Origin of the sequence: Sinomonas terrae (assembly GCF_022539255.1) — a bacterium.
In the GTDB taxonomy this organism is placed as follows: Bacteria; Actinomycetota; Actinomycetes; order Actinomycetales; family Micrococcaceae; genus Sinomonas; species Sinomonas terrae.
In genome coordinates, this window is record NZ_JAKZBV010000001.1 from 2,332,440 (window position 1) to 2,390,110 (window position 57,671).

Below are 57,671 nucleotides of genomic sequence, written 5' to 3' on the forward strand. Positions count from 1 at the left end.
GTGCCGGCGAGAGGCTTTCGCCCTCTTCGGTGAACCCGGCGATCGAAGGCGCTCCGATACGCGCCTTCTCCTGCGCTGCGTCCTGCAGAGCTTTCTCAGTAACTTCAGTCATTAACCGACGGACCCTTCCATCTGCAGTTCAATGAGGCGGTTCAGCTCGAGGGCGTACTCCATGGGAAGTTCGCGGGCGATCGGCTCGATGAAGCCGCGCACGATCATCGCCATGGCCTCGTCCTCCGGGAGGCCGCGGGACATGAGGTAGAACAGCTGCTCCTCGCTCACGCGCGACACCGTAGCCTCGTGTCCGAGCACGACGTCATCTTCACGAATGTCGATGTACGGGTACGTGTCGGAGCGGGAGATCGTGTCCACGAGGAGGGCATCGCAGCGAACCGTGTTCGCCGAGTGCTTCGCGCCTTCGCGCACCTGGACGAGGCCGCGATAGGCAGCGCGCCCGCCGCCGCGCGCAACCGACTTTGAGACGATCGAGGACTTCGTGTTCGGCGCGATGTGGACCATCTTGGAACCCGTGTCCTGATGCTGGCCCTCGCCCGCGAACGCGATCGACAGGGTCTCGCCCTTGGCGTGCTCGCCCACGAGGTACACGGCCGGGTACTTCATGGTGACCTTCGAACCGATGTTGCCGTCGATCCACTCCATCGTGCCGCCCTCATGGCAGATCGCACGCTTGGTCACGAGGTTGTACACGTTGTTCGACCAGTTCTGGATCGTCGTGTAGCGCACGCGGGCGCCCTTCTTCACGACGATCTCGACGACCGCAGAGTGCAGCGAATCCGAAGTGTAGATCGGGGCCGTGCAGCCCTCGATGTAGTGGACGTAGGAATCCTCGTCCGCGATGATGAGCGTCCGCTCGAACTGGCCCATGTTCTCAGTGTTGATGCGGAAGTAGGCCTGAAGCGGGATCTCGACGTGGACGCCCTTCGGGACGTAGACGAACGAACCGCCGGACCACACAGCGGTGTTGAGGGACGCGAACTTATTGTCGCCGACTGGGATGATCGTGCCGAAGTACTCCTTGAAGAACTCCGGGTGCTCCTTGAGCGCGGTATCCGTGTCGAGGAAGATCACGCCCTGCTTCTCGAGGTCCTCGCGGATCTGGTGGTAGACGACCTCGGACTCGTACTGGGCAGCGACGCCCGCGACGAGGCGGCTGCGCTCGGCTTCCGGGATGCCGAGCTTCTCGTACGTGTTTCGGATGTCCTCGGGCAGATCTTCCCAGGACCCCGCCTGCTTCTCCGTCGAGCGCACGAAGTACTTGATGTTGTCGAAGTCGATGCCGGAGAGATCAGCTCCCCACAGCGGCATGGGCTTGCGGTCGAAGTACTTGAGGCCCTTGAGCCGCAGGTCGAGCATCCACTCGGGCTCGCCCTTCTTGCTGGAAATGTCGCGCACCACGTCCTCGTTGAGTCCGCGGCGGGCGTTCGCCCCTGCGACGTCCGCGTCGGCCCAGCCGTACTCGTACGTGCCGATCCCGTGGAGCTCAGGGTTCTTCTCCAGAATCTCCGAGATCACAGTGGGCTCGACGTCCACGTTGTGCTTCTCGGCCAATTGATCCGTCATCACGGCCTCTCGTTGGTAGGGACAGGGATTACGTCAGAGTGGGGGCTCGAGGCGCCAGAGTCTGTCAGTCTGGCCCCCCGTCCCGTGGGAATGTGCGTCGTGCAGACGTGGCCGCCGGAGGCAAGGGTCGAGAGACGGCGCACGTCGACTCCGAGCAGGCGTGAGAACACGGCGGTCTCCGTGTCGCAGAAGACGGGGAACTCGGCGGCAAGCTCCTGCACTGGGCAGTGACCTTGGCAGAGCTGGACACTCGCGAGATGGTCTGGGATTCGTCTTCCTGCACGGCTCGCGACTTCCGCCGCAGAAGCCACGAACCCGTCGTCCGTGAGGGCTTCGGCGAGAGCGCGCGAACGCGCGGCCACATCGTCGCCGGCCGCGTCGACGAGCGGCTGGTACCGCTGCTCCATTGCGGCGAAGCGCTCCTCGGCGAAATCCTCGACGGCGCCCGGGCCGGCAACGTCGGAAAGCCGGTGGAGTGCCGTGCGAGCGATGTCGAGGTAGTCATCACCGATGGACGACTGCCCACGCGAGGTCAGGACGTAACGGCGAGCGGGTCGGCCGGCGCCGGTGCCCGAGGTAGCGACGCGCTTGACCTCGACGACCCCTGACTTCGTGAGGGCGTCAAGGTGGCGGCGGACCGCTGCCGGGGTGACATTGAGCAGTTCGCCCAACTCGGCGGCGCTCACGGGACCATGCTCGAGCACCGCGCTGAGGACACGGTCACGCGTGCGGTCCTCGGCGTCGCGGGGCACACCTCGGCCGCGCGTCTGAGCGGGCACAGGTGTCATCGTCATGGAATACACAACACAATCTTCACCTAATCTCTTCCCCACCTCCAGTAAGGAGGGACTTAGTTGGACGATAGGTGCGTCACATCCACCATTCCTTGCGCTCGCCACAGCCCATGTGAAGCACTTTCGGCGCACCTCGCGGCGGCCTTGCACCCGCCCTGCGCTGGCAGTCGGGCGCCGTTACTACGTTGCGTAGAATGGAATGGTGCTCAGAACCGGTTCCCCCTGCCTCGAGATCGAGGGGCTGATCCACGACGTCGGGCCCATCGCTGCCGAAGGCGGCCGTATGAAGCGGGTGCTTGCCGGCGTCGACCTCACAGCCTACGCAGGCCAGGTCACCGTCCTCCTCGGCGTCAACGGCGCGGGCAAGACGACGACCCTCGAGTGCGCTCAGGGCCTCCGGCGCCGCACCGGTGGATTCATCAGACTCCTCGGCGAGGACCCGCAGACCGCGGGGGCTGATCTCCGGGCGCGAGTCGGCGTCATGCTTCAGGACGGCGGGCTCCCCCCCTCCGCGCGGCCCATCGCGCTTCTCAAGCACGTGGCGGGCATGTACCGCAACCCGCTCCCGGTGGACGAACTCGCCGAGCGCCTCGGACTCGATCAGTTCTCCGGCACGAACATCCGCAGGCTCTCCGGGGGGCAGAAGCAGCGCGTCGCCCTCGCCGCTGCCCTCGTGGGGCGCCCTGAAGTCGTCTTCCTCGACGAACCGAGCGCGGGCCTCGACCCGCAGTCTCGCCAGGTCGTCTTCGACCTCATCCATGAGCTGCGGGCCCAAGGGCTGGGCATCATCCTGACGACCCACCTCCTCGACGACGCCGAGCGGCTGGCAGATTGGGTCGCGATCCTGGACAGAGGTCACATCGTCGCAGAGGGCACGGTCGCAGAGCTCCTCGGAGGTGCGACCCAGGCCGCCCGCCGCATGACAGTCCGAGCGCCTTCAGGTCTCGACCTGGCCGCGGCCTTCGCCGGGGCACGCCCCGCCATCGAGGTCCGCGAATCCCCCGCCGGCCACTACACGATCGAGGGCGAGCTGACCACGGCTCACCTCGCCGCCTTGGCCCAGTGGCTCGACGCGCGGGGCATCATGCCCAGTTCTCTCGAGCTCGGAAGCCGGAGCCTCGAAGACGTGTTCCTCGGCATCGCCGAGGCATCGGCCGCGCAGGATTCCCTTCCGACCAACAGAGCGCACGAGGCCGAAGGCCGGAAAGTCGAGACAGCATGAGCACCGCCACCTCCCTCTCGGGACGCGTTTGGCAGCAGGGCCGCTACGAGACGCTCACGATGCTGCGCAACGGCGAGCAGCTCGTACTCTTGGTCGTCCTGCCCCTCATGGCCCTCATCGGGCTCACTGTCACACCGTTCCTCGACGGCCTCGGCCCGAACCGTGTCGACGTGGCCGCCCCGGGGGTGCTTGCTCTCTGCACGCTGTCGACCGGCTTCACGGGCCAGGGAATCGCCACGGGCTTCGACCGCCGCTATGGCGTGCTTCGCTTCCTCTCGACGACACCGCTCGGCCGGGCCGGACTCATCGCGGGCAAGACGGTGGCCGTTCTCGTCGTCCTGGCCATCCAGGTCGTCGTGATCGGGGGCATCGCATGGCTCCTCGGGTGGCGCCCGTCGTTCCCCGGAGCCATCCTCGGACTCGTGTTGCTCGCCGTCGGCGCCGCCGTGTTCACCGCGCTCGGGCTGCTCGTCGCAGGAACCGCACGCCCTGAGGCCACGCTCGCCGTGACGAACCTCGTCTGGATACTGTTCGGCGTGTTCGGGGGAATCGTGATGCCGAGCAGCAAGCTCCCGTCCCAGATTTCCGGCATCGTCGGCTTCCTGCCGTCAGGCGCCCTTGGCGACGCCTCCCGAGCGGCGTTCCTGCACGGCACGCTCGACCTTCAAGCGGCAGTCGTCCTGATCGTGTGGGGCGCCGCGGCTGGCCTCGCCGCAGTCCGCTGGTTCAAGTGGAACTGACCACCACCTCTCATCCCACCCCCGATCCCGGAGAAGATCACATGTCCCAGACCGCCGTCCGCCGCTTCGTCGGTTGGCTGCCCACCGCCGTCGACATGCGCGTACGCGTTCTCGCCGTCGCTTCGCTCATCGGGCAGATAGTGCTCATTGTCACGGGCGGCGCCGTGCGCCTCTCGTCATCCGGCCTCGGCTGCCCGACCTGGCCCCGCTGTACCGCCAGCTCACTCACCACCACGCCGGCGATGGGCTATCACGGCATCATCGAGTTCGGGAACCGTCTGCTCACGTTCGCGCTCAGTGCCGTCGCAGTCGCGATGCTTGTCGCGGTCTGGAACCTCCGCAAGGAGCGCAAGGACCTCTTCTGGCTCTCCGTCACGCTTCTGGCCAGCATCCCCGCGCAGGCCGTCATAGGCGGCATCTCCGTGCTGACGCAGCTGAATCCGTGGGTCGTCGCCCTGCACTTCCTGGTGTCGATGGCACTCGTCGTCTTCGCGACGATCCTCGTGAACCGGGCCTACGGTCGCTCCGGGCGCATCATGACCCGTACCCTGCCCGCTCTCCCGGGCTCGATGCGACCGGTCACGATCGCGACCGCCGGCGCGGTGGCGCTCGCCGTCGTCCTCGGCGTCGTCGTCACCGGTGCCGGTCCGCACGCCGGTGACGCCAACGCTCCCCGCAACGGCCTCGACTGGGACCTCCTCGCGCATCTCCACGCGGTCCCGGCGTACCTCGTCACGTTCGGTGCACTGTTCGCCGTCATCGTCGTCCTGACGCGTCGCGTTGGCGGCCCGTTCCGCTCGGCCGTCCTGGGCCTCCTCGGGCTCACCGTGCTGCAGGCAGCCATCGGCATCACGCAGTACTACACGGGCATTCCGGCGCTGCTCGTCGGACTCCACATGTTCGTGGGAGCGCTGCTCATGGCCGAGGCAACCAATGCCGCCGACCTTGCGAGCTGGAGCCCGCGCCTCTAGGCAGACTGTGGGCGAGCCCACCAAGAGTGAGCCCGCCAAGAAAGGGGGCGGCGGCGTCGTGGTCATCACGACGCCGCCGCCCCCTTTTCTTTGGTGGGGGGAAAGTTCGTTGGTGGGGAAAGCTGTTCAGCGATGCATTTCAACGGACCAGCGGCAGCCCGACGAACGGGTCGATAGCGAGGGCGAGGAAGAGGATCGTGAGGTAGCTGATCGATCCGTGGAAGACCTTCATGGCCTTCTTGTCCTCGATCTCCTCACGCTGGGCGCGCGAGTAGAGCGCGTGCGATTCCCACAGGAACCAGCCGCCGACGGCGACGGCCGCGAGGGTGTAGACCCAGCCGGCGTGACCGAGCGGGACGAGCAGCAAGGAGCAGATCACCATCGCCCACGCGTAGAGAACCACCTGCACCGAGACGACCTTCGCCCCTGCGACAGCGCCGAGCATCGGAACGTGGGCGTTGCGGTAGTCCTCGCCGTAGCGCATGGAAAGCGGCCAGTAGTGGGGCGGCGTCCAGAGGAAGATCACCATGAAGAGGACGACGGCGGGCCAGCTCACCGTGCCCGTCACGGCAGCCCAGGCGATGAGCACCGGGAAGCAGCCCGCGGCGCCGCCCCACACGATGTTCTGGGCCGTGCGTCGCTTGAGGACGAGCGTGTAGATGACGACATAGAAGAAGATGGCCCCAGCACCCAGCACCGAAGAGAGCGGGTTCGCACCGAACCACAGGATCGCGAGCGACGCGATACCGAGGATCCACGCGAACGCGAGCGCTTCGCGCGGGGTCACCTCGCCGGTGACGAGGGGCCGATTGACGGTGCGCCGCATCAGACGGTCGATGTCGCGGTCGATGTAGCAGTTGAAAGCCCCCGCGCTGCCTGCAGCAAACGCACCGCCGATGAGGGTCGCGGCGATGAGGCCGATCGACGGGAATCCGCGCTGGGCGTAGATCATCGTCGGGAGCGTGCTGACCAGGAGCAGTTCGATGATGCGAGGCTTCGTGAGGGCAACGTAGGCCTTGAGCTTGCGGGCCACCCTCGAGCTCTGTGGGCGGGCGGGTGCATGGGCATCAGTACTCACGGGTGCGCGACTCTTTTCTTCTTCTCTCGGAGCCTCCATCATACCCGCGCGCGTATCACCGGGATTTCCGTCGGATCACCCTCGGAAGGTCACATGCGTGATTCACAATCGGCGCAATTTCGGGCAAACCGCTGACCTCAGACGAGCCTCGTGCGTAGTATGTGAGCTGGTTGTCCCGATACCGCAATGCGCGGATTACGTGCCGGGATGGACGAAAAGACGTTTCAATGGTGAACGGCCGGCTGGCTGCCGAGGGCCCACCATGACGGGTTCTGACGCAGCGGTCCGCCGTCAGCGATGGAGAGGGGCTCGTTTACGTGCCTGCTGTGGATGTTGAAGAACTGACGTGGACTGACGTTGACCGCAAGGCGGTGGACACGATCCGCGTGCTGGCGGCCGATGCGGTGCAGAAGGTCGGCAACGGCCACCCGGGCACGGCGATGAGCCTGGCGCCGGCGGCGTACCTGCTGTTCCAGAAGCTCATGCGCCACGACCCGGCGGACCCCCAGTGGATCGGCCGGGACCGGTTCATCCTCTCCCCCGGGCACTCCTCCCTGACCCTCTACATCCAGCTGTTCCTGGCCGGGTACGGGCTCGAGGTCGAGGACCTGGCCGCGCTGCGCACGTGGGGCTCGCTCACCCCGGGCCACCCCGAGTACGGGCACACCAAGGGCGTGGAGATCACGACGGGCCCGCTCGGGCAGGGCCTCGCCTCCTCGGTCGGCTTCGCCTACTCGCAGCGCCGCGAGCGGGGCCTGTACGACCCGAAGGCTCCCGAGGGCCAGTCGCCGTTCGACCACACCGTGTGGGTCATCGCCTCCGACGGCGACCTGCAGGAGGGCGTGACCTCCGAGGCCTCCTCGCTCGCCGGGCACCAGGAGCTCGGCAACCTCGTGGTGATCTACGACGAGAACCACATCTCCATCGAGGACGACACCGACGTCGCGTTCACCGAGGACGTCCTCAAGCGCTACGAGGCGTACGGCTGGCACACCCAGCGCGTGGACTGGACCGCCGGCGGCGAATACAAGGAAGACGTCCAGGGCCTCTACCGGGCGCTGCTGGCTGCCAAGGCCGAGACCGGCCGCCCCTCGATCATCTCGCTGCGGACCATCATCGGCTGGCCCTCCCCGACGAGGCAGAACACGGGCAAGATCCACGGCTCGGCCCTGGGCGCGGACGAGGTCGCGGCCCTGAAGCAGGTCCTGGGCTTCGACCCCGAGAAGTCGTTCGACGTCGACCCGGAGGTCCTTGAGCACACCCGCGGCGCCATCGAGCGCGGCCGCGAGGAGCATGCCGCGTGGCAGGAGTCCTTCGACGCCTGGGCCGCCGCCAACCCCGAGGCCGCGAAGCTGCACGAGCGCATCGAGGCCCGCCGCCTGCCCGAGGGCTGGGAGGAGTCCCTCCCCGAGTTCCCCGCGGGCAAGGACGTCTCCACCCGCGCCGCCTCCGGCAAGGTCCTCAACGCCATCGGCCCGGTCCTGCCCGAGCTGTGGGGCGGCTCGGCCGACCTCGCGGAGTCGAACAACACCACGATCGAGGGCTCTCCCTCGTTCATCCCGGCCTCCCGCTCGACCGCCGCCTGGAAGGGCAACCCCTACGGCCGGGTGCTGCACTTCGGGATCCGCGAGCATGCCGCGGCCTCGATCGTCAACGGCATCACGCTCGGCGGGAAGACGCGCGCCTTCTCGGGCACGTTCCTGATCTTCTCCGACTACCAGCGCCCCGCGATCCGCCTCTCGGCGCTCATGGGCATCCCCTCGACCTACGTGTGGACGCACGACTCGATCGGCCTCGGCGAGGACGGCCCGACCCACCAGCCGGTCGAGCAGCTCGCCTCGCTGCGCGCGATCCCGAACCTCGACGTCGTCCGCCCGGGCGACGCGAACGAGGTCGCCGTAGCCTGGAAGACCATCCTCGAGCGCACCTCGAACCCGGCCGGGATCGTCCTGACCCGGCAGAACCTCCCGACCTGGGACCGCGGCGAGGGCGGCTTCGGCTCCGCGGCAGGGGTCGCGAAGGGCGGCTACATCCTCGCCGAGGCCCAGCGCGACGGGGCCGACGTCACCCCGGACGTGATCCTCATCGGCACCGGCTCCGAGGTCCAGCTCGCCGTCGCCGCCCGCGAGGCGCTCGCCGCGGAGGGCATCGCCGCCCGCGTCGTGTCGATGCCCTGCGTCGAGTGGTTCAGGGCGCAGGACCCCGAATACCGCGAGTCCGTCCTGCCCGCGTCCGTGAAGGCCCGCGTCTCCGTCGAGGCCGGCCTCGCCCTCGGCTGGGCCGAGTTCGTCGGCGACGCCGGCCGAAGCATCAGCCTCGAGCACTACGGCGCCTCCGCGGACTACAAGACCCTCTTCACCGAGTTCGGCATCACCTCGGAGGCAGTCACCCTCGCCGCCAAGGATTCAATCGCCGCCGCCCAGCGTTAACAGAAGAGAGAGTGCGGCTACCCCGCCATTCGGGGCACTGACCATCCCCTCAAAAGGAGGAACCGAAATGACTACCCCCACACAGGCCCTCTCGGACGCCGGCGTTTCGATCTGGCTCGATGACCTCTCCCGCCAGCGCCTCCAGGACGGCTCCCTCAAGGCCCTCATCGACGAGAAGAACGTCGTGGGCGTGACCACGAACCCGACGATCTTCCAGGGCGCGATCACCAAGGGCCACGGCTACGACGCGCAGCTGCGCGAGCTCGTCGCGGAGGGCGCCGACGTCGAGCGGACGGTGTTCGAGCTCACCACCCGCGATGTCGCCGACGCGTGCGACCTCTTCGCCCCGGTCGCCGAGGCGACCAAGGGCGTCGACGGGCGCGTCTCCATCGAGGTCGACCCGCGCCTGGCCTGGGATACGGCAGGCACCATCGCCGAGGCGAAGAAGCTGCGCGACAAGGTCAACAAGGGCAACGTCTACATCAAGATCCCGGCCACCCTCGAAGGGCTCGAGGCGATCGCCGAGACCCTCGCGAACGGGATCAGCGTCAACGTGACCCTGATCTTCTCCCTCGAGCGCTACCGCGCGGTGATCAACGCGTTCCTGACCGGGCTCGAGAAGGCCAAGGAGAACGGGCACGACCTGTCCAAGATCCACTCGGTCGCCTCGTTCTTCGTCTCCCGCGTGGACACCGAGGTCGACAAGCGGCTCGACGCCATCGGCACCGACGAGGCCAAGGCCCTCAAGAGCAAGGCCGGTCTGGCCAACGCCCGCCTCGCGTACCAGGTGTTCGAGGAGGAGTTCAGCACCGAGCGCTGGAACCTGCTCGCCGACGCCGGGGCCCTCCCGCAGCGCCCGCTGTGGGCCTCGACCGGGGTCAAGGACCCTAACCTGCCCGACACCCTCTACGTCGCCGGCCTCGTCGCCCCCGGCGTGGTGAACACCATGCCGGAGAAGACCCTCGACGCGACCTTCGACCACGCCGAGATCACCGGCGACACGGTCCGCGGCACCTATGAGGAGTCCAACGCCCACCTCGACGCGCTCGAGAAGATCGGGGTCTCCTACAACGACGTCGTCGCCGTCCTCGAATCAGAGGGCCTCGACAAGTTCGTCGCCTCCTGGAACGACCTCCTCGCCGACGTCGAGCGCACCCTCTCGGAGACCGCACAGGGAGCCCGCGCGTGAGCGCCCTGACGTTTGACGCGACTGGCGCCGCACGCGAGGCTGTCGAGTCTCGCGTGCCGCAGCTCGCTGCTGACAACGTCGCGAGCCGCATCTTCGCGAAGGACCACACGCTGTGGGGCAAGGATGCTGAAGAGGAATCGGCCAAGCGCCTCGGCTGGATCGAGGCCGCGTCCGTCTCGCAGCCGCTCGTTGCCGACATTGTGAGGCTGCGCGACGAGCTCCGCGCAGAAGGCGTCGACCGCATCGTGCTGTGCGGCATGGGCGGCTCCTCGCTGGCCCCCGAAGTCATCACCGCGACCGTCGGCGTCCCGCTCGTAGTCCTCGACTCGACTGACCCCGAGCAGGTGTCTGCCGCGCTCTCAGAGCGGATTGAGGCCACGGCGATCGTCGTGTCCTCGAAGTCCGGTTCGACGGTCGAGACCGATTCGCAGCGGCGGGCGTTCGAGGCCGCCTTCGAAGCGGCGGGCATCGAGGCGAAGCAGCGCATCGTCGTCGTCACCGACCCGGGCTCGCCGCTCGAGGCAGCGAGCCGCGAGGCGGGGTACCGTGCAGTGTTCAACGCGGACCCGAATGTCGGCGGTCGCTACTCGGCGCTCACGGCCTTCGGACTGGTGCCCTCGGGGCTCGCGGGTGTTGATATCCAGGCCCTGCTCGATGAGGCTGAGGAAGCAGCCGAGCTTCTGCGGGAGGACTCCGAGGACAACATCGGGCTGCAGCTCGGTGCGGCCCTCGGCGGCACGTCACCGCTCCGCGACAAGATCGTGATCGTCGAGGACGGCTCCGGCATCAACGGCTTCGCCGATTGGGCCGAGCAGCTCATCGCCGAGTCGACCGGAAAGCTCGGCAAGGGAATCCTGCCCGTCGTCGCTTCCGTTACTTCGCCTGAGGTAACGGAGGACGCCGACGACGTCCTGGTCGTCCGGCTTGTCTCGGCAGACGCCGAGCCCGTCCTCGGGCCCAACCAGGCCGCCGTGGGCGGGACGCTCGCAACGCAGATGCTGGTGTGGGAGTTCGCGACCGCCGTCGCCGGGCGCCTGCTCGGCATCAATCCCTTCGACCAGCCCGACGTCGAGGCCGCCAAGGCCGCCGCTCGTGGCCTGCTCGATGCCCGCCCCGAGCCGACGCCGGCAAACTTCACGGAAGGCGCGATCGAGGTCCGCGGCGGAGATTGGCTCGGCGGCGCGGCCACGGTCGAGGAAGCCGTCAAGGCGCTGCTCTCCCAGCTCACTCCCACGGGCTACCTGAGCGTGCAGGCGTACCTCGACAGGCTCGCCTACCCGCAGCTCGAGGGCGTCCGCGACCTCTTCGCGAAGGCGACGGGACGCCCGACGACGTTCGGCTGGGGGCCCCGCTTCCTCCACTCGACGGGGCAGTACCACAAGGGCGGTCCGGCCGTCGGGGTGTTCCTTCAGGTGACGGCTTCGGCGTCGAAGGACGTCGAGATTCCCGGCCGGCCCTTCACGTTCGCTCAGCTCATCGAGGCTCAGGCCGCGGGAGACGCCCAGGTGCTCGCCGAGCACGGTCGGCCGGTACTCCGCCTGCACCTCACGGATCGCGACGCCGGCGTCCAGCAGCTGACCGATCTGGTCTCGGCTCTGGCCCGCTGAGGCTGCGAGCCGCCGGCCCGGCCCTTGCGGCCGGGCCGGCGGCTTTTGCTTGGTTCCGCTTTGACGGACCGCACGGAAGGAATAGAAAGGCATCATGCCAGAGAACGACAACGGCGCTGCCGGGTCGAAGCGGGGCGGAAATCCGCTCCGCGACCCGAGGGACCGGCGCCTGAACCGGATCGCGGGGCCGTCGTCGCTCGTGCTCTTCGGAGTCACAGGCGACCTCGCGCGCAAGAAGCTCATGCCAGCCGTGTACGACCTCGCGAACCGGGGCCTCCTGCCGCCCAGTTTCGCACTCGTCGGCTTCGCCCGGCGCGAATGGGAGAAGGAGGACTTCGCCGAAGAGGTGAAGGCCTCTGTCAAGAAGTACGCGCGGACCCCCTTCGACGAGGCGGTGTGGGCGCAGCTTAATGAGGGCGTGCGCTTCGTCCAGGGTTCGTTCGACGACGACGAGGCGTTCGAGCGCCTCAAGGCGACGCTCGAGGAACTCGACGAGCAGCGGGGCACGCGGGGCAACCACGCGTTCTACCTCTCGATCCCCCCGAAGGCCTTCGAACAGGTCTGCCGCCAGCTCTCTGCCCACGGACTTGCCCAGGCGGAAGAGGGCAAATGGCGCCGCGTGGTCATCGAGAAGCCGTTCGGCCACAATCTCGAATCCGCGCGCCAGCTCAACGACATCGTCGAGTCCGTCTTCCCGCCAGACGCCGTGTTCCGCATTGACCACTATCTCGGCAAGGAGACGGTCCAGAACATCTTGGCGCTCCGCTTCGCGAACCAGCTCTTCGAGCCCATCTGGAACGGCAATTATGTCGACCACGTCCAGATCACGATGGCCGAGGACATCGGCACGGGCGGCCGTGCAGGCTATTACGACGGCGTGGGCGCGGCGCGCGACGTCATCCAGAACCACCTGCTCCAACTCCTCGCGCTCACCGCGATGGAGGAGCCCATCTCCTTCGACGCTGAGGACCTGCGCGCCGAGAAGGAGAAGGTTCTCGCCGCGGTGCGGCTCCCGGAGGATCTCTCCCAGCACTCGGCGCGTGGCCAGTTCACGGGTGGCTGGCAGGGTGGCGAGCTCGTCAAGGGCTATCTCGAAGAGGAAGGCATTCCCGCCGACTCCACGACCGAGACGTATGCCGCGATCCGAGTGGACATCAACACGCGCCGCTGGGCCAGCGTGCCGTTCTACCTCCGTGCAGGCAAGCGCCTCGGGCGCCGCGTGACGGAGATCGCCGTCGTCTTCAAGAAGGCCCCGAATCTCCTGTTCCGCGATCAGGGCACGGCCGAGTTCGGCCAGAACGCCGTCGTGATCCGCGTCCAGCCCGACGAAGGCGCGACCATCCGATTCGGCTCCAAGGTGCCGGGCACGCAGATGGAAGTCCGCGACGTCAGCATGGACTTCGGCTACGGCAACTCGTTCACCGAGTCGTCCCCCGAGGCCTACGAACGGCTCATCCTCGACGTGCTGCTCGGGGAGCCGCCGCTCTTCCCGCGCCACGAGGAAGTCGAGCTCTCGTGGAAGATCCTCGACCCGTTCGAAGAGTACTGGGCCAAGACGGGGGACAAGCCCGAGCCCTACGCACCTGGCAGCTGGGGGCCCGCGTCGGCTGACGCACTCATGGCCCGCGACGGACGCTCTTGGAGGCGGCCTTGATCATCGATCTCCCCCACACGACGACTTCGAAGATCTCGAAGGAGCTCATGAACCTCCGCCATCAGGGCGGGGTCGTGGCCCTCGGCCGGGTCCTCACGCTCGTCGTCATCACGAAGCACGGCTTCGAGGAAGAGGCCATCGAGGCGGCCAACCAGGCGAGCCGCGAGCACCCCTGCCGAATCATCGTGCTCGTCGACTCCGGCCGCGACTCGGCCGACAGGATCGACGGCCAGATTCGGGTGGGCGGGGACGCCGGCGCCTCGGAGGTCGTCGTCCTCCGCGGCTACGGACGGCTCGCCGAGGAGAGCGAATCGCTCGTGGCGGCGCTGCTCCTCCCGGATGCACCCATCGTCGCGTGGTGGCCTCATGGTGCCCCGAGCGACGCCGCAGCGACCTCGGTGGGCTGCATCGCCCACCGCCGCATCACCGACTCAGGCAATGAGCCGGACCCCACCGAAGCGCTCTACCGCATCCGTGACACCTACCGCGCAGGCGACACCGACCTCGCATGGACCCGGGTGACGAACTGGCGAATCCAGCTCGCGGCGGCCTTGGATCAGGCTGACGGCTCCCCCATCACCGGAGTCACCGTCGAAGGGGCATCGGACTCACCGAGCACGGTCCTGCTCGCCGCATGGCTCACGCTCGAACTCGACGTGCCCGTGACCATCGTCGCGGACCCTGCGGGCACGGGCATCCGGCGCGTCCGGATGAACCGCCCCGCCGGCGACATCCAGCTCTACCGGCCCGGACTCACCGTCGCCGAGCTGACCCAGCCGGGCCAGCCGTCGCAGCGCATCGCGCTCCCGCGCCGCACCCTCGAGGATTGCCTCGCGGAGGAGCTCCGCCGGCTCGATCCCGATCAGGTGTTCGGCGAGGTCCTCGCCGAGGGCCTTCCCCGGACCAACCTGAGGAGTGTGACGCCCAGTGAGCGCTGATCCACGCGTCAGCATCCATCCCGATTCGTCGGTGCTGCTCGCCGCCATCGCTGCGCGCCTCATCACAAAGCTCGTGGACACCCAGGATCGCTATGGCGACGCCACGATTGTCCTCACGGGCGGCACGATGGGGATCGGCACGCTCCGTGCTGTTGCCGATTCCGCGGCCTGCCGGGCCGTCGACTGGTCCAAGGTCAACGTCTGGTGGGGAGACGAGCGCTTCGTGCCGGCCGATTCGCCGGACCGCAACGTCGTCCAGGCCCGTGCAGCGCTCCTGGACCAGCTCCCGCTCGACCCTACCCGCGTGCACATCCCAGGTGACTCGGACAGGTTCAAGAACCCGGACGACGCCGCAGCAGACTACGCGCGCCAGCTCGAGGAAGCCGCGGCGCGGGAACACGAGGCCGACTTCTCGGACAACCGACCCGAGGAGCCGGGGCTCCTCCCACGCTTCGATGTCCTCCTGCTGGGCGTGGGCCCCGACGCGCACGTGGCGTCGCTCTTCCCGGAGATGGCCGGCATCCGCGAGACGAAGCTGACGGTCGTCGGCGTCACGAACTCGCCGAAGCCGCCTCCGGAGCGGATCTCCCTGACCCTCCCTGCGCTCAAGTCAGCCGGTGAGGTCTGGATGCTCGTGGCGGGCGAGGACAAGGCGGGGGCAGTCGGGCTCGCGCTTGCCGGCGCGGGACCCGTGCAGGTCCCCGCTGCCGGGGCCCGGGGGCGCAATCGCACGCTGTGGCTCATCGACGCCGACGCAGCCGCGCAGGTGCCGGAGAACCTCCTCCGCAAGGAGCCGGCTTCGGCCTAGGGGATCGTCGCCGTCGTCGTTCGAGGAAATCACGACCGTTCGAAGAATCACGACAAAAATGGGCGGGAACAGCATTCGCTGTTCCCGCCCCTTTTGTCGCTAGCGAGCCCCGGTCAGGAGCTGCTGGTGCCAGAAAAACGCATGATGAGGCCAAGAGCGACAATCACGACGCCCCAAGTGAGGCCGAGGATGATCGTGAAGCGGTTGAGGTTCCGCTCTGCCACCCCCGAAGACGCCAGGCCGGAGGACATTCCGCCGCCGAACATGTCCGACAGTCCGCCGCCACGGCCCTTGTGCATAAGGATGAGCAGGGTCAGCAGCAGGCTCGTGATGCCGAGCAGGATCTGCAGGATGATCTGGAGTACTTGCACGGTGGTGCGTGGCCTTCCTCGAGTGGTGATGCGGGTCGAACGGGACAGAGACCCTACGCGCCCGCGTGGCTCTCGAACCTGACAATGCTAGCAAACTCGGCTGGATCCAAGCTCGCGCCGCCGACGAGGACGCCGTCGACGTCTGGCTGGCCGAGGATCGCCGCCGCGTTCGCGGCCTTGACCGAGCCGCCGTACAGGAGCCGGGTGGCGCGGGCGGCTTCGTCCCCGAAGATCGAGGAGAGCTCGGCGCGGATGGCCGCGCACATCTCCTGAGCGTCCTCCGGGCCGGCCACCTCGCCGGTGCCGATGGCCCACACGGGCTCGTACGCCACGACAAGCGTCGATGCCTGCTCTGCGGTGAGGCCCTCCACGTCCGCGCGGAGCTGCGCGAGAGTGTGCTCAACGTGCTGGCCCGCCTGACGGACCTCGAGGCCTTCGCCCACGCAGAGGACGGGAACGAGCCCGTGCTTGTACGCCGCCTTCGTCTTGGCGTTGAGCTCCTCGTCAGACTCCCCGTGCAAGGTGCGCCGCTCGCTGTGGCCGACGAGGGCGTAGGTGCACCCGAGCTTCGCGAGGAATGCACCGCTGATGTCGCCGGTGTACGCGCCCGAGTCGAACGGCGAGAGGTCCTGGCCCCCGTAGACGACCTTGAGGTCGTCGCCCTGCACGAGCGTCTGCACCCCGCGGAGGTCTGTGAAGGGCGGGAAGATTGCCACCTCGACGCGGCCGAAGTCATGGCGCTTGTCCTCGAGGGTCCAGGCCAGCTTTTGGAGGAGGGTGATGGCCTGGACATGGTCCATGTTCATCTTCCAGTTGCCGGCGATGAGCGGGATGCGAGCGAACGAGCCGTTCGAGGACGTGGTCACGGTGTCTCCTGTGGGATGTTCCTGCAAGCGAAGAGAACGCCAGGTGCGCCTCCCCTCCGGGGTAGGCGCACCCGGCGTCATGGGGAATGCTAGGCGCCGAGGGCGGTGAGGCCAGGCAGCTCCTTGCCCTCAAGGTATTCGAGGCTCGCGCCGCCGCCCGTCGAGATGTGCCCGAACTGGGAATCAGCGAACCCGAGCGTCCGTACGGCCGCGGCTGAATCGCCGCCGCCGACGACGGTGAGCGCACCGGCGGTGGTCGCATCGGCGAGGGCCTGGGCAACGGCCTTCGTGCCAGCCGCGAAGGCCGGGAACTCGAAGACGCCCATGGGACCGTTCCAGAACACCGTCTTGGCGCCCTCGATCTCCTTTGCGAACGCCTTTGCGGTGTCCGGGCCGATGTCGAGGCCGATCCCAGCTTCGCCGAAGGCAGTGTCCTCGATGGCGCTGGCCGCCGCGACCTCGTGCTCGGCGTCGGCCGCGAACTTCGAGGCGACCACAACGTCGGTGGGCAGCACGAACTCGGTGCCAGCCGCCGTCGCCCGCTCGAGGTAGGCCTGGACTGTGGGGATCTGGTCGCGCTCGAGGAGGCTCGAGCCGACCTTGTGACCCTGCGCCGCGAGGAACGTGAACAGCATGCCGCCGCCGACGAGAAGCCTGTCGGCCTTGCCGATCAGGTTGTCGATCACTGCCAGCTTGTCCGAAACCTTCGAGCCGCCGAGGACCACGACGTACGGACGCTCAGCGCCCTCGGTGAGGCGCTTGAGCACCTCTACCTCGGCGCGGACGAGCTCGCCGAGGTACGCGGGCAGGATCGAGGCGATGTCGTAGACGCTCGCATGCCTGCGGTGGACCGCACCGAACGCGTCATCAACGTAGGCTCCGTCTTCCCCTGTGAGGGAAGACAGCTCCTTCGCGAACTCCTCGCGCTCGGCGTCGATCTTGCTCGTCTCACGCGCGTCGAAACGCACGTTCTCCAGCACGAGGACTTCGCCGTCGGCGAGGCCAGCAGAGAGCTCCTGGGCACTCGGGCCGACTACGTCGCCCGCGAGCCGCACCGGGAACGAGGCGAGCTCGGCAAGACGGTCTGCTGCGGGCCGCAGCGAGTACTTCTCCTCCGGCATCCCCTTGGGGCGGCCGAGGTGGGCCATGACGATGACCCGGGCGCCGGCTTCGGCCAGCTTCGAAATGACGGGGAGGGACGCGCGGACACGGCCGTCGTCGGTCACGGTGGAACCGTCGAGCGGCACGTTCAGGTCCGACCGGACCAGAACGTGCCGCCCACGGACACCATCGGCGAGCAGCTCGTCGAGAGTGTGTGCAGTCATGGACTCAGGCTATCCGAGTTCCGAGAACGTTACGGCGTTCTCAGAGCTTGGACGCGACGAGCTCCGTGAGGTCGACGAGGCGGTTCGAGTAGCCCCACTCGTTGTCGTACCAGGAGACGACCTTGACCTGGTTCCCGATGACCTTGGTGAGGCCCGCGTCGAAGATCGACGAGGCCGGATCCGTCACGATGTCCGAGGACACGATCGGGTCCTCGGTGTAGGAGAGGTAGCCGGCAAGCGGGCCGGACTCGGAGGCGGCCTTGACCGCCGCGTTGACCTCGTCCTTCGTGACCTCGCGGGAGAGCGTGACCGTGAGGTCTGTGGCCGATCCGGTGGGGACCGGGACGCGGATCGCGTAGCCGTCGAGCTTGCCCTTGAGCTCGGGGAGCACGAGGCCGATGGCCTTCGCCGCACCCGTCGAAGTGGGGACCATGTTGATCGCGGCGGCACGCGCACGGCGGAGGTCGCGGTGCGGGCCATCCTGCAGGTTCTGGTCCGCGGTGTAGGCGTGGATCGTCGTCATGAGGCCGCGCTCGATCCCGAATGCGTCGTTGATCGCCTTGGCCAGAGGGCCGAGGCAGTTCGTGGTGCACGACGCGTTGGAGATGATGTTGTGGTTCTCCGGGTCGTAGACCTCGTCGTTGACGCCCATGACGATTGTGACGTCCTCATCGGTGGCCGGGGCCGAGATGATGACCTTGCGGGCGCCGGCCGCGAGGTGCTTCTTGGCATCCGCGGCCTTCGTGAAGAAGCCCGTTGACTCGATGACGATGTCCACGCCGAGATCACTCCAAGGGAGGTTCGCGGGGTCGCGTTCTGCGAGGACCTTGATCTCCTTGCCGCCGACGACGATGTTGCCGTCGCGAGCCTCGACCTTCTCGGTGAGGCGGCCCGTGATCGAGTCGTACTTAAGCAGGTGGGCCAGAGTCTCTGGGCTCGTGAGGTCATTGACGGCGACGATCTCGAGATCGGCCCCCTGGGCGAGTGCCGCGCGGAAGAAGTTGCGGCCGATCCGGCCGAAGCCGTTGATGCCAATGCGGGTAGTCACTCTGGTTGCTCTCCTTGATGCTCAGCCGAGCATCCCACCTGAGGTGACTGCTCGGACTGTCTGAACGGTCTCGCACATCGTTGGGCAGAGAATTTGCACAAGGAAAGGCCTGCAGCCCGAGTCTCCATTGTCATGGCTGAAAGGCTGGTGGCCTTTCCGCACCCCATCCTACGGAAAAAGGGCCCGTCCGTGAACAGACGAGCCCTCTTTCCGGGGATAGCCGGTGAATTCTCCGCTATGTGACAGAAATCTCAGGTCAGTGAGACCTGGCCGGCAGGGTTTGCTTCACGCTCAGACCGGCGTGACGAGGCTCTTCGCACCGGAGCGGGCAGCCTCGAAACGCTGCGCCACGTCCGCCCAGTTGACGATGTTCCAGAACGCCTTGACGTAGTCCGCCTTGACGTTCACGTAGTCGAGGTAGAACGCGTGCTCCCACATGTCCAGCATGAGCAGCGGGACCGTCGCGACCGGGATGTTGCCCTGCTGGTCGTAGAGCTGCTCGATGACGATGTTCCCGCCGAGGGGCTCGTACGCGAGGATCGCCCAGCCCGAGCCCTGGAGGCTCGTAGCGGCGGCGCTGAAATGCGCGACGAACTTGTCGAAGGAGCCGAAAGCATCGTCGATCGCCGCTGCGAGCTCGCCCTCGGGCCGGCCGCCGCCCTCGGGGGAGAGGTTCTTCCAGAAGATCGAGTGGTTGGTGTGGCCGCCGAGGTGGAACGCCAGGTCCTTGCTGAGGCGCGGGATGTCGGTGAAGTTCCCGGACTCGCGGGCCTCGGCGAGCTTTTCGAGCGCGGTGTTCGCGCCGGCCACGTAGCTCGCGTGGTGCTTGTCGTGGTGGAGTTCCATGATCCGTGCCGAGATATGCGGCTCGAGTGCCGCGTAGTCGTACGGAAGATCAGGCAGTACGTAGGTCACAACATCCTCCATCGGTCGGTTTCCCGCCGCACCGTGTGTCGCGCGACGAGCTGGTGACGGCTCCATCCTATGCAGATGGCCCGATCCTATGCGGAACGCCCTTCGGCGGTCAGCCGTCGAGCATGTCCGGCGTAACGTTCGCTTCTGTACCCGGAATCCCGGTTTCGACCGCCTTCTTGTCTGCCATGGCGAGCAGGCGGCGGATCCGGCCGGCGATCGCATCCTTCGTCAGGGGCGGGTCGGCGAGGCGTCCGAGCTCGTCGAGGCTGGCCTGCTTGTGCGCCACGCGCAGCTCGCCCGCATAGCGAAGGTGGTCCGGGACGTCGTCGCCGAGGATCTCAAGCGCTCGCTCGACGCGCGCGCCCGCCGCGACCGCGGCCTGAGCCGAGCGACGAAGATTGGCATCGTCGAAGTTGGCGAGCCTATTCGCGGTAGCGCGGACCTCCTTCCGCATCCGGCGCTCCTCCCAGGCCATGAGCGCATCATGGGCGCCCATCCGGGTCAGAAGCGCGGCGATCGTATCGCCGTCCCGCACGACGACGCGATCGACCCCCCGGACTTCGCGCGCCTTCGCGGCGATCCCCAGGCGGCGTGCAGCGCCGACGAGCGCGAGAGCGGCCTCCGGACCCGGGCAGGTGACCTCGAGCGACGAGGAGCGGCCGGGCTCGGTGAGCGACCCGTGGGCAAGGAAGGCCCCCCGCCAGACGGCCTCCGCATCCGCGGCCGACCCGTTGACGACGGCGGAGGGCAGGCCCCGCACGGGGCGGCCACGGTTGTCGAGGAGGCCGGTCTGCCGCGCGAGCGCCTCGCCCTCGCGGACGACTCGGATCACGTAGCGGCTCCCCCGCCGCAGCCCCCCGCCTGAGACGACGATGATCTCGGCTGCGTGCCCGTAGACTTCCGCGATCGCGGTCTTCAGGCGGCGCGCGGTCGAGGCCAGATCGACCTCGGCTTCGATCACGATCCGGCCGGAGATGATGTGCAGGCCGCCCGCGAACCGCAGCATCGCCGAGACCTCTGCCTTGCGCTCCGACGACTTCTTCACAGCCAGATGCGAGAGCTCTTCCTTGACACTCTGGGTCAGAGCCATGCCGCCGCCTTCCCGCGCCCCGCCGCAGATTGCGATGCCATCGCCACACTCCTCATTTCGTGTCCGGGCGTCATGCCGTGCCGCCGGAGAACACCTCGTGATAGGCCGCCGCAAGTCGGAGCGGATCGTGCACCGCCCGGTGGCCCGAAGCACCCACTCTACCGAAGTGGACCTCCGCACCGAGTTCCGCCGCAGCCCGTTCGAACTCGGCGGCGTCGCCGACCGACCCAGCCTGCGCAATGACGGCGTCGATGGTGAACTCGGGGGCTGCACGCTGGATGACCCGCAGGTGATCCGCGCCCGACATTCCGCTCGTCTCCTTCGTGTCCGTCGTGAGGTTCATCGCAAGGCATCGACGCGCGGGCGTATCGGAGAGGGCCTGCCGCAATTCGGGCAGCAGGAGATGGGGCAGGACCGACGTGTACCACGAGCCTGGCCCGAGGACCACCCAGTCGGCGAACTCGATGGCGCTCAACGCCTCGGGGCACGCGGGCGCGTCGTCGGGCAGCAGCCGTACGCCATCGAGCCGGCCGGCGATTGCGCAGGCGGCCTGGCCGCGGATGAGCTCGCCGGGGCTGCCGTCGGAGGAGGCGAGCGTCCCCTCGATCATGAGCGGCACCTGGGACATGGGCAGGACCTGGCCACGCGCGCCGAGAAGCGCGCCTGCCCAGCGGAGTCCGTCGACGACGTCGCCGAGGAGCTCGCAGAGCGTCATGATGAGCAGATTGCCCATGGCGTGGTTCTCGAGCCCGCTCGTGCCTGCGGGCGACTGGAAGCGGTGCTGCATGACGTCTCGCCATGTCCGTCCCCAGTCCGTGTCGTCGCACAGCGCGGCAAGAGCCATCCGCAGGTCGCCCGGGGGGATGACGCCGAAGTCGCGTCGCAGGCGGCCGGAGGAGCCGCCGTCGTCCGCCACAGTGACGACGGCGGTGAGGTCCGCCGTGAGGAGGCGGAGCGCTGACAGCGAAGCCGAGAGGCCATGGCCGCCGCCCAAGGCCACGACGGAAGGCCCCTTGGGGACCCCGCCCGACGTTCCCGTCCCCGGCGGAATGAGGGGAAGCTGTCCGGTGAACATGCTCATCACTCGCGTCCGAGGTCGCGGTGCGAGGTCGTCACCGTGACGCGCGGCTGCTGCGAGAGACGCTTGGCGAGCTCCTCGACGATCGCGACCGAGCGGTGCTTTCCCCCCGTGCAGCCGACGGCGATCGTCGCGTAATGCTTGTTCTCCTTGCGGTAGCCCCTCAGGACGGGCTCGAGGGCGTGGACATAGCGCGTCACGAACTCCTCCGCCCCGTTGGCGACGAGGACGTAGTCGCGAACGTCCGGATCGAGCCCGGTGTGAGGGCGGAGCTGCGGGATCCAGTGGGGATTCGGCAGGAAGCGGACGTCGGCCACGTAGTTGGCGTCGGCCGGGAGACCGTACTTGAACCCGAAGCTCATGACGTTGATCCGCAGCGTCACAGGCCCCTTCTCCGAGAAGAGCTCGGTGATCGCCGTGGCGAGGCCGTGGACGTTGTAGTCGGACGTATCGAGCACGAGGGTGGACTGCTCGCGCAGCTCCGCGAGGATCTGTCGCTCGGCCGTGATCCCGTCGAGGATGCGACCTCCGCCTTGGAGCGGATGGGGGCGCCTACCCTGCTCGAAGCGCCGGATCAGGACGTCGTCGGTCGCGTCGAGGAAGAGGACCCGGTACTCGACTCCGCGGGAATCGAGGGCGTGGAGCGCTTCGCGGATGTCCGCGAACAGGGCTTTGCTCCGGACGTCCATGACGACGGCGAGCTTCGGGATGCGGTCAGACGCGTGCGCGACGAGTTCTGACAGGGTCCCGAGCAACTGGGGCGGAAGGTTCTCCACGACGTACCAGCCGTGGTCCTCCAGCGCATTCGCGGCGGTGCTCCGGCCAGCACCCGACATGCCGGTCACGATGAGCAGCTCGGCGCCTTGAGGCTTCACAGGGGTCAGCTCAGTGGGCTCGTGCGGGTCCGCCGCGCTGGTCTGGGTCATGAGGCCCAGCCTAGCTAAGACTCCAGGATTTCGCCGGTCGCGTAGTTCACCGCAGGGGCGGCCTGTTCTGCCTCCGATCCGTGGAACGCCGCGTACACGGAAGCCGCGAGGGACGGCCCGACGCCGGCCACGCCAGCGAGCTCGTCCGGCGTCGCCGCCCGAAGCTTCTTCACTGAGCCGAAGTGGGCCAGGAGCGCCTTCTGGCGCGCTGGGCCGAGGCCAGGAACGTCGTCGAGCAGCGAAGCGGTCATGGCCTTGCCGCGCTTCTGCCGATGGAAGGTGATGGCGAAGCGGTGCGCCTCGTCCCGGATCCGCTGGAGAAGGTACAGCCCCTGCGAGGCACGCGGGAGGATCACCGGGAAGTCCCCCTCCGGGAGCCACACCTCCTCGAGCCGCTTGGCGAGGCCGACGACGCGGATCTCGTCCTCGCCGATGCCGAGCTCGGCGAGGGCCTTCATGGCCGCAGCGACCTGCGGCTGGCCGCCGTCCACCACGACAAGATTGGGCGGGTAGGCGAACTTGCTGTGCAGGTCTCGCTCCGCAACCGGCAGCTCCTTGTCCGCGAGGTAGCTCCGGAAGCGCCGCGTCAGCACGTCGTGCATCGCGGTCGTGTCATCGCGGGCCGCATCGCCTGTCACTGAGAACTTGCGGTATTCGGACTTCTTCACGAGCCCGTCCTCGACGACGACCATCGAGCCCACAACGTTCGTACCCTGGACGTGCGAGATGTCGAAGCTCTCGATCCGCAGCGGCGGCTCGGGGAGCTCGAGCGCCTCCTGCAGTTCTTGGAGGGCAAGGGAGCGCGTTGTGATGTCGCCGGCTCGGCGGACCTTGTGGAGCTTGAGCGCCTGTACCGCGTTCTCGTGCACCGTCTTGGCGAGGGCAGCCTTGTCGCCCCGCCGGGGCACGCGCAGGTCCACCTTGGCCCCTCGAAGGCCGGAGAGCCAGACCGTGAGCTGCTCGGCGTCGTCGGGCAGGACCGGCACGAGCACCTCCCGCGGAATCCTAGTGTCGGTCTCTGCCTGTGCGCCGTAGACCTGCTGCAGGAGGTGCTCGACGAGGGCTGCCCCGGTCGTCTCCTCGACCTTCTCAACGACCCAACCCCGCTGGCCGCGAATTCGCCCCCCGCGCACGTGGAAAACCTGGACCGCCGCCTCGAGCTCGTCCTCCTCGACGGCGAAAATGTCGGCGTCCGTGTCTTCGGAGAGCACGACCGCGTTGCGTTCGAACACCTTCCGCATCGCGATGATGTCGTCCCGCAGCGACGCGGCGGTCTCGTAGTCGAGCTCCGCCACCGCGGCCGCCATCCTCTTCTCGAGCTGCGAGATGAAGCGCTTGGCCTCCCCGCCCATGAAGGCGCAGAAGTCTTCGGCCAGCGCCCGATGCTCCTCGGCGCTCACCCTGCCCACACACGGGGCGGAGCACTTGTCGATGTACCCGAGGAGGCAAGGACGACCGCTCTGCTCCGCGCGCTTGAAGACGCCAGCGCTGCAGCTCCGCACAGGGAACACCTTGAGCAGGGTGTCCATCGTCTCCCGGATGGCGCCCGCAGTGTACGGCCCGAAGTAGCGCGTGCCCTTTCGGCGATCGCCTCGCATGACCTGGACTCGCGGGAACTTCTCCCCCAGCGTCACCGCGAGGTACGGATACGTCTTGTCGTCTCGGAAGGCCAGGTTGTACCGCGGAGCGAATTCCTTGATCCACGTGTACTCGAGCTGGAGGGCCTCGAGTTCGCTTCCTACGACCGTCCACTCGACGCTCGCGGCCGCGTGGACCATGGCGTACGTCTTGGGCAGGAGGGTTGCGGGGTTCGCGAAATACGAGGTCAGCCGCTGGCGGAGATTCTTCGCCTTCCCGACGTAGATGACTCTGCCGTGGGGATCGCGGAAGCGGTAGACGCCCGGGTCGTTCGGGATCTCACCGGTCTTGGGCCGGTAGCTCGCTGGATCTGCCACTGCTCTAGTTTAAGGTTCCCTATTCCTGGGTGGGGGGCTTGTTGTAGCCGGTCGCGCGGCCTTGGCCGCTCAGGGCTGCGATCGCGTCCATGATCCGGTCCGTCGCCTCGCGGCGGACCGGGAGCGAATGGTCAGGCCCGAGCTTGTCGAAATAGAGCGGCTCACCGACTCGCATGCTGAAGTGCTGGGGCCTGACGGCGTTCGTCCCGGCCGGCTGGAGCCGGTCCGTGTCGGCGAGGCCGACCGGGACCACGGGAGCGCCGGTAGTCAGAGTGAGCCAGCCGACACCCGTGCGGCCGCGGTACAGGAGGCCGTCGCGGGAACGGGTGCCCTCGGGGTAGATCCCCACCCCTTCGCCGCGTTCGAGGACATCGAGGAGGGTCTTGAGCGCGGCGACGCTCGCGGCCTGCTCCCCCCGCTCCACGGGTATGGAGCCCACACCCTCGAAGAACGACTTCATGATCTTGCCCTTGATACCCCTGCCGGTGAAGTACTCGGCCTTGGCGAAGAAGCCGACCGTGCGAGGCATGAGGGCCTGGATGATGACCGAATCCAGGAACGAGAGGTGGTTCGAGGCGACGATGAAGGGCCCGTCGTCGGGCACATTCTCGAATCCGGTCAGGGTCGGCCTGCAGAGGGTAGCGATGAGGCCGCGGATGCTCGTGCGGGTGGCCTGGTACATCAACGGCACTGGCTGGCCTCCGCTTCAGTCGGTTCGACGTGGGCGGTGGACCCCGGTCGCCCATGGACCGGGACCAGGCGTTCGACGGCGTCGCCCGCCTCGCGCGCGTCGGTCGCGTAGGCCGGAAGGTCCTGCGCCTCGAGCTCACCCGGCTCCGCGAAGCCCCACCTCACGCCAATGCACGGGATGCCGTTGGCCGCGGCCCCGGCCGCATCATGCCGGCGGTCGCCGATCATCACCGCGCGGTTCCGCGAGGCGTGGTTCGTCTCGAGGGCCGCCGCCACGATGCTCACCTTGCCGTCAGGGAGCGGCGGCAGAGTCTCGTCGTCCGGCGCGCCATGGATGCTGTGGAAATAGGCGTCGAGCCCTTGGAGCCTGAGGAGCTTCTTCGCGAGGCCTTCCGGCTTCTGGGTCGCGACCGCGAGGTGGTATCCGCCTGCCCGCAGCCGGCTCAAGAGCTCAGGAACGCCCGGGTAAGGCCGGCTCTTCGCCATGCCCTCCGAGATATACCGCTCTCGGTACGACTGGACTACCAAAGTCATCGACCCCTCGGGCACCGAAGCGAAGCGACGCAGCGACTCGATGAGCGGCGGGCCGACCATGGCGTCGAGGGCAGCCTGCTCCGGGACCGGCAGGCCATGGACTTCGAGGGCCGCGGCGATACCGCCTGTGATGCTCCCGGCAGGGTCGACGAGGGTGCCGTCCAGATCGAAGATCACGAGGGCCGGGCTGTCTGTCACCGGGCCAGTCTCCCATATGGGAGTCAGTAGCCGAAACTCGTATGCCTCCAAGGGAATACTGGCCCGGGGGGTGGCGCCTTGCGGCATTTCGAGACGTTCAGGGCCCCCTTCCACGGCGTCAGCCGTGGCTGCGATCGAAGATCTCCGCAAGAAACTGCCCCGTGTGACTCTGTTCGGCCTTCGCCACGTCCTCAGGAGTCCCGGTGGCGATCACCTGACCGCCCCCCGAGCCTCCGTCGGGGCCCAGGTCGATGATCCAGTCCGCGCTCTTGATGACGTCGAGATTGTGCTCGATCGTGATGACGCTGTTGCCCTTCTCGACGAGGCCCTGGAGCACGAGCAGCAGCTTTCGAATGTCCTCGAAATGAAGGCCGGTGGTCGGCTCGTCCAGCACATAGACGCTGCGCCCGTTGGACCGGCGCTGCAGTTCGGAGGCGAGCTTGACCCTCTGCGCCTCGCCACCCGAAAGCGTAGTGGCCGGCTGTCCGAGCCGCACATATCCGAGCCCGACGTCCACCAGCGTGTTCAGGTGCCGTGCGATGGGGGCGAACGCCGAGAAGAACTCGGCGGCCTCGTCAATCGGCATGTCGAGAACGTCCGCGATCGTCTTGCCCTTGTAATGCACCTCGAGGGTCTCGCGGTTGTACCGAGCGCCGTGGCACACCTCGCACGGGACATAGACGTCGGGGAGGAAGTTCATCTCGATCTTGATCGTGCCGTCGCCCGAGCATGCCTCGCAACGGCCGCCCTTCACGTTGAAGGAGAACCTGCCGGGCTGGTAGCCGCGGACCTTGGCCTCGGTCGTCTCAGCGAAGAGCCTGCGGATGTGGTCGAAGACGCCTGTGTATGTTGCCGGGTTCGATCGAGGCGTCCGGCCGATCGGACTCTGATCCACATGGATGACCTTGTCGAGGTGCTCGAGTCCCTCGATCCGGGTGTGACGGCCTGCCACCTGCTTGGCGCCGTTCAAGCGGTTGGCGAGCACCTTGTAGAGGATCTCGTTGACGAGCGTCGACTTCCCGGACCCGCTCACTCCCGTCACGGCCGTGAGGACTCCGAGCGGGAACGTCACGTCCACGTTCTGGAGGTTGTGCTCCCGTGCACCGATGACCTTGAGCTGGCGCTTGCGGTCGATAGGCCGGCGCTTCTTGGGCACTTCGATGGCGCGACGCCCTGAGAGATAGTCGCCCGTGAGCGAGTCGCGGTTCTCCAGGAGACCAGCGAGCGGGCCGGAGTGGACCACGTTGCCGCCGTGCTCGCCTGCGCCTGGGCCGATGTCGACGATCCAATCGGCCTCGTGGATCGTGTCCTCGTCGTGCTCGACGACGATGAGCGTGTTGCCGAGGTCGCGAAGACGGGTGAGCGTCTCGATGAGCCGGCGGTTGTCGCGCTGGTGAAGGCCGATGCTCGGTTCATCGAGAACGTACAGGACCCCGACGAGACCCGAGCCGATCTGAGTCGCGAGGCGGATGCGCTGCGCCTCACCGCCGGAGAGCGTTCCCGCAGCGCGCTCGAGGTTGAGGTACTCGAGGCCCACGTCGAGGAGGAACGTGAGCCGGGCGTCGATCTCCTTGAGGACCTGATGGGCGATCTGGCGTTCGCGGTTGCTCAGCTCGAGGCCGCCGAGGAACTCGCTCGCTTCCCGCAGCGGGAGGGCACACACGGCCGCAATCGACTTGCCGCCCACGAGGACGGACAGCGATGCCGGATTGAGGCGCGCACCGCCGCACTCCGGGCACGGGATCTCCCGCATGTACTCGGCGTACCTGTCTCGGGCGGAGTCGGACTCGGTCTCGACGTGCTTCCGCTGAATGTAGGAGACAGCGCCCTCGAAGCCCGTGCTGTACTTGCGCTCCCTGCCGAATCGGTTCCGGTACTGCACGACGACTTTGTGGTCCTTGCCGTACAGGACAGCATCTCGAGCGTACCGGGGAAGGCTGTGCCACGGGGTACTCATCGAGAACCCCAACTCGTCGGAGAGTCCCTCGAGCAAGCGCGTCCAGTACTCCTGCGTGGCCTGCCCGAGCGACCATGGCGCAATTGCACCCTCGGAGAGGCTCAGCTCGGGGTCGGGGACCACGAGATCCTCGTCTACCTCGAGCTTGGTGCCGATCCCTGTACAAGCTGGGCACGCGCCGAACGGGTTGTTGAACGAGAACGAGCGCGGCTCGATTTCATCGATCGCGAGCGGATGCTCGTTGGGGCACGCGAGGTGCTCGGAGAACGCACGGATGCGGTGATCGTCGTCGGGCGCAAGGTCGACGAAGTCCGCGAGCACCCTTCCTTCGGCAAGCCCGAGCGCGGTCTCGACTGAGTCGGCGAGGCGCTGGCGGATGCCTTCCTTGACCACGAGGCGGTCGACGACGACTTCGATGGTGTGCTTGAACTGCTTGCCGAGCTTGGGCGCCTCGGCGAGCTGGACGAGTTCCCCGTCCACCCGGGCGCGGGCGTAGCCCTTGGCCGCGAGATCCTTGAAGAGGTCCACGAACTCGCCCTTGCGACCGCGCACGACGGGCGCGAGCACTTGGAACCGCGTGCCGTCGGAAAGGTCGAGAAGCTGGTCGACGATCTGCTGGGGGGTCTGGCGCGTGACCGGCTCATGGCAGATCGGGCAGTGTGGACGGCCGACTCGCGCCCAGAGAAGACGCATGTAGTCGTAGATCTCTGTAATGGTGCCGACCGTCGACCGGGGGTTCTTGCTGGTCGACTTCTGGTCTATCGACACGGCAGGCGAAAGGCCCTCGATGAAGTCGACGTCGGGCTTGTCCACCTGGCCGAGGAACTGGCGGGCATAGGCCGAAAGGGACTCGACATAGCGTCGCTGGCCCTCGGCGAAGATCGTGTCGAACGCGAGCGAGGACTTCCCTGAACCCGACAGCCCTGTGAAGACGATCATGGCGTCGCGCGGGAGGTCGAGGTCGATGTTGCGCAGATTGTGCTCCCGCGCACCCTTCACGACGAGACGCGACAGATCGGCCCGGAGCGAGCTGACAGGCCTGTCGATCACGTCGTCACGTCCGCCATCGGAGAGCGCGGCCGCTATGTCGTCCGATACCGGAGACTCCGACACCGGAGACAGAGAAGGGGGAGTTTGCACCCGATCATGGTAGTCGAAGACGTCTTCGAACTTCCAACCGCTCCGCTCAGGGCTGACACCCTGCCGTCTTCTACCACCTCCAGCGCTTCGCTCAGGCATCAGAGCCGCGAATAGGCCTGCTCGAGCAGCTTGACGGCCTCTTCGAAGCCGCATCCGCGGACGCTCGCTGCAGCCGCGAAGGCGGCCGCCGCCGTCGTCAGTTCCTCCTCACGTTCGTCGCGGGGCGCGACGACGGTCCCCGCGCGGCCGCGGGTGACGACGACCTTGGCCTCCTCGAGTTCCCGATAAGCCCGCGCAACAGTGTGGGGGGCGAGGCCGAGATCGGCGGCGAGGGAGCGGACGGGCGGAAGGCGGCGCCCCGCGGGCAGCGAGCCATCCGCGACGAGGTCGGCGACCCGGCGCCGGAGCTGTTCGAAGAGGGGCGTCGCATGGTCCTGGTCCGGGCGCCATGCACCCGGAAAGTCCGCTTCTTCCATGACCACCAGAGTAAGGCGCGAAGGCCCGGTCCACACGATGCCGAGCCAGCCTAGACTGGCGCCATGACGAGCCTCATCCACGACCTTGACCGCGTCACTGTCCGGAGCGTCTCAGTCGGCGACATGGACAACAACGTCTACCTGATCACAGCGAAGGAATCAGGGCAGCAGGTGCTCATCGATGCGGCCGACGACCTCCCCGCGATCCGGCGGCTCCTGCAGGAAGGAGCGGGTGATGCCGCCGCGCCCGCGCATCTCGAGCTCATCGCCACGACGCATCAGCATTGGGACCATGTGCGCGCGCTCGAAGGACTGGTCGCTGAGACTGGCGCCCGCACTGCTGCCGGGCGACAGGATGTGGGAGGCATCCCTGTTCCCGTCGACGTCGTCCTCGACCACGGCGACGTCGGCAACTTCGGAGGCTTCGACCTGACCGCCGTGCATCTCCGGGGCCACACGCCGGGGTCCATCGCATATGTCCTCAAGGACGGCGACGCGCCGCACCTCATCTTCTCGGGCGACTCCCTGTTCCCCGGCGGCGTCGGAAACACCCAGAAGGATCCGGACCGCTTCGCCCTCCTGTTCGCCGACGTCGTGGGGCGACTCTTCGAGACCTATCCGGATGACGCGATTGTGCTCCCGGGGCATGGCCGCCCCACGACGCTCGGAATCGAGCGCCCGCGGCTTGGCGAGTGGCAGGCGCGCGGCTGGTAGCGGCTAGAAGATGTCTGTGCCGTCCATCGGAGCTGGCTTCCGGCCGACGCAGAACAAGCGGCGGAAGGGGTAGACCGTGCCGTATTCGCGGGCCGGGTAGACGTCGAGCAGAAGCTGGTTGTACTGCTCCTCGAACTGCGCGCTCTCCTCGGGGCTGAGAGCGTCGAGCACGGGGCGCAGGGCTGCGCCCCGGACCCAATTGAGCACGGGGTCCTCCCCCGTGAGGACCTGGCAGTACGTGGTCTCCCACACGTCCGCCTCCCAACCCGCGGCACGCATGACGTCGAGATAGTCCGTGGGTTCGCCCACGACGTCGATGTGGCGCAGGACGCCGCGGAGCCGCCGCTCCCACTGCGGAGATTCGGCAAGTTCGCGCAGCAGCGCGTGCGACGGCGCGCTGAAGTTTCCCGGGATCTGGACCGCGAGCCACGCACCCGGGGCGAGCTGTTCGAGCCAGCGCCCTATGAGCGCCTGATGGCCCGGCACCCATTGGAGGACGGCGTTCGAGACGACGACATCGACGTCATCGTCGGGTGTCCAGGTCACCACATCGCCGAGTCGGAAGCTCAGGCCGGGCCTGCCCGGCGTCGTCCGTTCCGCGGCGTCGATCATCTCCGGCGAGCTGTCGACCCCCTCGACAACGGCGTCCGGCCACCGGTCGGCGAGCGCAGCGGTCAGCGTTCCCGGTCCGCAGCCGAGGTCGACGACGTGCCGCGGCGCCTCAGCGCCGATACGCGAGGTCAGGTCGAAGAACGGCCGGCCGCGGTGGTCGCCGAAGCGTACGTAGAGGGCCGGATCCCACGTGGGCGAAGCGCTCATGGCTCCACGCTAGTGCGGATAGGCTGGAGGCGCCATGAGACTCGACAAGCTCCTCCCACAGCCCGGACACCGCGCTGATTCCGCCGCTCTCTCCGACGGGCTGCCCGATGCCGTCTACGAGCGATTCGTCGAGTGGGCCGAGGGCCGGGGCCTCTCGCTCTACCCTGCTCAGGACGAGGCCGTCATGGAGCTCGTTCAGGGCAACAATGTGATCCTCGCGACCCCTACGGGGTCCGGGAAGTCGCTCGTCGCGATTGCCGCGCACTTCTATGGCCTCGCCACGGGACAGCGCAGCTACTACACGGCGCCGATCAAGGCCCTCGTCTCGGAGAAGTTCTTCGCCCTGTGCGAGATCTTCGGCGCGGAGAACGTGGGAATGGTCACGGGCGACTCGTCGGTCAACGGGCAGGCGCCGATCATCTGCTGCACTGCGGAGATCCTCGCGAACCACGCACTGCGTGAGGGGGCAGCGGCGGAGCTGGGTCCCGTCGTCATGGACGAGTTCCACTTCTACTCGGACCCCCAGCGAGGCTGGGCCTGGCAGGTTCCCCTCCTCGAACTCCCTCAGGCGCAATTCCTCCTCATGAGCGCGACCCTCGGCGATGTGAGCCGCTTCGAGCGCGAGCTCACCGAGCGCACGGGGCGGACGACGACGACGGTCGCCGGGGCGGAACGCCCCATCCCCTTGCATTACTACTACGAGGAGAAGCCCGTCCACGAGACGCTTGAGGAGCTCCTCGCGACCAAGCAGGCGCCCGTCTACGTCGTGCACTTCAGCCAGCTCGAGGCGATCGAACGGGCGCAGCAGCTCATGAGCGTGAACGTGTGCACGCGCGAGGAGAAGGAGCGCATCGCCGAACTCATCGCGCACTTCCGCTTCGCGGCAGGCTTCGGCAAGACTCTCAACCGGCTCGTCCGGCACGGTATCGGCGTCCATCACGCTGGCATGCTGCCCAAGTATCGGCGCCTGGTCGAGCAGCTTGCCCAGGCGGGGCTCCTCAAAGTCATCTGCGGGACCGACACGTTGGGGGTCGGAATCAACGTCCCGATCCGCACGGTGCTGCTCACTGCGCTCAGCAAGTTCGATGGCCAGCGCACGCGACACCTCAACGCACGTGAATTCCACCAGATCTCCGGACGTGCAGGCCGGGCGGGGTTCGACACGGCCGGAACCGTCGTCGTCCAGGCCCCGGAGCATGTCGTCGAGAACAACCGCGCCCTCGAGAAGGCGCGTGCGAAGTTCGGCGACGACGCGCGTAAACTGCGGCAAGTCGTCAAGAAGAAGCCGCCGGAAGGCTTCGTCTCGTGGGGGCGCCCCACGTACGAACGACTCGTCGAGGCCTCGCCCGAACCGCTCAGCTCGAGCTTCACGGTGACGCATGCGATGCTCTTGAACCTCGTGGCGCGCCCCGGGAACCCGGTGGCAGCAACGCGCCGCCTCCTCGAGGAGAACCATGAACCGCGCATCGTCCAGCTGCGCCTCATGCGCCGTGCGCTCGGCATCCTGCGTGAGCTCCTTGCGGCCGGCGTGGTAGAGCGGATCCCGGCCGAGGAGCGGAGCGCGTCCGACCTCGAGACCGGGCGGACTCTCCGCCTGACCGTCGACCTCCAGGAGAACTTCGCCCTCAACCAGCCGCTCTCCCCGTTCGCCCTGGCGGCCCTCGACCTCCTGGATCCGGAGTCGCCCTCGTACGCACTCGACGTCGTCTCCGTGATCGAAGCGACCCTCGAGAAGCCACGGCAGATCCTCTCCGCACAGCTCAAACGGGCTCGCGCGGACGCCGTGGCCGCCATGAAGGCAGAAGGGCTCGAGTACAGCGAGCGGATGGCCATCCTCGATACTGTGACGTACCCCGAACCGCTCAAAGAGCTCCTCGAGGCTGCCTTCGAGGAATACCGGAAGCACGCGCCGTGGGTCGGCGATTTCGAGCTCGCGCCGAAGTCCGTGGTGCGTGACATGTACGAGCGAGCTATGGACTTCGGGGAGTTTGTGCAGTTCTACTCGCTCGCGCGCAGCGAAGGCATCGTCCTGCGCTACCTGACAGACGCGTACAAGGCGCTCAACCAGACCGTGCCGCAGGATTCCCTCCGAGACGACCTCGAAGATCTCATCGAATGGCTTGGCGAGCTTGTACGGCAGGTGGACTCGAGCCTGCTCGACGAATGGGAGGAGCTCACGAGCGGGCATGAGCTGCACCCGCACGATGCGCCGCCTCCCCCACCCCCTGCCCTCACCTCGAACCGCCGAGCCTTCCGGGTCATGGTCCGGAACGAGCTCTTCCGGCGAGTCGAGCTCTTCGCTGACGAGGATTCGGCCGGCCTCGCGGAGCTGGACCGGAACTTCGCCTCCGATGCGGGGGCCGGCTTCGGCGCCGACGCGTGGGAGGACGCCCTCGACGCGTACTTCGACGAACACGAGGACATCGGAACGGGGCCGAACGCCCGCGGCCCGCAGCTCCTCATCATCGATGAGCAGCCCCGCGTGTGGCACGTTCGGCAGATCTTCGATGATCCAGCTGGGAACCACGACTGGGGCTTCTCGGCCGACGTCGACCTTGAGGCCAGCGACGAGGCGGGCTCCGCCGTCATCCGTGTGACCCAGATCGGGCGACTCGGCGGATAGGTTAGAAGGCATGACTCTTTCGCCGGTGACCACCTTGAGGCGCGCTACCCCTGACGACGTGCCCGCGATTCTCGAGCTGATCCACGACCTCGCCGTGTATGAGCGCGAGCCGGACGCAGTGAAGAACACCGTGCCCGTGCTGACCGAGCAGCTTTTCGGGGAAACCCCCGCAATCTTCGCGCACGTGGTCGAAGAGGACGGCGACGTGATGGGCTTCGCTCTCTGGTTCCTCAACTACTCCACATGGGAAGGCACTCACGGCATCTACCTCGAGGACCTGTACGTGCGGCCCGAGGCACGCGGACGCGGGTACGGGAAGGCCCTGCTCCGGGAACTGGCCCGCACGGCGGTGGAGCGGGGATATGCACGGGTTGAGTGGAGTGTTCTCAAGTGGAACGAACCCTCGATCGGGTTCTACCAAAGCATCGGCGCGCAGCCGATGGACGAATGGGACACGTTCAGGCTGACCGGCTCCAACCTCGCCTTGTTCGGGACGTCCCAGTGAGGCGAACGCGCGGCGCACGGCATCGGGTCCTCGGCAGCCATGCATTCCGTGGCCTCCGGACCACTGAGCACGTCTTCGATGTGCCGCTCGACCATGGCAACCCGGAAGGCGAGCACCTCGAGGTCTTCGCCCGCGAGTACGTCTCGGCGGCGCATCCTGCAGAATCGATCGACGGCCTTCCGTGGCTCGTGTTCCTCCAAGGAGGCCCGGGCGGGCGGGGGAACCGCGTCACCTCGTTGTCCGGCTGGATGAAGGAGGCGGCGAAAGACTTTCGCATCCTCATGCTCGACCAGCGAGGCACGGGGCTCTCAACCCCAGCGGATCGGCTCACGCTCCCCCTCCGGGGCAAGCCGAGGCAGCAGGCCGAATACCTGGCCCATTTCCGTGCGGACTCGATCGTCTTGGACTGCGAAGCGATCCGGCGTGCGCTCGGCACGGGTCCCTGGACTGTCTACGGGCAGAGCTACGGCGGCTTCTGCACCCTCACGTACCTCTCAATCGCCCCTCAGGGGCTCCGAGAGGCACTCATCACCGGCGGCCTCGCACCCTTGGACGGTCCTGCCGAACGGGTCTACCGGGCGACATACGCTCGCCTCGCTGCCCGAAACGCCCAGTTTTTCTCCTGGTACCCGGATGACCGCCGGCGGGTGACGGAGATCGTCGAGCACCTGCGCAGCGTGCGCGAGCACCTCCCCGACGGGAGTCGGCTCACCCCCGAACGCTTTCAGCTCGTCGGCAACCTGCTCGGCGGCAACACGCGCGTCGACAGCCTCCACTACCTTCTCGAGGACGCCTTCACACGATCCGCGGACGGCCGGCGCCTTACTGATGCGTTCCTCCAGCAGGTTCACGCCATCGTCACGCGCGCTCCGAACCCGCTCTACGCCGTCCTGCACGAATCGATCTACGCGCAAGGCGAGCCCACCGGCTGGGCGGCCTGGCGCGTCCTCGCCGAGTACCCGGGGTTCCGGGCGGACAGCGAGGAACCGCTCCTCCTTGGGGAGATGGTGTGCCCTTGGCTGTTCGAGCAGGATCCGGCGCTCGTACCACTCGCCGAGACGGCCGCCCTTCTGGCCGAGAAGTCCGACTGGGGCGCTCTCTATGACGCAGCCAGGCTCGCCGAGAACGAGGTTCCAGTTGCGGCCGCCGTGTACCGCGACGACATCTATGTGGATCGTTCCCTGTCCCTCGAGACCGCCCACCGGATCCGTGGACTGAACGTCTGGGAGACGGCGGACTTCCACCACGATGGCATTGCCGACGACGGCGAAGGCATCTTTGCGCGGCTCCTCGGCCTTGTTCGTGGAGGCTGATCCCGCCTAGCTCCGGCGTGGCCGGCTCACGCGTGCCCGGCCGCCTGCATCTGCCGAAGCTCCTTCTTGAGATCGGCTACCTCGTCGCGCAGCCTCGCGGCCAGCTCGAACTGCAGCTCGGCGGCCGCGCCGTGCATCTGCTCGGTGAGCTGCTCGATCAGTCCTACGAGATCCTCGGCCGGGGCTGCGGCCACCCCGTCGCGCCGCAGCTCCGCCTCGGCCTTCTCGGCGACGGCGGGTGTCCCCTTGCGCTTTCCGCCCTTCCCGAGGCGTTGGCTCTCGAGCAGGGCGCGCGTGTCCTGATCCTCCCGGAGGAGCTGGTCCGTGATGTCCGCAATCCGCTTGCGCAGGGGCTGGGGATCGATTCCGTGGTCGCGGTTGAACGCGAGCTGGATGTCACGCCGCCGGTTCGTCTCGTCGATGGCCTGGGCCATCGAGTCCGTGATCTTGTCCGCGTACATATGAACCTGACCGGAGACGTTGCGGGCCGCGCGCCCGATTGTCTGGATGAGCGAGGTGGACGAGCGCAGGAAGCCCTCCTTGTCAGCGTCAAGGATGCTCACAAGCGATACCTCAGGAAGGTCGAGACCCTCGCGGAGGAGGTTGATGCCAACCAGGACGTCGAAGACCCCAAGGCGCAGCTCGCGGAGCAGTTCGACGCGGCGCAGCGTGTCAACATCGGAGTGCAGGTACTGGACCTTCACGCCGTGGCCCATGAGGTAGTCCGTGAGGTCCTCCGCCATGCGCTTCGTGAGGGTCGTGACGAGGACGCGCTCGTCGCGCTCCACGCGGTCGCGGATCTCGCCCAGGAGATCGTCGATCTGGCCCTTCGTCGGCTTGACGACGACCTCGGGGTCGACGAGGCCCGTCGGGCGGATGATCTGCTGCACGACGCCGTCGGACTTGCCGAGCTCGTACTTCCCGGGGGTAGCCGAGAGATAGACGGTCTGGCCGATGCGCTCGAGGAACTCGTCCCACTTGAGTGGCCGGTTGTCCATAGCCGAGGGCAGCCGGAAGCCGTGGTCCACGAGGGTGCGCTTCCGCGACATGTCGCCTTCGTACATCGAACCGATCTGCGGCACTGTCACATGGGACTCATCGATGACCAGCAGGAAGTCTTCCGGGAAATAGTCGAGGAGGCAGTGCGGGGCGGAGCCCGCTTCGCGCCCGTCGATGTGGCGCGAGTAGTTCTCGATGCCCGAACAGAAGCCCATCTGCTGCATCATCTCGAGGTCGTACGTCGTGCGCATGCGGAGCCGCTGTGCCTCTACGAGCTTGTTCTGCGACTCGAGCGTCTTGAGACGCTGCGCGAGCTCGTCCTCGATTGCAGTGATGGCACGGTTCATGCGCTCCGGTCCGGCCACATAGTGCGAAGCCGGGAACACGTACATCTCCTGTTCCTCGCGGATGACCTCGCCGGTAACGGGGTGGAGCGTGTGGATGCTCTCGACCTCGTCCCCGAAGAACTCGATGCGGAGGGCGAGCTCCTCGTACATCGGAATGATCTCGACCGTGTCCCCGCGAACCCGGAACGTACCGCGGTGGAAGTCGATGTCGTTGCGCACGTACTGCATCGAGACGAACTTCCGCAAAAGGGCGTCACGGTCGAGCTCCATGCCCTGCCGCAGGGTCACCATCCCTGCGACGTACTCTTCAGGCGTGCCGAGGCCGTAAATGCAGGACACGGTCGCCACGACGATGACGTCGCGCCGCGTGAGCAGCGAATTCGTCGCCGAGTGCCTCAGCCGCTCGACCTCCTCGTTGACCGAGGAATCCTTCTCGATGTAGGTGTCCGTCTGGGGGACGTACGCCTCAGGCTGGTAGTAGTCGTAGTAGGAGACGAAGTACTCGACCGCGTTGTTGGGCAGGAGCTCGCGGAACTCGTTGGCAAGCTGCGCGGCGAGCGTCTTGTTCTGCACCATGACGAGCGTGGGGCGCTGGAGCTTCTCGATCACCCACGCGGTCGTGGCGCTCTTGCCGGTGCCGGTTGCGCCAAGCAGCACGACGTCCTTCTCGCCGTTCTGAATCCGCTCGGCTATCTCTGCGATCGCCGTCGGCTGGTCGCCAGCTGGCTGGTATTCGCTGACGACCTCGAAGGGGGCGACGACCCGGTTGATGTCCTGGGCAAGGCTCATGCATCAAATCTACGCCGGGCTGCGGACAGGGAATGTCCGCATTCGCCCCCGGCTGACTCGCCCGAGAGGGCTGACGCGTTCGCGCTCACCCGCATCAGCTTGCTGAGACGGTACCCGTTCCAGCGGAAGGCACGAGGACGTCGTGCCAGAGCCTGTCGACGGCATCATGGAGCTCCACGAGGGTCCCCGTGTTCTCGATGACATAGTCGGCCGCCGCGAGGCGCTCCTCCCTCGAGGCCTGCGCCGACATGCGCGCGCGCGACTGCTCTTCAGTGAGTCCGTTGCGCTCGCCGAGCCGGCGGATGCGCACCTCATCCGGCGCGTCGACGACGACGACGGTATCGAAATTCCCCGCCTGCCCCGTCTCCACGAGCAGCGGGATGTCCTGGACGACGACGGCGTCCGCGGGCGCCTGAGCGATGATCTCCGCCGCCCGGGCCCGGACCCGGGGGTGCACGATCGAGTTGAGGACCTCGCGGCGCCCGGGGTCCGCGAAGACCAAGGCCCCGAGCGCTGCCCGGTCCAAAGCGCCGTCGTCCGTCAGCATCTCCGGGCCGAACGCCTCAACGATCTCGGCGAGGCCGTCCGTGCCCGGCTCAACGACCTCCCGTGCGATCAGGTCGGCGTCGACCAGGACGGCGCCCAACTCGACGAGACGCCGCGCGACCTCCGACTTCCCCGAGGCGATCCCGCCCGTCAGCCCTACTCTCAGCACCCGACCAGCCTAGCCCTACACTTGTGCGGTGACTTCGACCGCTAGCCATGCCTTCCGCTACAGCACGGTCGACGGCGAGCACCGCCACGAGCTCGAGATCAAGCGCTCCCGATTCATCACAGTCCTGCGGAGGGCCGAGACCGAAGAAGCCGCGCGATCCCTCGTCGCCGAGCTGCGCCGCGAGTTCCACGACGCTCGCCACCATTGCAGCGCGTTCGTCCTCGGCCCGGATCGCATGACCCAGCGGAGCAACGACGACGGCGAGCCCTCGGGGACTGCGGGCGCACCGATGCTCGAGGCGCTCCTCAAAGGCAGCGCGGTCGACGGCGAAGCGGACCTGAGCGACGTGGCCGCCGTGGTCGTGCGGTACTTCGGCGGAATCCTGCTCGGCGCCGGCGGCCTCGTCCGGGCCTACTCGGAGTCGGTGTCCCGGGCCTTGGCCACCGCACCGCTCATATGGCGCGAGCGGCTGCGGCTCATGTCGGTCGAGGCCCCGCACGGCTCTGCGGGGCGTCTCGAAAATGACCTCCGCGCCTTCGGGATCTCCGTCGTTGGGACGGACGACGGCCCGACGGCGACGTCTCTCCGCCTCGCAATCGAGGACGCCGAGCGTGCCGGTGCAGCCTTCCAGGAGCGGCTGGCGACCCTCACGGGCGGCGGGTGCGTCGCCGTCGACCTCGAAACGTCCTGGGTGGACGTCCCGTAACGTACGAAGGGCGGGCCCTGCGTGTGCAGGGCCCGCCCTTCGTACGGAGCCTTTCCGGGCGGCTGGATTCAGCCGCGACGGATCAGTTGCCGGTCAGCTTCTCGCGAAGCGCGGCAAGAGCCTCGTCCGAGGCGAGCGTGCCGCTCTCCGGGGCCGGAGCCTCCGAGGAGTAGCTCGTCGGGATGGACTCGCGGCCGGATGCCGCAGCAGCGTCGTCGGCGAGGTGCTGAGCGACCTGCTTCTTGTGGGCCTCCCAGCGGGCCTGCGCGTCGGCGTACTGCTGCTCCCACGCGGCGCGCTGCGCCTCGTAGCCCTCGAGCCACTCGTTTGAGATCGGGTCGAACCCCTCGGGGTACTTGTAGTTGCCCTCTTCGTCGTACTCGGCGGCCATGCCGTAGAGCGCCGGGTCGAACTCGGTCGAGTCCGGGTCCACACCCTCGTTGGCCTGCTTGAGCGACAGCGAGATGCGGCGACGCTCGAGGTCGATGTCGATGACCTTGACAAAGATCTCGTCGCCCACCGAGACAACCTGCTCGGCGAGGTCGACGTGACGCTCGGCGAGCTCGGAGATGTGGACGAGACCCTCGATGCCGTCCTCGACGCGAACGAACGCACCGAACGGAACGAGCTTCGTGACCTTGCCGGGAACGACCTGGCCGAGCGCGTGGGTACGCGCGAAGGTCTGCCACGGATCTTCCTGAGTCGCCTTGAGCGAGAGCGAGACGCGCTCGCGCTCGAGGTCCACCTCGAGAACCTCGACCGTGACCTCCTGGCCGACCTCGACAACCTCGGACGGGTGGTCGATGTGCTTCCACGAGAGCTCGGAGACGTGCACGAGGCCGTCGACGCCGCCGAGATCCACGAACGCACCGAAGTTGACGATCGAGGAGACGACGCCCGTGCGGACCTGGCCCTTCTCGAGCTTGTTGAGGAACGTCGAGCGGACCTCGGACTGGGTCTGCTCGAGCCAAGCACGGCGGGAAAGGACCACGTTATTGCGGTTCTTGTCGAGCTCGATGATCTTCGCCTCGAGCTTCTGGCCGATGTACGGCGCGAGGTCGCGCACGCGGCGCATCTCGACGAGCGAGGCCGGGAGGAAGCCGCGAAGGCCGATGTCGAGGATGAGGCCACCCTTGACCACCTCGATGACGGTGCCGGTGACGACGCCGTCCTCTTCCTTGATCTTCTCGATGTCGCCCCACGCACGCTCGTACTGCGCGCGCTTCTTCGACAGGATCAGGCGGCCTTCCTTGTCCTCCTTCGTGAGGACGAGGGCCTCCACCTGGTCGCCGACCGCCACGACCTCACCGGGGTCGACGTCGTGCTTGATGGAAAGCTCACGGGAGGGGATGACACCCTCGGTCTTGTACCCGATGTCGAGGAGGACCTCGTCACGGTCGACCTTGACGACAGTGCCCTCGACGAGGTCGCCGTCGTTGAAGTACTTGATGGTGGCATCGACGGCGGCGAGGAAGTCATCGGCAGAGCCAATGTCGTTGATCGCGACCTGCGGGGTGCCGGACTTCTCGGTGGAGGTGATGGTCATGTAGTAGGGGCTCCGATGTGGATCGTTAGTCGGTCAGGCAGCCGAGTCCCATGCCACACAGCACAGGCCAGACATCCTGAAAATTGGATTGGAACAGCTGCGCACTACGCGCCCACCCAGTTTAGTCGGCGCTCTCAAGCCGGGTCAAAGCGAGGCGAGGGCGCAGCAACAACATTGGTCGTCTTGCTGGCAGCGTCCGGCTACGCCGTATGTCCTGGCACGGCAAGACCCGACTGGGAGAGTGTGGTGAACCTGATCCCGCGGCCCAGAAGGGCTGGAAGACCGGCGGCATACCCTGCGGCAGTTCCCGACCCCGGCTGGTTCATGTGGCTGATGACGATGTCGCCCCGTTCGACGGTCCGCAGCTGGGCGGCCACCTTCCACCCCGGGAAGGTCGCACCTGCGTCGGCGTTGACGGAGAAGTTGAGCGGGACGAGCCCTGCGGCGGAGGTCGCTGCGGCGGTGACGTCGTCATAGAACGCCGTTCCGGGGCGGAACCAGGGAACTGCCGCGCCTGCCAGGGCCGAAACCCGCTGCTCGTTGCCCAGCAGTTCGTCGAGGGCTGCGGCGAGCGAGGCAGTGCCGGGGATTCCGTACGCGCTACGCCCTGACACCGAGAGCGGGACGTGGGCCGTTCCGTGGTTGCCGATCTCGAAGAGCGGGTCTGCCGCAAGCTCCGCGCTGAGCGACGGGTTCGCCTCGATCCAGCGCGCGTTGAGGAAGAGCGTCGCGGGGACCTTGAGGCGCCGAAGCGTCTGGATGAGGGCCGAGTCGTACCGCGAGCCGCCGGGGCCGCCGCACGCGTCGAAGGTGAGGGCAACCGCCGTCGTCGCCGTGCGGGTGACAACGCCTGTCACCGCGAGGCCCCACTGCGTCGGCTTCCGGCCGCGGAACCGTTCCTCGATCGCGAGCCGTTCGGCCGCGCTGAGCACGTGCGGCCGCAGCGGCGCGGAGGCGGCCGACGGGGCAGCCGCTGAACGCGGAGCTGCCGGCGGCTCGGGCGTAGCGGCCCCGGGCTCAGCCATCGTCGTCTCGGCCGCTTGGGATGACCCGCACGCAGTCAGGAGAGCGCCCAAGGACGCCGAGCCCAGTGTGGACAGCACAGCGCGCCGTGAGGCGTGCGCCATCAAGGAGGGCACGTGCGGCATCAAGGAGGGCATGGGCACTCCACGGTCCGGTGAGCAGTCCGCTCAGAAATGGGTAAGGCAGTGCGCAGGGCGCTCTACTGCGAACAGCCTCTCCGCCGCGAGGGCGGCGCCGGGGTTCTCCTCGCTGATGCGCCCTGCCTCCCTCAGGGTAGTCGCCCTGACGCCGCCTACGAACAATGACGCGAGCTCGGCGGCGTCGAGTACGAGATCAGGAGTCTCCCCGTCCGCGCGCGAGACGTTCGCCACCCCTTCGGCGACCGTGAGGCGGTACCGGCCAGCGGCCATGCCGAGCCCGTCGACGACGTCGAGAACGAGCGCCCCGTCGACCCCGTAGCGTCGCGCCTCAAGCGCCGCCGGCACGTCCAGGATCCTCAGCCACAGCATGTCCTGCGCAGCTTCGGCACGAAGTGCGCGCGCGTCGTCGAGCGCCCAGGCAAGGGGATCATCCGCCGGAGCCTCGCTCCATACGATCCGCCGCACGAGGTCAAGGGAGCCTAGGAAATCCCACAGCGCGAGGTACGCCTCGGGACTGGCAGCGACGAGGTCCCGGACCTCCATCGTGTGCGGTTCGTGCTCCCAGCCCTGGAACGCATACGTGACGTAGCCATCTGGCACGCCGTCCACATCGAAGTGCAGCGCGGCCCGGAGCGCCCGGTCCTCGCCGCCGCCGTCCCGGTCCCACAGCCCCGCCGCAGTGTGGCGGTAGCGATCCTGACGATCGATCGATCCCGGGGTCACGCGGTGGGCTCGCTCGAAAACCACAGGCGCGAGGTTCAGGAGGACGCCGGGATCCGCGGCCTCGACCCGGCCGTCCGTGGGAACGGCGAGCTTGAAGCGCGGGCCCGTGGCGACTGTGACGCGACGTTCCGCCGTGGCCACCCCGAAGCCGAATCGACGGTAGATGGATGCTTCGGATGCTGTGAGGGCGGCGATCGGAGCGCCGTCGGCCTTCGCCCGTGCGAGATCCTCGGTCATGAGTCTCCGCAGGATCCCCCTTCGGCGGTGGCTTGTGCGGACGGTGACCGCGGTGACGAGGTGTGCGGGAACGAGCGCCCCATAGCCGGCATTGAGCGTCTTGCGGAAGGTCGCGAAAGTCGCGACGGGGACCTCTGGGCCGAACGTGCCGACGGGCACGGGGCCGGGCTGATAGACCCCGGTGAGCTCGCGTCCGTCGGCGACAAACGCAGCCGCCGTCCTGGCAATCAAGTCCTCCGGACGGCGCTTTTCGTAGAAGCCGGCGCCGACTGCCCTGATCCATTCCCGGGTCTGGCCGTAGCCTTCCTCGCCCTGCCGCGACGGTCGGAACCGCCGCAGCTCATAGTCGCCGGCGATTGCCATCAGTGCCCGGCTTCGTTCCAGGTCCGCCCCACGCCGACCTGCACGTCGAGGGGCACCGAGAGCTCGGCCGCCGAGCCCATGCGTTCCACCACGACCTCGCGGACCGCGGCCTCTTCCCCGGGCGCGACCTCCACCACGAGCTCGTCGTGGATCTGGAGCAGGAGCCGCGAACCCAGTCCGCGCGCCTCGAGCTCGTGCTCGACGCCCAGCATCGCGAGCTTGATGATGTCGGCCGCAGAGCCCTGGATCGGCGAGTTGAGCGCGACGCGCTCCGCAACCTCGCGACGTGCCCGGTCCGTGCTGTTGAGGTCCGGGAGGTACCGGCGGCGCCCGAAGATCGTCGACGTGTAGCCGTCCTTGCGAGCCTGCTCGACGACGCCCCGGAGGTAGTCGCGCACCCCGCCGAACCGGTCGAAGTAGTCCTTCATGAGGGTCCGCGCCTCGTCGACGGAGATGTCGAGCTGCTTCGAGAGCCCGAACGAGGTGAGCCCGTAGGCGAGGCCGTAGGACATCGCCTTGACCTTCGCGCGCATCTCGGAGCTCACCTCGGCAGGCGCTACGTGGAAGATCCGCGAGCCCACGAAGCGGTGAAGGTCCTCGCCCTCCCGGTATGCCTGGATGAGGCCCGCGTCATTCGAGAGGTGCGCCATGATGCGCATCTCGATCTGCGAGTAGTCAGCCGAGAGGAGCGATTCATAGCCCTCGCCGACCACGAATACGTCGCGGACGCGACGCCCTTCCTCCGAACGGATCGGGATGTTCTGAAGGTTCGGGTTGTTCGAGGAGAGGCGGCCGGTCGCGGCGATGTTCTGCGCGTAGGTGGTGTGGATTCGCGCATCGGACGTCACGGACTTCTTGAGCGTCTCGACCATCTGCCGGAGCTTGCTCGACTCGCGGTGCGCCATGAGCCCCTCGAGGAACGGGTGCCCCGTCTTGTCGAGCAGGTCCTTGAGCGAGGCAGCGTCCGTCGTGTAGCCGGTCTTGATCTTCTTCGTCTTGGGCAGCTCGAGCTCGTCGAAGAGGACCGTCTGGAGCTGCTTGGGCGAACCCAGGTTCACCTCGTGGCCGATCGCTGCGTAAGCCCGCCCGGCCGCCTCTTCGCTCGCGCGGCCTAGATCGTCCATGAGGGCGTCGATCTGCTCCTTCGAAACGGCGATCCCGGCCCACTCCATGTCGAGCAGCACTCTGGCGAGTGGGAGCTCCATCTCCGCGAGCAGCGAGGCCGCGCCCACCTCGGTGAGCCGCGGGGCGAAGTCCGCACTGAGGGCCCGAACGACGGCCGCCTCCCGCACGAGCGACGCCGCCGCCTCGTCGTCCCCGCCGAGGGAGAGGGCGAGCTGACCGCTCGCGGGGGCCGGCCCGAGCTGGATGTCGAGGTGGTGCTGAGCCAGATCGCCCAGGGCGTAGCTCCGCCGGTCCGGTTCAATGAGATACCCCGAGATCGAGACGTCGTCGACGACCCCCTCGAGCTCGACCCCAAGCGCTCGGAGCGCCTTCGCGGACTCCTTGTACTCATGGATCGCCTTCGGAACCCCCGAATCGGCGAGCCATTCCGCGAGCGGTGCGGGGAACACGCCGTCGACCGCCACGTAGACGGCCTCGCCATGCGAGGCGAGGGCGAGGGCGGTCGCCTCCTGCCGCTCCCCCGCCTGCTCCGCGCGGATCGCTACGGCGACGGGCACCTCGCCCGCGGCGCTTGCGAGGCGTGCGAGCGCTGCGGGGAGCGCGGCCTCGTCAGGCCGCGTGAACTCCGGTACCTCGAAGACCTCGGTACCAGTGGCCTCGGGCTCGGTAGCGAAGATCTCGTACACGCGGGCACGGAGGTTCTTGAACTCGAGTTCGTCGAAGAGCGACTCGACCGCGGCGGGATCGGGCTCGGGCGAGGCCAGCTCGTCGAGTGCGAGTGGGAGTTCGAGGTCCGTGATGAGCCGGTTGAGGCGCCGGTTCCGCTCGACGGACTCGACGTGCTCGCGGAGGCTCTCCCCCGCCTTGCCCTTGATCTCGCCAGCATGCGCGAGAACGCCCTCGAGACCGTCGTACTGCGCGATCCACTTCGCGGCGGTCTTCGGGCCGACGCCGGGAACCCCAGGAAGGTTGTCCGCGGACTCCCCCACGAGCGCGGCGAGATCCGGGTAGCGCGCCGGCGGGACGAGGTACTTCTCCTCGATGGCCGTCGCGTCCATGCGCGGAATGTCGCTCACGCCCTTGCGCGGGTAGAGGACGGAGACACGGTCGTTGACGAGCTGGAACGTGTCGCGATCACCTGAGACGAGGTAGACCTCCATCCCCGCTTCGGCTCCCTGCGAGGCCAGGGTGGCGAGGATGTCGTCAGCCTCGTAGCCGGGGAGCTCGAGCGTCCGGATGCCGAGCGCCTGCATGACGCGCTTGATGAGGTCGATCTGGCCGCGGAACTCGGACGGCGTCTCGTTCCGGCCGCCCTTGTACTCGCTGTATTCGGCCTTGCGGTGAGTCGTCTCGTCGCTCACGTCGAACGCGACCGCAACGTGCGTCGGCTTCTGGTCGCGCATGAGGTTGATGAGCATCGAGGTGAAACCGTGGACGGCGTTCGTGTGCTGCCCCTCGGAGTTCCGGAAGCTCTCTGCCGGCAGGGCGAAGAAGGCACGGAAGGCCATGGAATGCCCGTCGACGACGAGGAGCCGGTGCGGCTCCCCCTGGGGATCGAGGACGACGGTCTCGGCTTTGCTCGTTTGACTCACGGGTGCCAGCCTAGTGGGCATGCACGCGAAAGACACTCGCAGCGGCTCGCCCCTGACAGGCTCCCCGATCCGCGCACTCCCGGGCAACTACGAGCAGGAGCTGGCGGACGCGCACGTCCCTGACCACATCCGCCCCTGGCTCGCCGAAAGCGGGGTCGGGGCCCTCGTCGTGAAGCTCGGGATCGTGTTCGAGGAGCTCAGCGCTGAGCGCTCGGTCGCGACCATGCCGGTCGAGGGGAACACCCAGATCGCCGGGATCCTGCACGGCGGAGCGAGCGCAGCCCTCGCGGAAACCCTCGGCTCGTTCTCCGCGACCCTGCATGCGGGTCCCGGGAAGATCGCGATGGGGATCGACCTCAACGCGACACACCACCGCCCGGCGTCCACTGGTGTGGTGCGCGGCGTGTGCACCGCGATTCACCTTGGCCGCACGACGACGTCCCACGAGATCGTCATCAAGGACGAGTCGGGGCGCAGGCTCTGCACGGCGAGGATCACGAATCTCCTTCGCAATCTGCCGCAGGAGGTCGCTCAGGCGGCCCGGTAGTCGAGCTCGACCGTCCCGTCCCGCTGGGTGATGCCCTCGAGCCGGAAGTCCTTGGGGGTGGCGAGCGCCCGAGAGCCGAAGAGGGGCACCCCACCGCCGAGCGCCACGGGCACGAGGGTCACGACGACGCGATCCACGAGGCCCGCGGCCAGGAACTGCCCAGCGAGGTTTCCGCCGCCTACGATGTAGACGTCCTTCTCCCCCGCGTCCCGACGGAGTTCCGCGGCGAACTCCGTCACGGCCCCGCGCACGACGACGACGTCGGCGCCGTCGTCGGCTGTGTGCTCATGGTGGCTGAAGACCCAGCAGGGTGTCTTGTAGGACCACTCGCCGGGATGGTGCTCCCGGATCCACTCGTAGGTCTCGCCGCCCATGGCGACGCAGCCCACGCCGCGCTCGAACGTGCGATACGACTCGCCGAGCCCCTCGACGTCGTCGAACTTCTCAAGCCACGCCAGCCCTCCGCCGTCCTGCGCGATATAGCCGTCCAGGCTGGCCCCCACGTAGTACACGAACTCCGCCATGCGCCTCAGCTTAGACCGATCGGGCCCGCGGAGGTCAGCATCAGTGGAAGTACGGCACGATGAGGTACACACCGAACAGGACCGCAACCCCGGACAGCACGTAGCAGGCGCGGCTTGCCGCAGCGAGAACGCCGCGCGCCGACCGCCGCGGGTCCTCGCTCTCGGCTCGCAGCCGGATGCCGAGTGCAAAGAACAGCACGATGCACCCCGCGCCGAGCACGGTGGCAATGGCGACGACGGCGAACGCTCCCCAGGCGATCAACGGGCGCCTCCCTTCTGAGTGCGCTTGCGGGGCGGGAAGCTCACTGCCTCGCCAGCTTCCTCCACCTCGACGACATCATTGTGGCCGACACGCTGGCGCCTGCTGATCGCGAACATCCACACGATGGACGCGACGCCGACGACCGCGATGATGATCACGCCAACGGGCCCGACGCCGATCACGAGGGCCGCAAGGCCGCCGACGACGGCGGCGGCGGGCAGGGTGAGGATCCAGCCCACGGCGATGCGCCCGGCCGTTCCCCACCGGATCGACGTGCCCCGGCGGCCGAGCCCGGAGCCGATCACCGAGCCGCTCGTCACCTGGGTCGTCGAGAGCGCGAAGCCGAGGTGGGAGGAGGCGAGGATGGCAGCTGCCGTGCTCGATTCGGAGGAGAAGCCCTGCGCCGGTCGGACTTCGGTGAGTCCGGTTCCGACGGTGCGGATGATCCGCCAGCCGCCCGCGTAGGTGCCGAGCCCAATGGCGGTCGCGCAGGCGAGGATCACCCACCACTGCGGCGAACTGCCCGGCGTCTGGGCACCCGCGGCGATGAGGACGAGGGTGATGACGCCCATGGTCTTCTGGGCGTCGTTCGTGCCGTGGGACAGCGCGACGAGGCTCGATGTGAAGATCTGTCCGATGCGGAAGCCGCCGCGGCCCTGATGGAGCTTCTCGCCGGAGCCCGGATCCCGTCTGGCCGTCACGAGATACGCGATGCGGGTGCAGATCCAGGCGGAGAGCCCTGCGATGATCGGCGCCGCGACGGCTGGGATGATGACCTTCGACACGATGCTCGGGAAGTTCACCGACGAGACGCCGATGCCGACGATCGCCGCGCCGATGAGGCCACCGAACAAGGCGTGCGAGGAGCTTGAGGGCAGGCCCCGCAGCCAGGTGAACATATTCCACACGATGGCGCCGATGAGGCCTGCGAAGATGATTTCCGGAGTGATATGCACCCCCGGCGAGCCCTCACGGATGATGCCGCTCGAGATGGTCTTGGCCACCTCCGTCGAGAGGAACGCGCCGACCAGATTGAGCACCGCGGCGAGGGCGACGGCCGGCCGAGGCTTGATCGCGCCCGTAGCGATGGGCGTCGCCATGGCATTGGCGGTGTCGTGGAAGCCGTTCGTGAAGTCGAAGAAGAGCGCCAGTGCGATGACAAGCGCGATCATGGCGGTGATATCCACCCAGATTCCCATCGGAGATCGACGTTGTTGGAGCGCTGTACTCCCCGCCCCAAGCGTTCATCCACAGTTCACTACCCGGATGCCGCGGGTTTACCCTGCGCCGAGGATCCATCCTATACCTGTGCCCGAGGAGGGACTCGAACCCTCACACCTTTCGATACCGCATTTTGAGTGCGGCGCGTCTGCCGATTCCGCCACTCGGGCCTGCCACGCACTCTCGCCACTGGGAGTGCGCGGGACTACTCTACAGGGCTAGCAGGCGTCACGTCGTCCCAGACCCAGCCCCGCCGGACCGGCAAGTCTGCGGGCAAGTGCGCGAGCGACTGCGCAGAGGCAATGCGCCCCGGTAGGATCGTGGTAAGTCCACCCCGAATCTGCAGCAAGGAGCCCGAGTGTCCGAGAAGACGTCGGAGAAGACAGCCAAGCCCACGCCGTCGCCCAAGAGCGCGGCGCCGTCGGACAAGGCACATGCCGCGCGTCGCGTGGTAGTCGCGGAGGACGAGACCCTCATCCGCCTCGACATCATCGAGATCCTGCGGGGCGAGGGCTTCGATGTGGTCGGCGAGGCCGACAACGGCGAGAAGGCCGTCGAGCTAGCGGAGGAACTGCGGCCCGACCTCGTGCTCATGGACGTCAAGATGCCGGTCATGGATGGCATCACGGCTGCCGAGAAGATCGTGAAGGCACGGATCGCACCCGTCGTCCTCCTCACTGCGTTCAGCCAGAAGGAGCTTGTCGAGCGTGCACGCGATGCGGGCGCCATGGCCTACGTCGTCAAGCCCTTCACCCCGAACGACCTGGTCCCGGCCATTGAGATCGCGCTCTCGCGCCACGAGGAGATCCGTGCCCTTGAGTCCGAGGTCACCGATCTCCAGGAGCAGTTCGCCACGCGGAAGCTCGTCGAGCGGGCCAAGAGCCTGCTCATGACCAAGATGGGCCTCAGCGAACCGGAGGCGTTCCGCTGGATCCAGAAGACGTCGATGGATCGGCGCCTCAGCATGCGCGAAGTCGCCGAAACGATCATCAGCCAGGTGAGCTGAAGACTCGCCCGCGCGCCGTTGCGGTTGCACGTGGGCGAGGCGAAGCACGACGACGAGGGGCGGCACCCAGCGGGTGCCGCCCCTCGTCGCTGACTTGGGCTGTCAGGCAGCGATCCGGTGGCGAGGATCAGACCTCAGGCCACGGTCCCACGTGCTCACGCGCAGGCTTGACTGCGCCGTCGAGCAGCTGCCCCGCGTCGGCGAGATCGCCGACCTTGTGCACACGCAGCGCGTTCGTGGATCCCGCAACCCCGGGAGGCGAGCCTGCAGCGACCACCACGAGGTCGTTCGGCTGCGCCATTCCGGCGCGCAGGAGGTACTCGTCCACTTGGGCGATCATCTGGTCCGTGTGCTCCGCGAACTCCACCATGCGCGGCTGGATGCCCCAGCACAGGCTCAGGATGTTCAGCGTCGACGTCAGCGGCGTGAACGCGAAGATCGGCTTCTGGGGCCGCAGGCGGCTCAGGCGGCGTGCCGAGTCGCCCGACTGCGTGAAGGTGCAGATGTACTTCGCGTCGAGCTGGTCAGCGATCGTCACCGCAGCACGGGTGATCGCGCCGCCACGGGTCTTGGGCTGGGAACCGAGCGGCGGAACCCGCTCGAGGCCGTGGTCCTCGGTGGACTCGATGATCTTCGCCATCGTCTTGACCGTCTCGATCGGGTACGCCCCGACGCTCGTCTCTCCGGAGAGCATGACCGCGTCGGCGCCGTCGAGCACGGCGTTCGCACAGTCGGAGGCCTCAGCACGGGTCGGGCGGGGGTTCTCGATCATCGACTCGAGCACCTGGGTGGCGACGATGACGGGCTTCGCCCAGCGGCGCGCCAGCTCGATCGCCCGCTTCTGCACGAGCGGAACCTCTTCGAGCGGGAGCTCCACGCCGAGGTCACCGCGGGCGACCATGATCGCGTCGAACGCATCGATGATCTCGTGGAGCTGATCGACCGCCTGAGGCTTCTCGATCTTCGCGATGACCGGGACGCGCCGCCCCTCTTCGTCCATGATGGCGTGGACGCGCTCGACGTCCTTGGCGTCGCGGACGAACGAGAGCGCCACAAAGTCCACACCGCGCTTGAGCGCCCAGCGGAGGTCGCTCTCGTCCTTGCCGCTCAGCGCTGGCACGTTGACGGCCACGCCGGGAAGGTTGATGCCCTTGTTGTTCGACACCATTCCGCCCACGACGACCTCTGCCACGACCTTGACGTCGTCGACGGCCGTCGCGCGCAGGGCGACCTTGCCGTCGTCGATCAGGAGCGTGTCGCCCACCTCGACGTCCTCGGTCAGGCTCTTGAGCGTCGTCGAGCAGATCTCCTTCGTGCCCGGAACGTCCTCGGTCGTGATGGTGAAGACATCCCCGGGAGCCAGCTCGTAGGGGCCGTCGACAAAGCGGCCGAGGCGGATCTTCGGACCCTGGAGGTCGGCCATGATCCCGACCGCCTTGTGGAGCTCGGCCGATGCCTTCCGCACGTTCTCGTAGGTCGCGTCATGCACCGAGTAGTCACCATGGCTCATATTGAGCCGGGCCACATCGACGCCGGCCTCGATCACTGCGAGGGTCTTCTCGTAGCTCGAGATGGCCGGCCCAAACGTGGCAACGATTTTCGCTCGTCTCATATACCTCACCCTAGGGGTTGTGTGGTGAACGTGGATGTCTGGGGGATGAACTTCACGGATTCCGCAGGCGCGGAGCGTACACGGACCGAGCTCGGGGCCCCCGGCTTGTCCGCGGACCCCTGGGCACTCATCAGAGGACAGAGATCGCGCGATCGGTCGGAGCCACCGGCGCCGGCAGAATCGTGCTGCCCATGAGGAACTTGTCGACCTCCGCGGCGCACGCACGCCCTTCAGCAATCGCCCACACGATGAGCGACTGCCCGCGGCCCGCGTCGCCGGCGACGAAGACGCCGGGTGTTGCAGTCATGTACTCGCCGTCGCGCGCGACGTTGCCGCGCTCGTCGAGCGGGGCGTTGATCTGCTCGGGCAGACCTGACTCCTCCGCCCCTGTGAAGCCGAGGGACAACAGAACGAGGTCCGCAGGAATGACCCGCTCGGTCCCCGTCTTCGGGAGGCGCTTGCCGTCCACGTACTCCGTCTCGGCGACCTTGAGGCCAGTGACCTTGCCGTCCTCGCCAATGTACTCGACCGTGGACGCGAGGTAGGTGCGCTCGCCACCTTCCTCGTGGGCGCTCGCGACCTCGAAGAGCGTCGGGAACATCGGCCACGGCTGATGGCCCGGCCGCTCGGACGGCGGCTGCTTTCCGATCGCGAGGGTAGTGACCGACGCCGCCTGCTGGCGGTGAGCGGTGCCCAGGCAGTCGGCGCCGGTGTCGCCGCCACCGAGGATCACGACATGCTTGCCGCGGGCGTCGATCTGGTTCTCGACTACGTCGCCGGCAACAGCATGGTTGGACTGGACGAGGTACTCCATCGCGAAGTGGACGCCGTCCAGCTCCCGGCCGGGGATCCTGAGGTCGCGCGGCACGGTGGCGCCCGTCGCGACGACGACGGCGTCATACCGGCGCCGCAGCTGGTCCCAGCTCACGTCACGGCCGACCTCGACTCCAGCGCGGAAGCGAGTGCCCTCAGCCTTCATCTGCTCGAGACGGCGGTCGAGAATCTCCTTCTCCATCTTGAAGTCGGGGATTCCGTAGCGCAGGAGGCCGCCCACGCGGTCGTCACGCTCGTACACGGCAACCGTGTGGCCGATCCGGGTGAGCTGCTGGGCGGCAGCCAGACCTGCTGGACCGGAGCCGACGACAGCAACCGTCTTGCCCGTGAGGCGGGCCGGAGGCAGAGGCTCGACGTAGCCGGCTTCGAAAGCCTGCTCCGCAATCGAGACCTCGATCTGCTTGATCGTGACGGCGGGTTGGTTGATGCCCAGCACGCACGCCGTCTCGCACGGAGCCGGGCACAGGCGGCCGGTGAACTCCGGGAAGTTGTTCGTGGCGTGGAGGCGCTCGCTCGCATCCTGCTCCTTGCCGCGCCATGTGAGGTCGTTCCACTCGGGGATGAGGTTCCCGAGGGGGCAGCCGTGGTGGCAGAACGGGACGCCGCAATCCATGCAGCGCCCGGCCTGGCGCTTGAGGACGCCGTTCTCCTGGGCCTCGTAGACCTCTTTCCAGTCCATGATGCGGACAGGGACGGGACGGCGCGGCTGCGTCTCACGCTGCCGAACCTTCAGGAATCCGCGTGGATCAGCCACCGGTCACCTCCAGAATGCGAGACCAAACTTCTTCCCCGTCCGGGTCGAGGCCCTCCTCGAGGGCACCCAGACGGGTCTGCTGCACCGCCGCGTAGTCGCGAGGCAGCACCTTCGTCATGCGGGCCGCTGTGTCGTCGAAATTGTCGAGCAGGCGCTGGCCCAGCTGCGAACCCGTCTCCTCCACGTGCTTGGCAATGAGGTTTCGCACGATGTCGCGGTCCTCGTCGTCGAGTTCGAGGAGCGTGAGTTCCCCAGAGTCGAGGGCCTGCGTGTTGACCCTCGTCGCCGCGAGGTCGAGCACGAACGCGGTTCCGCCGGACATGCCAGCGCCGAAGTTGCGCCCGGTGCGGCCGAGGATGACAGCCTGGCCGCCCGTCATGTACTCGCAGCCGTGGTCGCCGATGCCTTCGACAACAGCCGTCGCGCCCGAGTTCCGAACGAGGAACCGCTCGCCGACCATGCCCCGGAGGAAGATCTCACCGCTCGTGGCGCCGTAGCCGATCACGTTGCCGGCAATGACGTTGTCCTCGGCCGGGAAGACGTTCGTGCGGTCTGGGCGGACGATGACCCGGCCGCCCGAGAGCCCCTTGGCGACGTAGTCGTTCGAGTCGCCGAACAGCCGCAGCGTGATACCGGCCGGCAGGAACGCTGCGAGCGACTGACCCGCGGTCCCCGTGAGTGTGACGTCAATCGTGTCGGTCGCGAGGGAATCCGTCCCGAACGTGCGAGTGACCTCGTGCCCGAGCATCGTGCCCACGGACCGGTCGGTGTTGACGACCGGGAGGCTGATCTTCACGGGGCTGCGGTCGCTGAGCGCTTCCTGGGCCATCTCGATGAGCTGGACGTCGAAGTGCTTGTCGAGCTCGTGGTTCTGGCCCGTCGTGTTGCGCAGCGGCGCGTCCTCGTCGAAGTCCAATCCGGCCAGGATCGGCGTGAGGTCGAGCCCTTCCGCCTTCCAGTGGTCGATCGCGTCCTTCGTGTCGAGGAACTCCGAGCGTCCGATCGCCTCTTCGAGCGAGCGGAAGCCGAGCTTGGCGAGGATCTCGCGGATCTCCTCGGCGATGAACTCGAAGAAGTTCACCACGAACTCCGGCTTGCCGCTGAACCGCGCGCGAAGTTCGGGATTCTGGGTCGCGACGCCCACAGGACACGTGTCAAGGTGGCATACGCGCATCATGATGCAGCCGGAGACCACGAGCGGTGCGGTTGCGAAGCCGTATTCCTCCGCCCCGAGAAGCGCCGCGATGACGACGTCGCGCCCCGTCTTGAGCTGGCCGTCAACTTGGACCACCACGCGGTCGCGCAGTCCGTTGAGCATGAGCGTCTGCTGGGTCTCGGCCAGGCCGAGCTCCCACGGGACGCCGGCATGCTTGAGGGAATTGAGCGGCGAGGCTCCGGTTCCGCCGTCGTGCCCCGACACGAGGACGACGTCGGCCTTCGCCTTCGTGACGCCAGCGGCGACCGTGCCGATGCCCACCTCGGAGACGAGCTTGACGTGGACTCGGGCGCTCGGGTTGGACCGCTTGCAGTCGTAGATGAGCTGCGCGAGATCCTCGATCGAGTAGATGTCGTGGTGCGGCGGCGGCGAGATCAAGGTGACGCCCGGCGTCGAGTGCCGGGTTCGCGCGACCCACGGGTAGACCTTCTGGGCCATGAGCTGGCCGCCCTCACCGGGCTTCGCGCCTTGGGCCATCTTGATCTGGATGTCCGTCGCGTTGGTGAGGTACAGGCTCGTGACGCCGAAGCGCCCGGAAGCGACCTGCTTGATGGCCGAGCGCCGCTCGGGGTCGAGGAGACGGTCGGTGTCCTCGCCGCCCTCGCCGGTGTTCGAGCGCGCACCCAGACGGTTCATCGCGATCGCGAGCGTCTCGTGGGCTTCCTTCGAGATCGACCCGTAGCTCATGGCACCGGTCGAGAACCGCTTCACGATGCTCGCGACGGATTCAACCTCGTCGATCGGGATCGCCGGGCGCAGACCCTCGCGGAACGCGAGGAGACCGCGGAGGGTCATGAGGTTCTTCGACTGGTCATCGACGCCGTTCGTGTACGCCTTGAACACGTCGTACCGACGCTCGCGCGTCGCGTGCTGAAGGCGGAACACGGTCTCGGGATTGAAGAGGTGCGGCTCGCCATCACGACGCCACTGGTACTCGCCGCCGTTCATGAGCGCCCGATGCGGTTGCTCGATCCCCGAGGCGGGGTACGCCATTTCATGCCGCGCAGCGACCTCGGCCGCGACGACGTCGAGCCCAACGCCGCCGAGTTGGCTGTGCGTGCCCGCGAAGAACTCGTCGACGAGGTCCTGGGACAGGCCAAGCGCCTCGAAGGTCTGGGCGCCACAGTACGACGCGACGGTCGAGATGCCCATCTTGGACATGATCTTGAGGACGCCCTTGCCAAGGCCCTTGATGAGGTTGTACACGCCGTCCTCCGGCGTGACGCCGGGAAGATCACCCGAGCGGATGAGCTCTTCGACAGACTCCATCGCGAGATACGGGTTCACTGCGGACGCTCCGTAGCCGACGAGCACCGCCACGTGGTGGACCTCGCGCACGTCGCCGGCCTCGACGACGAGCGCCGTCTTCGTGCGGTTCGCGCTGCGGAGGAGGTGGTGGTGAACGGCGGAGACGAGGAGCAACGAAGGGATCGGAGCCCATTGCGCGTTCGAGTCGCGATCAGAGAGCACGACGTACTGCACGCCCCGGTTGATGGCCCCGGAAACCTGCTCGCAGATCTCGGTCAGCCGGGCCCGCAGGGCCGCCTCTCCGCCTTCGGGGCGGTACAGGCCTCGAACCTTGATCGCGATCCGATCGCCCTGGGCGTTCTCGATGTTCGCGATCTTCGCCAGCTGATCGTTGTTGATCACGGGGAACGGCAGGATGACCTGCTTCTCCTTGACCTGCCCCATGCTCAGGAGATTCCCGTTGGGACCGATCGCTCCGTTGAGGCTCGTGACGAGTTCCTCGCGGATCGCGTCGAGTGGCGGGTTCGTGACCTGCGCGAAGGACTGGACGAAGTAGTCGAAGAGCAGCCGAGGCCGCTTGGACAGCACAGCCACGGGTGTGTCTGAACCCATGGCGCCGATTGGCTCGGCGCCTGTCCGAGCCATCGGGCCGACGAGGATGCGGAGCTCCTCCTGCGTGTAGCCGAAGGTGCGCTGCCGCACGTTGACTGACTGCGGCGTGTGGATGACGTGCTCGCGCTCGGGCAGCTCGGCGAGGCGGATGACGTTCTGGTCCACCCATTCCTGCCAGGGGTTCGCCCCTGCGACCTCTGCCTTGACCTCGGCGTCTTCGATGATGCGCCCGGCCTCGGTATCGACCACGAACATCTTGCCGGGCGCGACGCGCCCCTTCTTGACGATCTTCGCGGGCTCGACGTCGACGACGCCGACCTCGGACGCGAAGACGACGAGGCCGTCCTCGGTGACCCAGTAGCGGCACGGGCGCAGACCGTTGCGGTCAAGGGTCGCCCCGACGAGCGAGCCATCCGTGAACGAGACAGCTGCCGGGCCGTCCCACGGCTCCATGAGGAGCGAGTGGTACTCGTAGAAGGCACGACGCGCGGGATCCATCGTCGCGTGGTTCTCCCACGCTTCGGGGATCATCATCATGATCGCGTGGGTGATCGGTCGCCCGGAGAGCCACAGGAGCTCAGCGACCTCGTCGAACGAGGCGGAGTCGGAGGCACCGGGAGTGCAGATCGGGAAGAGCTCTTCGGGGACCTCGCCGAGCAGGGGGCTCGAGAGCTGCGACTGGCGGGCCCGCATCCAGTTGCGGTTGCCCTTGACCGTGTTGATCTCGCCATTGTGCGCGATCGTGCGGAACGGCTGGGCAAGGGGCCAGGACGGGAAGGTGTTCGTCGAGAAGCGCGAGTGGACGATCGCGAGCTTGGTCGTGAACCGGTCGTCTGAGAGATCCGGGTAGAACGGCTCGAGCTGTGCGGTCGTCAGCATGCCCTTGTAGACGATGGTGCGCGACGAAAGCGACGGGAAGTAGACGCCGTGCTTGTTCTGTGCGCGCTTGCGGATCCGCCACGCCCTTGCGTCGAGGTCGTTGCGGTCAAGCTGCTCCCCCGTGAGCGAGACGAAGAACGGCTGCGCGAAGCGCGGCATGCAGGCCCGCGCCATGGCGCCGACGAGCTCGGCCACAACGGGAACCTCGCGCCACCCGAGGACCTTGAGGCCCTCGGCCTCTGCGAGAGCCTCGATGCCCGAGCGCGCAGCGGAGTCCTCGCGGTCCTCCGCAGGGAGGAACGCGATGCCCACGGCGTACTGGCCGAGCGCGGGCAGCTCGAAGTCGACTGTTGCCCGGAAGAACTCGTCCGGAAGCTGCAGGAGGATCCCCGCGCCGTCGCCTGTTCCCTCGTCGGCACCGACGGCACCGCGGTGCTCGAGAGCGCGGAGCGCGTGGAGCGCGGCGTCGACGATGTCATGCCCGCCTTCGCCTCGGAGCGTCGCGACGATCGCGAGACCGCATGCGTCCTTCTCCTGTTCCGCGCGGTAGAGCCCGGCGGACGCGGGAAGGGCCGAGAACCGCTCGAACGGCGAGACTGCCTCTCGGGGCTGGTACTCGACGGCGGTGCCGTGTGTCGGGTGAGTCATGACGAAACGTCCTTCCTCCTGATCGATTCGCGACAGGGGACAACGTTGGCCCCGCGTTGCTTGGCCACGAGGGGACCCAGCACGGCGCTGATTACTGGAAATTGTAGGGGCGGCTCCGCGCCGCCGAACAGCGTCAGGTGCCTCCTACGTCGGTCCGGCGGAACTGCTCCGGCGGCCGATTGGTCCACGTCCTTGTGGTGCGAGCATCGCCTGCGGGCGGTGGCCCGGAGCGTGGCGAGCGAGGAACAGCCTCATTCGCGGTCGTGCTCCTCGGAAGACATCGCGTCCTGAGTGCGGGACGCGACTCGTTGGAGACGGCTCGGTGTGTCGCAAGATTACCACGGCACCCGTATAGCGAGACGGACATGTCCGCATGCTGGATCGGCATGGCCTTTCCTGCGTCCTGTGTTACGCTGCCGGGCTTTCGCCCCATCGAAGGAGGGAGGCGA

46 protein-coding genes and 1 tRNA gene (1 of these 47 only partly in view) are annotated in these 57,671 nt (G+C 67.5%); 16 read left to right on the top strand and 31 right to left on the bottom strand.

What is annotated here, in order from left to right; translation table 11 throughout:
- The 3 genes in view from sufD to L0M17_RS10895 are tightly spaced (each overlapping or abutting the next) and all read right to left on the bottom strand, a layout consistent with a single transcriptional unit that may run on beyond the window.
- Positions 1–112 carry the start of a Fe-S cluster assembly protein SufD gene (gene sufD, locus L0M17_RS10885; RefSeq protein WP_241053977.1) on the bottom strand. Its footprint begins 1,181 nt before the window's first position, so the window shows 112 of its 1,293 coding nt (coding positions 1–112); it begins with the start codon at positions 110–112; its stop codon lies off the left edge, out of view.
- A complete protein-coding gene (sufB, locus tag L0M17_RS10890) occupies positions 112–1,581 on the bottom strand; it encodes a Fe-S cluster assembly protein SufB (protein WP_241053978.1) in 1,470 nt (489 codons plus the stop codon). Before sufB ends, sufD begins: the two co-directional genes overlap by 1 nt.
- The gene (locus L0M17_RS10895) at positions 1,581–2,375 is read right to left on the bottom strand and encodes a helix-turn-helix transcriptional regulator (protein WP_241053979.1); all 795 of its coding nucleotides are present in this window, start codon (positions 2,373–2,375) and stop codon (positions 1,581–1,583) included. Before L0M17_RS10895 ends, sufB begins: the two co-directional genes overlap by 1 nt.
- A 199-nt stretch (positions 2,376–2,574) precedes the next feature.
- Between L0M17_RS10895 and L0M17_RS10900 the strand changes: the two genes are divergently transcribed.
- The 3 genes from L0M17_RS10900 to L0M17_RS10910 are packed head-to-tail and all read left to right on the top strand — an operon-like array spanning position 2,575 to position 5,308.
- Positions 2,575–3,597, top strand: coding sequence for an ABC transporter ATP-binding protein (locus tag L0M17_RS10900; protein WP_241053980.1), 1,023 nt, complete (start codon positions 2,575–2,577; stop codon positions 3,595–3,597).
- On the top strand, positions 3,594–4,337 hold the full coding sequence (locus L0M17_RS10905; RefSeq protein WP_241053982.1) for an ABC transporter permease: 744 nt from the start codon (positions 3,594–3,596) through the stop codon (positions 4,335–4,337). Before L0M17_RS10900 ends, L0M17_RS10905 begins: the two co-directional genes overlap by 4 nt.
- A gap of 41 nt (positions 4,338–4,378) precedes the next feature.
- Complete coding sequence (locus tag L0M17_RS10910; protein ID WP_241053983.1) at positions 4,379–5,308, top strand: COX15/CtaA family protein; 930 nt, start codon at positions 4,379–4,381, stop codon at positions 5,306–5,308.
- A gap of 139 nt (positions 5,309–5,447) precedes the next feature.
- Here L0M17_RS10910 and L0M17_RS10915 read toward each other — a convergent pair whose 3' ends face one another.
- Complete coding sequence (locus L0M17_RS10915; protein WP_372498063.1) at positions 5,448–6,425, bottom strand: heme o synthase; 978 nt, start codon at positions 6,423–6,425, stop codon at positions 5,448–5,450.
- 287 nt (positions 6,426–6,712) lie between these two features.
- Here L0M17_RS10915 and tkt point away from each other — a divergent pair, with 287 nt between their 5' ends.
- The 6 genes from tkt (at position 6,713) to pgl (ending at position 15,011) form a co-directional block, all read left to right on the top strand.
- Entirely contained in the window at positions 6,713–8,815 is a 2,103-nt protein-coding gene (tkt, locus tag L0M17_RS10920; RefSeq protein WP_241053985.1) for a transketolase, read from the top strand.
- Between the two features lie 67 nt (positions 8,816–8,882).
- A complete protein-coding gene (gene tal, locus L0M17_RS10925; RefSeq protein ID WP_241053986.1) occupies positions 8,883–10,004 on the top strand; it encodes a transaldolase in 1,122 nt (373 codons plus the stop codon).
- Positions 10,001–11,611: a phosphoglucose isomerase-related protein gene (locus L0M17_RS10930; RefSeq protein WP_241053987.1), complete on the top strand. Its 1,611-nt coding sequence runs from the start codon at positions 10,001–10,003 to the stop codon at positions 11,609–11,611. The genes tal and L0M17_RS10930 overlap by 4 nt, the downstream gene beginning before the upstream one ends.
- 94 nt (positions 11,612–11,705) lie before the next feature.
- The gene (gene zwf, locus L0M17_RS10935; RefSeq protein WP_241053989.1) at positions 11,706–13,265 is read left to right on the top strand and encodes a glucose-6-phosphate dehydrogenase; all 1,560 of its coding nucleotides are present in this window, start codon (positions 11,706–11,708) and stop codon (positions 13,263–13,265) included.
- Positions 13,262–14,203, top strand: a complete 942-nt coding sequence (locus tag L0M17_RS10940) for a glucose-6-phosphate dehydrogenase assembly protein OpcA (protein ID WP_241053990.1) — start codon at positions 13,262–13,264, stop codon at positions 14,201–14,203. Before zwf ends, L0M17_RS10940 begins: the two co-directional genes overlap by 4 nt.
- The gene (gene pgl, locus L0M17_RS10945) at positions 14,193–15,011 is read left to right on the top strand and encodes a 6-phosphogluconolactonase (protein WP_241053991.1); all 819 of its coding nucleotides are present in this window, start codon (positions 14,193–14,195) and stop codon (positions 15,009–15,011) included. The genes L0M17_RS10940 and pgl overlap by 11 nt, the downstream gene beginning before the upstream one ends.
- 113 nt (positions 15,012–15,124) lie before the next feature.
- Here pgl and secG read toward each other — a convergent pair whose 3' ends face one another.
- The 13 genes from secG to L0M17_RS11010 form a co-directional block, all read right to left on the bottom strand.
- Entirely contained in the window at positions 15,125–15,382 is a 258-nt protein-coding gene (gene secG / locus L0M17_RS10950; RefSeq protein WP_241053992.1) for a preprotein translocase subunit SecG, read from the bottom strand.
- A 53-nt stretch (positions 15,383–15,435) separates the two neighbouring features.
- Entirely contained in the window at positions 15,436–16,248 is an 813-nt protein-coding gene (gene tpiA, locus L0M17_RS10955; RefSeq protein ID WP_241053993.1) for a triose-phosphate isomerase, read from the bottom strand.
- A gap of 89 nt (positions 16,249–16,337) precedes the next feature.
- The gene (locus L0M17_RS10960) at positions 16,338–17,573 is read right to left on the bottom strand and encodes a phosphoglycerate kinase (RefSeq protein WP_241053994.1); all 1,236 of its coding nucleotides are present in this window, start codon (positions 17,571–17,573) and stop codon (positions 16,338–16,340) included.
- 40 nt (positions 17,574–17,613) lie between these two features.
- Positions 17,614–18,621: a type I glyceraldehyde-3-phosphate dehydrogenase gene (gene gap / locus L0M17_RS10965; RefSeq protein ID WP_241053996.1), complete on the bottom strand. Its 1,008-nt coding sequence runs from the start codon at positions 18,619–18,621 to the stop codon at positions 17,614–17,616.
- A gap of 291 nt (positions 18,622–18,912) precedes the next feature.
- Complete coding sequence (locus tag L0M17_RS10970) at positions 18,913–19,548, bottom strand: superoxide dismutase (protein WP_241053997.1); 636 nt, start codon at positions 19,546–19,548, stop codon at positions 18,913–18,915.
- A gap of 97 nt (positions 19,549–19,645) precedes the next feature.
- Complete coding sequence (gene whiA, locus L0M17_RS10975; RefSeq protein WP_241053998.1) at positions 19,646–20,626, bottom strand: DNA-binding protein WhiA; 981 nt, start codon at positions 20,624–20,626, stop codon at positions 19,646–19,648.
- Between the two features lie 70 nt (positions 20,627–20,696).
- The gene (locus L0M17_RS10980) at positions 20,697–21,707 is read right to left on the bottom strand and encodes a gluconeogenesis factor YvcK family protein (RefSeq protein ID WP_241053999.1); all 1,011 of its coding nucleotides are present in this window, start codon (positions 21,705–21,707) and stop codon (positions 20,697–20,699) included.
- Positions 21,707–22,630, bottom strand: a complete 924-nt coding sequence (gene rapZ / locus L0M17_RS10985) for an RNase adapter RapZ (RefSeq protein ID WP_241054000.1) — start codon at positions 22,628–22,630, stop codon at positions 21,707–21,709. The genes L0M17_RS10980 and rapZ overlap by 1 nt, the downstream gene beginning before the upstream one ends.
- 14 nt (positions 22,631–22,644) lie before the next feature.
- A complete protein-coding gene (gene uvrC / locus L0M17_RS10990) occupies positions 22,645–24,585 on the bottom strand; it encodes an excinuclease ABC subunit UvrC (RefSeq protein WP_241054001.1) in 1,941 nt (646 codons plus the stop codon).
- Positions 24,586–24,604: 19 nt separating this feature from the next.
- The gene (locus tag L0M17_RS10995; protein WP_241056411.1) at positions 24,605–25,267 is read right to left on the bottom strand and encodes a lysophospholipid acyltransferase family protein; all 663 of its coding nucleotides are present in this window, start codon (positions 25,265–25,267) and stop codon (positions 24,605–24,607) included.
- Positions 25,267–26,007 (bottom strand): HAD hydrolase-like protein, encoded by a 741-nt coding sequence (locus L0M17_RS11000; protein ID WP_241054002.1) that lies wholly within the window; start codon positions 26,005–26,007, stop codon positions 25,267–25,269. Before L0M17_RS11000 ends, L0M17_RS10995 begins: the two co-directional genes overlap by 1 nt.
- Before the next feature lie 118 nt (positions 26,008–26,125).
- Entirely contained in the window at positions 26,126–29,014 is a 2,889-nt protein-coding gene (uvrA, locus tag L0M17_RS11005) for an excinuclease ABC subunit UvrA (RefSeq protein WP_241056412.1), read from the bottom strand.
- Between the two features lie 188 nt (positions 29,015–29,202).
- Entirely contained in the window at positions 29,203–29,580 is a 378-nt protein-coding gene (locus L0M17_RS11010; protein ID WP_241054003.1) for a GntR family transcriptional regulator, read from the bottom strand.
- Between the two features lie 63 nt (positions 29,581–29,643).
- Here L0M17_RS11010 and L0M17_RS11015 point away from each other — a divergent pair, with 63 nt between their 5' ends.
- A complete protein-coding gene (locus L0M17_RS11015; RefSeq protein WP_241054004.1) occupies positions 29,644–30,294 on the top strand; it encodes an MBL fold metallo-hydrolase in 651 nt (216 codons plus the stop codon).
- A gap of 3 nt (positions 30,295–30,297) precedes the next feature.
- Here L0M17_RS11015 and L0M17_RS11020 read toward each other — a convergent pair whose 3' ends face one another.
- The gene (locus L0M17_RS11020; protein ID WP_241054005.1) at positions 30,298–31,113 is read right to left on the bottom strand and encodes a trans-aconitate 2-methyltransferase; all 816 of its coding nucleotides are present in this window, start codon (positions 31,111–31,113) and stop codon (positions 30,298–30,300) included.
- Between the two features lie 34 nt (positions 31,114–31,147).
- On the opposite strand from L0M17_RS11020, the gene L0M17_RS11025 reads away from it, so the two are divergent.
- Genes L0M17_RS11025 through L0M17_RS11035 form a run of 3 tightly spaced genes read left to right on the top strand, consistent with a single transcriptional unit; the run spans position 31,148 to position 35,554 of the window.
- The gene (locus L0M17_RS11025; protein WP_241054006.1) at positions 31,148–33,736 is read left to right on the top strand and encodes a DEAD/DEAH box helicase; all 2,589 of its coding nucleotides are present in this window, start codon (positions 31,148–31,150) and stop codon (positions 33,734–33,736) included.
- Between the two features lie 10 nt (positions 33,737–33,746).
- Positions 33,747–34,241 carry a GNAT family N-acetyltransferase gene (locus tag L0M17_RS11030; protein ID WP_255731886.1) on the top strand — a complete coding sequence of 165 codons (495 nt, stop codon included), beginning with the start codon at positions 33,747–33,749 and terminating at the stop codon, positions 34,239–34,241.
- A complete protein-coding gene (locus L0M17_RS11035; RefSeq protein ID WP_241054007.1) occupies positions 34,238–35,554 on the top strand; it encodes an alpha/beta fold hydrolase in 1,317 nt (438 codons plus the stop codon). Before L0M17_RS11030 ends, L0M17_RS11035 begins: the two co-directional genes overlap by 4 nt.
- Positions 35,555–35,580: 26 nt before the next feature.
- On the opposite strand, the gene uvrB is transcribed toward L0M17_RS11035, so the two are convergent.
- Positions 35,581–37,689, bottom strand: coding sequence for an excinuclease ABC subunit UvrB (gene uvrB / locus L0M17_RS11040; RefSeq protein ID WP_241054008.1), 2,109 nt, complete (start codon positions 37,687–37,689; stop codon positions 35,581–35,583).
- Between the two features lie 94 nt (positions 37,690–37,783).
- Positions 37,784–38,404, bottom strand: a complete 621-nt coding sequence (gene coaE / locus L0M17_RS11045) for a dephospho-CoA kinase (protein WP_308196861.1) — start codon at positions 38,402–38,404, stop codon at positions 37,784–37,786.
- 28 nt (positions 38,405–38,432) lie between these two features.
- Between coaE and L0M17_RS11050 the strand changes: the two genes are divergently transcribed.
- Entirely contained in the window at positions 38,433–39,110 is a 678-nt protein-coding gene (locus L0M17_RS11050) for an IMPACT family protein (RefSeq protein ID WP_241054009.1), read from the top strand.
- Between the two features lie 82 nt (positions 39,111–39,192).
- On the opposite strand, the gene rpsA is transcribed toward L0M17_RS11050, so the two are convergent.
- From rpsA to polA, 4 genes are all read right to left on the bottom strand, one after another.
- The gene (gene rpsA / locus L0M17_RS11055; protein ID WP_241054010.1) at positions 39,193–40,656 is read right to left on the bottom strand and encodes a 30S ribosomal protein S1; all 1,464 of its coding nucleotides are present in this window, start codon (positions 40,654–40,656) and stop codon (positions 39,193–39,195) included.
- Between the two features lie 200 nt (positions 40,657–40,856).
- The gene (locus L0M17_RS11060) at positions 40,857–41,816 is read right to left on the bottom strand and encodes a polysaccharide deacetylase family protein (RefSeq protein WP_241054011.1); all 960 of its coding nucleotides are present in this window, start codon (positions 41,814–41,816) and stop codon (positions 40,857–40,859) included.
- Between the two features lie 30 nt (positions 41,817–41,846).
- Positions 41,847–43,142 (bottom strand): GNAT family N-acetyltransferase, encoded by a 1,296-nt coding sequence (locus L0M17_RS11065; protein WP_241054012.1) that lies wholly within the window; start codon positions 43,140–43,142, stop codon positions 41,847–41,849.
- Positions 43,142–45,775, bottom strand: a complete 2,634-nt coding sequence (gene polA, locus L0M17_RS11070) for a DNA polymerase I (protein ID WP_241056414.1) — start codon at positions 45,773–45,775, stop codon at positions 43,142–43,144. Before polA ends, L0M17_RS11065 begins: the two co-directional genes overlap by 1 nt.
- A gap of 103 nt (positions 45,776–45,878) precedes the next feature.
- Here polA and L0M17_RS11075 point away from each other — a divergent pair, with 103 nt between their 5' ends.
- A complete protein-coding gene (locus L0M17_RS11075; protein ID WP_241054014.1) occupies positions 45,879–46,406 on the top strand; it encodes a hotdog fold thioesterase in 528 nt (175 codons plus the stop codon).
- Here the strand turns inward: L0M17_RS11075 and L0M17_RS11080 are convergent.
- The 4 genes from L0M17_RS11080 to L0M17_RS11095 all read right to left on the bottom strand — a co-directional run bounded on the left by L0M17_RS11080 (position 46,391) and on the right by L0M17_RS11095 (position 48,583).
- On the bottom strand, positions 46,391–46,930 hold the full coding sequence (locus tag L0M17_RS11080; RefSeq protein WP_241054015.1) for a dihydrofolate reductase family protein: 540 nt from the start codon (positions 46,928–46,930) through the stop codon (positions 46,391–46,393). The two genes, L0M17_RS11075 and L0M17_RS11080, sit on opposite strands and share 16 nt — an antisense overlap.
- 40 nt (positions 46,931–46,970) lie before the next feature.
- Positions 46,971–47,192 carry a hypothetical protein gene (locus L0M17_RS11085; protein WP_241054016.1) on the bottom strand — a complete coding sequence of 74 codons (222 nt, stop codon included), beginning with the start codon at positions 47,190–47,192 and terminating at the stop codon, positions 46,971–46,973.
- The gene (locus L0M17_RS11090) at positions 47,189–48,379 is read right to left on the bottom strand and encodes an inorganic phosphate transporter (RefSeq protein WP_241054017.1); all 1,191 of its coding nucleotides are present in this window, start codon (positions 48,377–48,379) and stop codon (positions 47,189–47,191) included. The genes L0M17_RS11085 and L0M17_RS11090 overlap by 4 nt, the downstream gene beginning before the upstream one ends.
- A gap of 122 nt (positions 48,380–48,501) precedes the next feature.
- Positions 48,502–48,583, bottom strand: a tRNA-Leu gene (locus L0M17_RS11095).
- A gap of 278 nt (positions 48,584–48,861) precedes the next feature.
- Between L0M17_RS11095 and L0M17_RS11100 the strand changes: the two genes are divergently transcribed.
- Complete coding sequence (locus L0M17_RS11100) at positions 48,862–49,419, top strand: ANTAR domain-containing response regulator (RefSeq protein ID WP_241056415.1); 558 nt, start codon at positions 48,862–48,864, stop codon at positions 49,417–49,419.
- Positions 49,420–49,546: 127 nt separating this feature from the next.
- On the opposite strand, the gene pyk is transcribed toward L0M17_RS11100, so the two are convergent.
- From pyk to gltB, 3 genes are all read right to left on the bottom strand, one after another.
- Complete coding sequence (pyk, locus tag L0M17_RS11105; protein WP_241054018.1) at positions 49,547–51,031, bottom strand: pyruvate kinase; 1,485 nt, start codon at positions 51,029–51,031, stop codon at positions 49,547–49,549.
- Positions 51,032–51,161: 130 nt separating this feature from the next.
- On the bottom strand, positions 51,162–52,619 hold the full coding sequence (locus L0M17_RS11110; RefSeq protein WP_241054019.1) for a glutamate synthase subunit beta: 1,458 nt from the start codon (positions 52,617–52,619) through the stop codon (positions 51,162–51,164).
- The gene (gene gltB / locus L0M17_RS11115) at positions 52,612–57,222 is read right to left on the bottom strand and encodes a glutamate synthase large subunit (RefSeq protein WP_241054021.1); all 4,611 of its coding nucleotides are present in this window, start codon (positions 57,220–57,222) and stop codon (positions 52,612–52,614) included. Before gltB ends, L0M17_RS11110 begins: the two co-directional genes overlap by 8 nt.
- Positions 57,223–57,671 lie beyond the last annotated feature (449 nt).

Excerpts from the sequence above, each read along its gene's own strand:
- sufB (WP_241053978.1), bottom strand. The coding sequence starts at position 1,581 with ATGACGGATCAATTGGCCGAGAAGCACAACGTGGACGTCGAGCCCACT.
- L0M17_RS10895 (WP_241053979.1), bottom strand. The coding sequence starts at position 2,375 with ATGACGATGACACCTGTGCCCGCTCAGACGCGCGGCCGAGGTGTGCCC.
- L0M17_RS10900 (WP_241053980.1), top strand. The coding sequence starts at position 2,575 with ATGGTGCTCAGAACCGGTTCCCCCTGCCTCGAGATCGAGGGGCTGATC.
- L0M17_RS10905 (WP_241053982.1), top strand. The coding sequence starts at position 3,594 with ATGAGCACCGCCACCTCCCTCTCGGGACGCGTTTGGCAGCAGGGCCGC.
- L0M17_RS10910 (WP_241053983.1), top strand. The coding sequence starts at position 4,379 with ATGTCCCAGACCGCCGTCCGCCGCTTCGTCGGTTGGCTGCCCACCGCC.
- L0M17_RS10915 (WP_372498063.1), bottom strand. The coding sequence starts at position 6,425 with ATGGAGGCTCCGAGAGAAGAAGAAAAGAGTCGCGCACCCGTGAGTACT.
- tal (WP_241053986.1), top strand. The coding sequence starts at position 8,883 with ATGACTACCCCCACACAGGCCCTCTCGGACGCCGGCGTTTCGATCTGG.
- zwf (WP_241053989.1), top strand. The coding sequence starts at position 11,706 with ATGCCAGAGAACGACAACGGCGCTGCCGGGTCGAAGCGGGGCGGAAAT.
- L0M17_RS10960 (WP_241053994.1), bottom strand. The coding sequence starts at position 17,573 with ATGACTGCACACACTCTCGACGAGCTGCTCGCCGATGGTGTCCGTGGG.
- L0M17_RS10970 (WP_241053997.1), bottom strand. The coding sequence starts at position 19,548 with ATGGAGGATGTTGTGACCTACGTACTGCCTGATCTTCCGTACGACTAC.
- whiA (WP_241053998.1), bottom strand. The coding sequence starts at position 20,626 with ATGGCTCTGACCCAGAGTGTCAAGGAAGAGCTCTCGCATCTGGCTGTG.
- L0M17_RS10980 (WP_241053999.1), bottom strand. The coding sequence starts at position 21,707 with ATGAGCATGTTCACCGGACAGCTTCCCCTCATTCCGCCGGGGACGGGA.
- rapZ (WP_241054000.1), bottom strand. The coding sequence starts at position 22,630 with ATGACCCAGACCAGCGCGGCGGACCCGCACGAGCCCACTGAGCTGACC.
- L0M17_RS10995 (WP_241056411.1), bottom strand. The coding sequence starts at position 25,267 with ATGTACCAGGCCACCCGCACGAGCATCCGCGGCCTCATCGCTACCCTC.
- L0M17_RS11010 (WP_241054003.1), bottom strand. The coding sequence starts at position 29,580 with ATGGAAGAAGCGGACTTTCCGGGTGCATGGCGCCCGGACCAGGACCAT.
- L0M17_RS11015 (WP_241054004.1), top strand. The coding sequence starts at position 29,644 with ATGACGAGCCTCATCCACGACCTTGACCGCGTCACTGTCCGGAGCGTC.
- L0M17_RS11020 (WP_241054005.1), bottom strand. The coding sequence starts at position 31,113 with ATGAGCGCTTCGCCCACGTGGGATCCGGCCCTCTACGTACGCTTCGGC.
- L0M17_RS11025 (WP_241054006.1), top strand. The coding sequence starts at position 31,148 with ATGAGACTCGACAAGCTCCTCCCACAGCCCGGACACCGCGCTGATTCC.
- L0M17_RS11030 (WP_255731886.1), top strand. The coding sequence starts at position 33,747 with ATGACTCTTTCGCCGGTGACCACCTTGAGGCGCGCTACCCCTGACGAC.
- uvrB (WP_241054008.1), bottom strand. The coding sequence starts at position 37,689 with ATGAGCCTTGCCCAGGACATCAACCGGGTCGTCGCCCCCTTCGAGGTC.
- rpsA (WP_241054010.1), bottom strand. The coding sequence starts at position 40,656 with ATGACCATCACCTCCACCGAGAAGTCCGGCACCCCGCAGGTCGCGATC.
- L0M17_RS11060 (WP_241054011.1), bottom strand. The coding sequence starts at position 41,816 with ATGCCCTCCTTGATGCCGCACGTGCCCTCCTTGATGGCGCACGCCTCA.
- L0M17_RS11065 (WP_241054012.1), bottom strand. The coding sequence starts at position 43,142 with ATGGCAATCGCCGGCGACTATGAGCTGCGGCGGTTCCGACCGTCGCGG.
- polA (WP_241056414.1), bottom strand. The coding sequence starts at position 45,775 with ATGGCCTTCCGTGCCTTCTTCGCCCTGCCGGCAGAGAGCTTCCGGAAC.
- L0M17_RS11075 (WP_241054014.1), top strand. The coding sequence starts at position 45,879 with ATGCACGCGAAAGACACTCGCAGCGGCTCGCCCCTGACAGGCTCCCCG.
- L0M17_RS11080 (WP_241054015.1), bottom strand. The coding sequence starts at position 46,930 with ATGGCGGAGTTCGTGTACTACGTGGGGGCCAGCCTGGACGGCTATATC.
- pyk (WP_241054018.1), bottom strand. The coding sequence starts at position 51,031 with ATGAGACGAGCGAAAATCGTTGCCACGTTTGGGCCGGCCATCTCGAGC.
- gltB (WP_241054021.1), bottom strand. The coding sequence starts at position 57,222 with ATGACTCACCCGACACACGGCACCGCCGTCGAGTACCAGCCCCGAGAG.